The organism is Methylomonas sp. LL1 (assembly GCF_015711015.1).
GTDB lineage: Bacteria > Pseudomonadota > Gammaproteobacteria > Methylococcales > Methylomonadaceae > Methylomonas.
In genome coordinates, this window is the sequence record NZ_CP064653.1 from 632,054 (window position 1) to 689,724 (window position 57,671).

Genomic DNA, 57,671 nt, shown 5'->3' on the forward strand with positions numbered 1-57,671 from the left:
ACCAGGAACGCACAAACAGCGTACTTGCCGAAGAAATTTTGCAGCGACACAATCCGGAAGTCGCGGAAAAATTTACCGCCTGCACACACGACTCTAATGCCTATTGCATAGTGCTATTAACCGGTAGCCCCGAGTCATTGAGCAAGCGGTTCGTTCAAGCGCTATACCAAGCTGCGGTCGGCTATTTCGAAGAAATTGAACCAAAAGGCAGGTCTTCAATCGTCCACGACCTAGAGCAAGCAAGACACCAAACGCAAACAACCAGCGGAATTATCGAACTGTTAAAAAAACTGCGCGAGGCCGTGAGCCATGTTTCTGGCAAAGGCATTTTGATCGTCATCGATGAGCTGGGAAAATTTCTGGAATACGAGGCCCGCCATCAGGGTAGCAATGACATCTTTTTGCTGCAAGCACTAGGCGAATTATGTGTTGAAGGCGGGGATGCCAACATCCTGCTCGTGGTATTGATGCATCAAGCCTTCGAACAATACTCAAGAGGTCTTGCCGAAGCACAAAAACAGGAATGGTTAAAAGTACAGGGGCGGTTCGAAAATGTGCCGTTTCTGGAGTCAACGGAACAAACATTAAGAGTCATATCGGCGGCCTTTCACAGCCAATTAACACCGGCAGCCCGGCAAGACATTCAGGAACAGGTCACCGAAATCGTAGGCGTATTAGCCGAACAAAACGCCCTCCTGTCAGGATTGTCGGCAGATGCGGCCATAGACGTTCTGACAAAATGTTATCCCCTACATCCGATTGCGACACTGTTATTACCGACGCTGTGTCAAAAACTCGCTCAAAACGAAAGAACCCTGTTCAGCTATCTCGGCAGTCAGGAATACTTTGGTTTTAAAGACAGCTTAAGTCGAATACAACATGTGGGTGACTGGGTATTGCCCTGGGAAATCTTTGAATATTTCATAGAAAATCAACCTTCGGCTACCACGGATCATGCAACCCACAGACGCTGGGCAGAAGTCATCACTGCTACGGAACGGTTGGGCGATGCCGAAGCTCGGGAAATTCAATTATTAAAAACCATCGGCCTATTTAATATCATTGGCCGTCAAACAGGATTTAAAGCCAGTCAGGAAATATTAACCCTGTGTTTCCCAAAATCGGTCGATGTGGAGCAACTGCTTAGGAATCTGCAGGCTAAATCCATTATCAACTATCGCAAATACAGCTCGGAATATCGGGTATGGGAAGGTAGTGATTTTGACCTTGATGCCGCCATTATCGAAACGACACAAAAGCTTGGTCGCGTCAATTTGGCTGAGGCACTGACACATCGAAACCAGCTGATGCCGGTCGTCGCCCGCAGGTACTCCATAACCAGCAGCGTATTGCGCTATTTTCAGCCCTTTTATGCAGACGTTACAACGCGGAATGATTTTTTCGAAAGTGTCGACCAACCCAGGATCGTTTTCTTTTTGGCGGAAGGGCAAGACGAACGCGAGATGTTCGGTGAAAAAGTCAGGACTTACCCTGACCCACTCACGATCTACGTCTTATGCGATAACGCCGCGCAAATCAAACAAGTGGTTTCCGAAGCGATTGCGTTGGAAAAAATTCAAAGCGAACGGGCGGAATTAAAGTCAGACCCCGTTTCGCAACGAGAACTGAAAGATCGACTCCAAACGGTGAACCGCTTAGAACTCGATCTACTCAATGCCTATTTGGAACAGCCTGAGTCTTTTGACTGGTATTGGAAAGGCGCTCAAACGCTCCTGAACAGCAAAAAGAACCTGCAAACCTTACTCTCAAGGGTTTTGGAGACGGTTTTTAATAAAGCACCGTTGATTAAAAACGAACTGATCAACCGCGACAAAACCTCGGGACAAGCCAATGCCGCAAAAAATAAACTGGTAGCGGCTTTATTGTCTAACCCCCATTTGGAAGACTTGGGATTCGATCCTAAAAAATACCCCCCTGAAAAAACCATTTATCGTGCGGTATTCAAAGAACCGGGTATTCATGAACTACACAATGGTGTGTGGCAATTCATTAATCCAAGTCCGACTAACAAATATCGATTTTATGACGTATGGCAAGCGATCGATGAACAATTAAAAAGCAGTCAGCGTCCGCAGCCGCTTGTCGACATCTATAAGCTGATAGAACAACCGCCTTATGGTGTGCAAAAAGGCGTGTCATCGCTGATTTTTGTCGGGTATTTTCTCGCTAACCAGCGTTCATTGGCACTCTACGAAAGTGGCGTTTTTTGCCCGCATGTAACGCAAGAGCATTTCGAAATCTTATTAAAGCGTCCCGAGTTATTTGCTGTTGAAGCGTTTGACTTTAGTGGAATTCGTGCCGATTTGTTTAATCAATATCTAGAAAGATTGGTGGGTAAGTCGCCGGAAAATAGCACCCTACTCGACATCGTTAAACCATTGGCAAAATTCATCCATCAATTGCCGGCTTACACCTTAGCCACGCGGGAATTGGACCCAAAAGCGTTGGCGGTGCGCGACGCGTTCCAAAGCACGCAAAGTCCGATGCAATTATTGTTTAAGGAATTACCGGAAGCTTGTGGTTTCCCCCCCTATACCGACGAGCAACACTTTAACGGCAGTAACCCGAACGATTTTCTGAATGTGCTGGTCGAGTGCCTAAATATCCTGAATAAAGCTTATCAGAAGTTATTGTCCCAGTTTAAACGCCAGCTCTGCCAAGCCTTTGAACTGAGCGAACAGGAAGAGATCAGCACACTAAGACATGCGCTTAACCAACGTTATGCGGGTCTGGAAAAATACACCGTTGATGGGCAAGGGCTCAAAGCCTTCATCATAAGGCTGCAAAACGAAAAGGATACCGACCAAGGCTGGTTGGAATCGGTTGCAGCATTTTTGGGCAGTGCTCCCCCAGATAAATGGAAGCCAAACAATATTACTCAAGCCGATTATCGCCTGCGTGAATTGAGTGAACGTTTAAAAGAATTAGCAGTAGTACACGCCGAACAACAAAAAGCCGATGTTGGCAGCCAAGCGACATTAATCCGTATCGTGAGCGAACAGGGAGAATATAGTGAAATTGCCTATATGACCGAAAAACTCAAGCAACAAGCCGATGCAAAAATCGCGGAACTAAAACTAGCAAAAGCGGACAAGGCATTAAAACAAGCCATTCTGGCTAGATTGATACGCGAACTAACCGAATACAATTAATTTAAGAGTAATTACTATGAGTGACGATAAACCTGTTAGACATTTATTAGGGTTATCAGGCGGCAAGGATAGTGCGGCTTTAGCGATTTATATGCGAGATAAAGTGCCGGAGATGGAATATTTCTTTGCCGATACTGGTGCTGAATTGCCTGAGACATTGGAGTTTGTAGATTTAATGGAAGATTATTTGGGAAAAAAGATTACTCGATTAAACGCTGGACGTGGCTTTGATTATTATCTGAAATTAAATGGAAATTTCTTGCCAACCGCTCGTTCCAGATGGTGCACTATTAACTTAAAACTTAAGCCTTTCGAAGAGTTTGTAGGAAACGATCCAGTTATTAGTTATGTTGCAATCAGAGCAGATGAACCTTATAGAACAGGGTATATCTCTACAAAGCCTAATATTAAGGCCATTTATCCTTTCAAAGAAGATGGAAAAGTAAAAGACGATATAATTAAAATTTTAGAAGAGTCTGGTATAGGAATTCCAAAATATTATGACTGGCGTAGTCGTTCTGGATGCTATTTTTGCTTTTATCAAAGAAAGATTGAGTGGATTGGTCTTTATGAGAACCACCCTGACTTGTTTGAAAAAGCCAAGGAGTTTGAAGACTATCATAGGAATTTGGGTAGGAATCACTCTTGGTCTCAAGATGAATATTTAGAAGAAATGCTAGCCAGGAAGGATGAGATAAAGGAAAAATTTCAATTGATTAATCAAAATAAAAAACCAAAGAACCTCGTCGATGTTGTTTTAGACGAAGATGGTGATGATGATGGCTGCTTGGTTTGTTTTAAATGAATTCAGGTGAAATTTTTGATCTTTTCCGTTCGATTAGTGTAAGGCAAGTTGGAGAAAGATATTCCCCCTATAAACCACTTTTACTATTATATGCATTATCTCAATGCTACTTAGGAAAAGATAGATTATATAGCTACTCAGAAATTGATCACGCATTAAATAAAGTTGTAGATAGATTGTTTGTCAATTTTGACTATCGGAATTTCCATTATGCTTTTGGGAGATTAAAGAATGACAATATTTGGGAGATTAGTAGTAATGATTCGTTGAAATTGTCAGGCTCAGGGGATTTACTAAAGTCTGAATTACTTGATAAAAATATCAGCGGTGGGTTTACAGAAGAAATATATCAAGTTCTGAAGGAGGACAAAGATTTAATTTTGTTTATCGTTAATTATATTATGACTAAATATTTTTCTGATCAAATACACTCCCAGTTGTTATCAGATTTTTCATTTTCTATGAAGGATGCCGAGATTCATCCTAATAATATCTCCGAAATAAAGCCAACGTATAAGAATAAAAAAATCATGGATGCAATAAATAGTGGAGAAAATCACATGGCTGAACGGCAGAATGGTTATATTGCCTATTTAAACTCTTTACATAATGTTTCGGCTAACGGAGCAAATGCGTTAGCCGAGTCCCAAGCGTTAAATATTTACTTTACGGAGATTTACCAACCTTTTCCTTTGGTTGAGGACCTTTATAAATCCTTAACCGAAAGAAAAGAGCGAGTTGTTATTTTGACTGGTCACGCAGGCGATGGTAAGTCGACTGTGGCCTTGGATGTGCTCAAACGTTTAAGACAACTACCAGCTGATAAACCGCTAGATTACGCTTTAAATGAACGCGAAGAGACGATTCATGCTAATGGCAGGGTAACTATTGTCAAGGATATGAGTGAGTTGACTGAACAACAGCGCTTAGACTGGCTAGAGCAAGGATTCGCCGAGTCTGGCAGTTGGTTGATCGTAAGCAATACGGGGCCATTAATTCATAGTTTGGCTGACTATGTAAAAAAAATCGGCGGCAGAGTTGATATAGAGAGCGATATTCTAGAGTGTTTGGATCGGCCTTATGAAAATGGCAACTTAGCGCAACATATAGTGTCCGGATTTAGTAAGGAACTGGTCGTTCTTAATATGACTAGATTAGATAACGTATCCCTAGGGTCGAGGGTGCTGTCAAAAATGGTCAATCACTCTGCTTGGGATCAGTGCCTTGGTTGTGAAGCGGAAGTTAGCTGTCCACTACGTCTCAATCGAAATGCATTACTCGCAATATGCGAAACAGTTGAAGAACGAGTCCGCTGGGTATATCGACGTCTCACTTCCTATGAACAACGCTTAACTTTGCGTCAAATGGTCGCCCACCTTGCTTTAAGTCTTACCGGCGGTCTGAGCTGTAACGAGGCGCATAATCTTGTCAAGAACGCAAACGAAACACATAAAGGCGAGAATGAGAGCTTAGACCTTATTTTATTCAGTGAGGCTTTCTTTGGTTATCGTTGCGGTCAGCCATGGGGAGTTGCCGAGAGTTTGCGGGCAGTTTCTTTGATAAAACGTTCTGTTTATGGAGGACCTATTGCAGTAGATTTCGAACGACAGTTATTAGCTACTGGCAGTATTGAGGGGATGCATTTGCCAGATTCATTGACTGGTACTAAACAACGCTGGCGGAAGCGCGCAGTTGATGCGGCTGGAGTGCGTTGGAGATTCGCTCTGCGTCGTATGTTGTATTTTTTTGGCCAACAGTCCTTGCCAACAACACTGCTCAGCGATGAGTTTCTTTCTTCCTTCTTACAGTCGCCCAAGTTGAGAGACTTTAATCGCTGGCAGAATGAGGGTGGATTGACGCTAGGAAGCAGTGAAAAACGTGCATTACTGAAAAGATGTCTTCAAGTCCTACTTGAAATTTATTCCGGTTTTAGCGCAGGTCAATTTGAAAGCGATGACTCTCTCTATCTGACGCTACGACGTCCTGACCATCTTGTTATCCAGCCTACCCAATTAATTGTCGCAAAGTTAAATAATCAGGAATTTTCATTAGGTTACGACACTACGCGGCTTGTCCCTAAGTTAGTTTATAGAAATGGTTTAGCCGAACTTCCCTTAACTTTGCCGTTAATCGATTATATTCATTGCCGCTCTATCGGACAGTTAGGAAATGAGCTGGCCCCTATACATTTAGCGCAACTTGAATGGTTTAGAGCCGAGCTATTAAATAATTCGAATACTTTTCCCGCCGGCGAAGTTGGGCTATTGCGATCAGGTATTGATGGCAAAGTGATAATGCATAGATTTGTGATAGATGAACAGAAACAGGAATTGGAGAAATACTAATGACAACAGAAAAATATGGAAATGATGATTTGGCTGTTGTGCTCCAACGGTTTCCATCGGGAAGAGAGAATGATAATGTTGGAACCGATAATCCAGCTATTCATATTTATGGAAGACGGTTTTATAAAGATCAGACACCCATTGAGTATTTGGCGGAGTTTTTATTGGTATTTGCATCGCCAAAGCAAGAAAATGGTGAAGGATGTTATCAGTTTGCCAATGTTCCATGTTATTGGCCGGAAGATAGACTTGCACTAAAACTATTTTCTTTTTTCCCATCTTCTAAATTAGAAACTAGACACCCTGTGCATCGTCAATCTTATCTTGATGCTATCGATGCGGTTAAAGAAAGAGTTAATGGCAACAAAGAAGATAAGGAAGAGGCTGTTCGTTTAATTCAAAGTTTGTTTAATGGTTTCGTTGGTGTAGCTAAAAATCGAACTTGGGTTACCTATAGTTTTCTGCCTGCTTCAACAGCGTTTCTATCGCGCGAAGTTAATTGGGAGCATGTCAAAGCCCTGAGGGGCGCCCAAGGTCAAGTAACTGATTGGGAGTCATCAAAAGTTTACTTTGCTGATAATTTAAGAAATTTTATGGGAAGAGGTGGTGAGTTACTATATTTGCAAATAGTAAATTTTTTAGCACAAACAAACTCTCCTGATATTAATAGAATGTTGGAGGTCGAAGAATATCAGCATTTGAGACATAAACTGAATAATATTGACTCAAATTTATCTAGTGGTTTGCGAGGGTTGTTAGAAGAATTTGGAGGGCAATTAGGGGGCTTAGTTAATTTAATAGAGAACACATTAGAGAGCTATAAAATAAATTCTGAGCTAAAGTCATCAAGTCTCGGTTGGGTTCCGGCAATTAGTAAGACGGAAGGTGCATTATTCGCATTGGAAATGGATAATATTTGTTCGTCAAGACTTGGTTTGCTAGATAAGCTCGAGCTATTGAAAACGCTATGCTGTATGCAGGTTTTAAGGAGTCTTTGTTTTCAGGCGCGTAGACTCGATAACTCAGAGAAAACTACAGCGGGATTTATTGGGAATTATGTGTGGATAGTAACAGATTCAGAATCTAAGCCTGGGACGCCAATTCGTCAAATGGCACAAGACTCATTTAATCGCATAGATGCCATGTTATATAGAGTATTGAGAATCCCTAATTTATTTAAAGGTAACTTTCAGCCAACGGAAAAAGATTTAAAAAATGGAGATGATAATGTTTTTAGACATTTTAGAAAGTTTACCAAAGAAATTGGGTTAGTCATTCCACAAAAAGGCAGCGGACAGCGTTTTACTCTTCATCAGGGGTTATTAAGATTTTTAGTTGCGACTCTTATTTGTCCAGGAGAAAGAATACGGCTGAATCATTTTTATCAAAGGGTGTTTGCTCATTATGGTATCGCATTAGGGCGAGAACAACTTGCCGTCGCTCTTAACTGGTGTGGTAACGAAGTGGATGCGGAAAGCTATTCAATCACTGCAAATACCACTTGGATAGAGGAAGCTCTTCAACAAGGCGGTTTTCTTGTTGAATTATCAGATGCCGTGTCAATGGTTAAAAATCCTGGATAAACCTAAAAGGAAGTCTTTATGAATCTTTTTACCCAAACTCTGAAAGCCCATTTAATCGAGGAATGGGAGCGGGCAATGAGCTCGCCAGATAGCGAGAAGAAAGCAATATTTATTGTTGAGAGTCTTGACCCCGATAACACAATTGAACTTTTTTCTGCTCTCGAGGATTTTCGTTTAAAAAGTCAGCTGAATAAACAACTAGAGTGCCATTTTAAGGTGGCAAAAAATCTCTGGCTTGAATGGTGTAAACGTCAAGGTGAAGATAGTTTGCGTAAGAAAATGGCAGCGAAAGGCTCCATTGATGCAAACGGTAATTTGAAATGGGTGGACCAAGATGATCGATTGACTAAATGGCGGAACGAACCCATTTCAGCGGATGTCGACGGTTTGGTAGTTGTATTGCTAGGCTTCAACCATGCTTCGGATCAAGGTGGTTTAGCCGATTTCCATATGGTTGACGAGAATCGTGTTTGGAATCAATTAGGGCAAAGTTTTATTCCGTGGATTCGGCAAGTCAATGAAGAGCTAGCCTTAGATGGGGCCGAGCCAGAAATAGAAAATTTCGACAGCATATTACATCAACTATTTAAAGTCCGTCCTCGCTTATTAGTTAAATTAGCAGAATTTTTTGAACAAAAGATTTATAGACGGCGGCAGGATTTTGGTTCTATTAAAGATGTTATTGAGCAATTTTATAAATCCTTAGCATTTTGGGATATCCCGCCTTTATTAAATGTAGGTAATTCTAAAAAGTCTGCCAATTTGATTAAGGAAGCCGATGCCTTTATTTCACACCAAAAGTTTAAGAGTGCGTCAGATCAAAAGAAAGCTTGGAGCAAACTAGAAAACGCTTTTGCTGATGAACATGAACCATTGGAAGTTCCAGAAGTTTTGTCTGTGAATCCGCTATATGAAAATGTAGATGATTTCAAAAGAACTTTGCATGACTTTATTTTCAAAGCACATGCCGAAGCTAAATCAAAGTTGTTGCAAACCGATTTACTTCCGGTATTAAAAGCATTGAAGCTACGTGTAACGGAAAAAAAAGAACGAGAAAAAGTTCAACGTTTGAATGGCTTCAGTACAGAGATCATGTTAGATGCCGTATGGCAAACCTTGCTTGAATTTGAATCACAATGTAGTGGCCGCCCTTTAGCTGATGTCATAAAAGAAATTCAAATCATAATAGATCGATTCAATCACGATTTAGATGCGGATGGCTTAGCTGAAGAACTTTTGTATGGTTGCTTAGGCGGTTTATCGGAATGGTTCGATGGCATCGATCTGCGTTTCCCTATCGATGAAGATCAGGCACTTCAATTGCGCGATCAATGGAAATGTCTTGTGCCAATCAGCTTAGACATGGGAAATGTGACCTATGGGACTGGCAGATCACGTCCTCATATTTCTTTCAAAATCATGTTTATTACGACTGAAGATTTTGAAAATTTTAAACCTCGCGTTTTCCAATGGGCGTTTGGGCCTACGCATCCAGAGCGGGTTCAATACGATTGCGCTAAATCAGCTTTAGAGCGATGGGAGTCGGTCGCTACAACAACTGACGTTATGTTGCCAGCGTTTAGTATGCCAGAAGTCATCATGACGGCACTTTATTTTGCTGCGGATGCGGAAGAAGCTAATCGTTTGGTGAGTCAAGCTTTGTCTGAAATTAAGATGACAAATCTGATCGATAAAATCGATATGTCAATAGTTGATAAATCGCTGTTGGATGGATTGAGGGAGTTAAGTTCGGCTTATTTTAACTGGTTACAGTATTTTGCTCAGAACGGCTATTTCTCAGCGATGCGAGGGCACTTTATCGCCGTACAAAGAGCTTATGAGGGTTTTGCCAAGCAAGTTTTGGACAAAAGCATTGCTGGCAGCGAAGAACTATTGCGTTGTTTTTACAAGGCATTTTTGCTCATTGACGAAGGCGTCAATCCTAATGATGGATTTTTGAGATCGGCTATTGTTTGGGGAATTAGTCCACCTGTTTTGGAGCTTACTCAGGCTAGGTTTCGTTTTTTATGTGATAGTTTTCCAGAAGTTATCGGGCAACATTTGATCAACCGAAATGGGAAAAGCGCCTTTGATCGCTTGCTCAACTTGATTGAAATTCATCGCCCATTAGCCGGTTTAGTTATTGATGAGCAGAGAACTCTATCTGCGAAAATAAAATCATTTGGCTTGTTGCATTATTTGGGAACGCCTCCTTCAACGGAAAAGAGCTTAGCCGTACAAACATTATTGCGCGATGAAGAAAACGATGATGATGAGAACATCGCTGATGTAGTAAAGCCCACGGAAGAGAGTTCGGTCGTTGTTCGGGTTTTGTCCGATTACCAGTCGCTTTATCCTTTTGCCGAGGATGGTTTGCGTGTTCTGGCTGTTCATGTCGAAGAGCTTGCAACGATTTTGTCCGGGGTAGACCGGTTCTTACGCACTTATCTGAAGCGTAGCTCTGAAGAGTGGCCGCCGTTTCATTGTGAAGTGATGGTGTATTCCACTTCGTCGTCACCTCTATCCATAGAAAGTCGATTGGCATCTTGGCGACATCAATTAATGGAGGATTATCGCGAACAAGGGCGTTTTGTCATCATTTCGGTTGCTCATCATTTTGCACCAACCCCCGAAAAAATGGTGAAACTACTCAAGGATGAAATCCGGCAATACGATATTGCTTTTCTGTTTCGGTTTTTATCTAGCAAACTGACAGGAGATGCGGAAACCGCACCACCGTTTGAATTTGATTTCAATGCCAATAATTTGGGCCAATTTCCAATCTGTGAGTACCCAAGACCCATTCAACAGGGAGAGCAGTTTAAGCGTAAAAGCCTTTTGAGTAATCGCCGGCTTCGCATTCAGACTCATCACGCGGACTTGTCTGCTCGCTTGCGTCATCCACAAAACCCGGAAGGTGAACATTTGATCTTTGGTCAAATTGATTATCAGCCTTGGTTGGAAGTCGTGGAAGCTATGCACCAAAAAGCACAATGGGTGGCTTGTATCGATCCCTTTGTAGATAAACATTTACTCGCGAATAGCGATAGAAACGGCGAACGGAAAATTGTCGGATTTACCTCTGGTTTGGGCGCCTATGGCGAATTGAATTTGTCGATTTCAACCGAGCAGGACACACTTAGGCAATTGACTGCTATGGTCGAAAATCATTTGATTGGCCTATTGCCGTTTCAGTCAGGTGGAAATTTTGAAGGAGTGGCAGCTCGCATCGTAAATAAGGCAGAAGAGGTCATCGGCTTGTCTTCTTTGCGAGCAGTAGTAGGGCAAGGAGAGAAAATAAGAGAAGTTATAGGCTTCGCCGCTATTCGCAGTGTATTGTCGGAACCGGCGAATGCTGTCATGACACAGTTATTACCCGTCGATTCATTGCAACACTGGTTTTCGGGTAGTGAAGTGACTCATCGTCCTGATCTTCTGCAATTGTCGTTGATATTGCGTGAAAACGACATCCCTTTGATTCAAGCAGTATTAATTGAGTGTAAGTTTGCTCAACAAAATGAAAGCCACCTGCTAAAGGCCTGTGATCAAGTCCAAGATGGCCTCAGTCATTTAACGCAGTTGTTAACGCCTAATCGTTGCGATATTCGGAGAGTGACATTCGACCGTCGTTATTGGTGGGCTCAACTCCAAAGATCCATTACTTCGCGGTCAATTGTTTCGATGCCGAAACAACAGCAAGAAAAGTTGGATCAGGCATTAGAGCAATTAGCGGAAGGATATTATGAAATTCGTTGGCAGGGCGCAATCTTTACCTTTTGGACGGATGATCCGAGGAAGAATGCATCAATAGAAAATATAACCTTGTCTCCAGGAGTTGTTTCAGCGCCTTATCAAGTTCCCGTCAGCGCAATGATTCGCCATGTTTCTTTTGGTCATCAGGGATTGATGGATATTTTCGATGCTAATGGGGAAATCAAAGAGAAACTTGAATTAGTGAATTATCCTATCTCTGTTAGGCCTGCAGTGAAGCAATCTAGTGGATTTGCTTATTTAACTGCCGATATTTCAGGAACAGAAGAAAAAACATCCGAAACGATACAGTTGCCTTTTGATGAAATTGCTGTGCAGCAAGAAATAGTTGAAGAAAGTATAAAAATTGATGTTGAGAAAGAAGTTTCTACTAATGAAAACGATTTGAAAGATGTCGAATCAGTAAGAGTTACTAAACCAGACGAAAAAACATTGTCAGTGGAGTTTTCATATAGTCAGCCACCAGAAAAACTCTTAATTGGTAATAAGAGCAATGGTGAACCAGTCTATTGGCATTATGGACATCCTCAGTTGGCTAATAGACACATGCTGTTATTTGGAACATCTGGTTCGGGCAAAACCTATGGTATCCAATGTTTGCTGGCTGAAATGGCAAAAGAACGCATGCGTTCATTAATTATTGACTACACGGATGGCTTTTTACCAAATCAAGTTGAGTCTCGTTTTCGTGAAGTAACCAATCCCCAAAATCATTTTGTAATAACTGACAAACTACCATTAAATCCCTTTAGAAGGCAGCAACAATTAATTGATCCTTCCATACCAGCGATAGAAGAAAATTCTTATCAAGTCGCCGCAAGGGTAACAAGTATTTTTACTTCTGTTTATGGCTCGATGGGTGATCAACAAACTTCAGCTTTAGTTCGGGTGTTAGAGCAAGGAATAGAAGAGAATCCGCAATTCAGTTTAAATGAAGTAATCGATAGACTAAGGCAAGATGGTCAACATGGTGAGTCTTTGGCAAACAAATTAGAACCGTTTATAAAATCAAGCCCCTTCCGTGAACAAAGTAATTCAGCGTGGAGCGAGATGCTAGTTTCAAAAGATAATTGGGTTCACGTGCTTCAGCTTAAAGGGTTATCACGAGAGATTCAAAAATTAGTTACTGAGTTTGCCCTATGGGATCTTTGGGATTATGTGTGTAATACAGGCAATAAGAATAGACCGATTCCTGTTGTCCTAGACGAAATACAAAACTTGGATCATCGAAGTGATTCGCCAATCGATAAAATGCTAAGAGAGGGACGTAAATTCGGTTTATCGTTAATGTTAGCGACACAAACAACCAGCCAGTTTGATCAAGAGCAACGTGATCGATTATTTCAGGCTGGCCATAAACTTTTCTTCAAGCCAGCAAATACGGAAATTCACCGGTTCGCTGACTTACTCAGTGTGGCGACCGGAATTTCTAAGTCTGAGTGGGGAGAAAGATTAGCGAAGTTGCAAAAAGGACAGTGTTGGTCGCTTGGTCCTGTGTTGAGTTCAAGCGGCGTATTAAGAGAAAAGCCTGAATTGGTTTCGGTAACATCATTGGAAAACAGAGATTTCGGAGTTTAATGAATGGAGCTCAATAAAACAGATGTCTTTGGTTTACCGCTTAATTTTCCGCAAACTTTTTTGCCAGAGCGACGCTTGTTAGCACAATTATTAACTTTTGCGCAAAAAGGAGGCTCTGGGGACAAGGTTTCCATTGGGGCTGAGACAGGCATTCCAACAGGGAAAAGCACAGGAAAGGTTGAACCGATGATTTACTACGCACGTGGCATGGGATTGATCACGGTCAACAAGACATCAAGCCATTGGCAGCTTGGCTTGACGTCGCTAGGGAGCATCGTATTGCAGGAAGACCCTTTCCTTAGCGAACCCCAGACTCTATGGTTGCTGCATTTAATGCTATCTCGCAGATTTACTTTGTCTTCTCCCGCATCGGGTGTTGCGGATGCTTGGTTTGCTTTATTTGCGGAAGGTGGGTTTCGGCTTGGCTCCCGTTTTACTCAGGCCAGTTTTCTCAATTTTTTAATTGATCGGCATGGCGAAAAAAGTTATTTGAAGTCTCTTGCCGGAGTCGTCATTCGAAGCTATCTTGAAGACAGTTGTTTGGGGCATATTGATGTTTTGCAGTCAACCGAGGATGAATTTTTTATCAGGCAATCTGCGCCGTTAGAAACGTCTTTTTTCCCTTTCTATGCGACTTTTCTTTATTTGGTTTGGGATGAATTGTTTATTTCTGAAAACCAAATCTCCTTAGATCATTTTTCTCAGGAAACTCGTTGTTTTTCAGTGATGGCCTGGGATGATGCAATGGTTGCGCGTTGGTTAGATTGGATGGCCGACAAAGGTATTATCCAAGTAGATCGATATACCGGCACGCCTATGTTACTCCGCTTACAAGAAACGAATCAGGTGGTTAGTAATAGTTATAGCGAACTGATTTGAACAAGGATAAGGAATAATGGTTAAGAAAATTGGAGAAGTGATTAGTTTTCATAAGGAAAACTTTTTTGAAGGTGCTGTTCAATTACGTTGGATTGAAGACCGTCCTTCGCAAGCGCAAAGTGCTGCTGAAGCCTTTGTTTTTCATGGACCGAGATACCACGGTGCTGGTGACGCGGAAAGTGAAGGTATTGTAGGTGGTTATCCTCTTACGGACAGCGCTAGTTTTGTTAGTGACCTACTTGAATCATTACATGTCGGTTTACGTGGAGAAGACGTTAATCCATATTGGTTGGTAGTTGCAGGATATGGTTCTGGTAAATCGCATTTAGCATTAACCTGTGCAACGCTTTTAGCCAACCCGCAAAGTAGTTTATCTAATAAAATTGTTGAGCATATTTCGCAAGCTGATGAAAGTATAGGCCAGATTGTACAGAATGATTTAGCTCAGTTAGAGAAGCCTGTATTAGTTTTAACACTCGATGGCATGGCAGGGTTTCACCTTGGGAATGCGCTAAGCCAAGCCGTATTGACTCAACTTAGTCGCTACGGTGTCGATTCTGGTGCTATTCGAGCTTTATCACCAAGATTCCAATCTGCAGAACAATTTGTCGAGCGAAATTTTGCTTTTCGAAGTGAAAGTTTCGCAAAACTCTTACCTGGTAAAAGCCAGGAAGAGATATGTGCCCGTTTACGCGAGAATGATGAGGCTGTTTATAGCGAAGTCGATGCGATCTATACAGAAGCAAATGGGGCTCCTATACCGGTAGTTGGACAAGAGTCAGCTCAAGAATTAATTAACACGCTGAGTGAAATCTATTGTGGTCCTGATGGCGCTTTCTCAGGCGTAGTTATTCTATTTGATGAATTCGGCCGTTATTTGGAATATGTAGCCGAGAAACCTTTGTTGGCGGGTGATGCGGCCTTGCAGCAAATTTTCCAAGGTGTTCAGGATAACAGCAGCAAAATTCGTTTTATCGGATTTATACAATACGAATTAAAAGCCTATTTAAAGCGATTCGGTAGTGCCGATCTAAGGCAATTGCAGCGTTATATCACTCGTTTCGACTCAGCACAGAAATGGTATTTATCTACAAATCTGGAAACGATTTTTGCTCATATGATTGGCAAAGATCAAACCGCATTATCTCAGGTTTGGATGGATACAGGAGCTGATCGCTTATGTCATGAGACATGGCAAAAAATGAGTAATGCTTTGCCGGAATATAGCCAATTTCCAGTTTGGAGTGATTCAGAGCGTTTTAATCAAGTCATCGCTCAAGGCTGTTGGCCATTGCATCCGTTAGCGACGTGGTTTTTGACTAGACAACGGGATGTAGTGCAATCTCGTTCGGCTATGACGTTTATTAACGAGATGATCGAACGTGTTGCATCGGAGGATGCGTCAAGTGAGGGACGATTACGACAGATCAGTGCTGCAGAATTGATTTTGAGTAGCGTGCTACCTGAAATGATCGCGGCAGAGCATCAAACGGGTAGTACTGTCGCAGAAACTTTACAGTTGCTGTTAGAAAAATTCTCTTCGCACCTAAGTGTTCATCAGCGCCAAGTGTTAGCAGGCGTAGCTGTGCTCGAAAAGATGCGTATTGGTAAACAAAGCCAAGAGAATATGGATCTTTTGTTGTGTGAAGCGACTGCTCTTACGTTAGGGAGAGTGTCGGAGGCTTTAAAAACTTTAAGTCAAGATCTAGGTGCTATCGAATGGAATCGTGATCTAGGGCAATATGAGTTGATCGCTGACGCCTCTACTCGTGGTCAGTTTCAACAATGGTTACGAAAACAACAAGGCTACCTTTCAGCTGATGCCATTCGCGATTTGTTTGTAAGACGTGGGGCCGCCGACGCTGAATTAGGCGATATAGCCACTGATTTCGCATTACAGCATGATATTTCAACGCAAGATTGGCATTTTGAGGCTCAATTTGCTCATAGCCATATTCTAGAAAAAGTTCTTTCTCGCGTATTTCAAGAATGGGAGCAAGCGATTTTACCTTCCGATGCAAAAGGTAAGGTCGTATATGTTTACATCCATGTCAATGAAGATATTTCTGAGATCGAAAGTCAAATTGAAAGCATTTTTTCTGCGGAGCTTAAACGGATCGACTATCAAGTTGCTCCAATCTGGGTAATAGGTTTGTCAGATAATGATGGAAGTTTGGGGGAGCATATTGGACGTCTTCATCTCTTTGATGAACGGATGACAGCTGAAGAACGCGAGCGTTTTCGACGTTTCGTGCCAGAAGAAACTGGGCGCAGTCGTCTAGCTCTTAAAGATTGTGCTCAAGAAGCCATAAAAAAACGTTTATTCTGGATTGCAGGTTTTCAAGATATTCCTGCTGGGCGCTTGAAGCAGATCGGAAACGAGATTTTTAGCACAGTTTATCCTCAGGTACCGCCTTTCCCATTTGACGGATTTGCAACTTCAGCTGGTGGAGGGGCTGCTGACTGCGCACAATTGATTCGGAATCTGGTTGCGCATCAAGTAGACGGAATTTGGTTACAGGCTCAGCCAAAGCGCTTGCAAAATCGTGTGAGTTCTCTGTTGGTTCACAGTTGGAAAGCATTTCATACAAATGGCAAATTGACATCTCCTATTGAACCGGGACTTAAAGCGATTTTTGCATTATTGGAGAAAAACCACCAAGAATATCCAAAACGTACACTTTGGGACTCGTTTAAACAGCTTATAGCTCCGCCGTATGGTATGAATGCGGCCTCGGCTGGTTTGCTTCTAGGATTGGTAATAGGAGGAATCACTCCGCCACGCCGAATAGAACGTAACGGGGAAATGATTGCTTCAAGTGATTGGATTAATGAGGCGTTCCCGGCTCAAAAGGGTAAGCATTTTCTCGAGAAAACGTTGCTTGAAAAAAGTACTTTGAGATTTTTGTCTGAGGATTCCGAAAGTAGATGGCGTAGTTTACTGAATCGTTGGGAATTAGCTCAAAGTTACCAGGATATTGTCGATATAGCGCAAGAAGCAGCTCAAACCAAGAAAATAGACCCTTTACCCGAGTCTTTAGAGGGAACTTATTTATATCTGAATGACCGTGCTCTTGAAATACGCCTGTTGCTTAATGAGACAAAAGATAAACTCGAAAAGTGGGAGTTGCGGGTAGAAAAAGCAGAAAAAAATGATTCTGTTGGAGAGCTGTTAAATATTGGCTCAAGGGTATTTAAAGAGCGCAAAGTCATGGTAGATCAAGGATGTTGGCCAGAAGGACTAATACGCAGTTGTGATGTATTGTTGGCTCAGATCCAACCAATGTTATCCGGTCTGCTGAATGACTGGATTCCAAGGCAAAGCTGCCATTCGACAATGCAAGTTAGTGATTTCAGACATCAGATGGAAAGAGCTGTTGAGAGCCTTGATCTACTTGGTTTTAAACAGCCGGCGAAAATTCTTCTACAGCAGGTTCAGCATAGTATCGCTCAGGTCGAAGCTAGACAAAGATTTGCTTTGACCCTTGATGAAAGTGGGGATTATCCCCGTCAACCAGAGCCCACGGAATCGGCCACTGTACGTGATTTAAGGGATGCCATTAGCAAAGGTGATGAGCTTGTTAAAGGGTTACAAATCACCCATTCGGTTCTGAGTAACGATGAAATAAAGGCTCGCGTCAAAGCAATCGAAAATCGTCAAAATCGCCTACGCAAAATGCTGAAGCAGCAGACAAACGCTCTGGGAGATTTATTTTCATCACCGCTTGAAAGTGAAGAGGATTTACGCAGAACTTTAGTTAAAGCAAATCGGTTGAGAGATATTTTTGTCGGCACTTCAGATGAAAATGAAATCTCCGATATGGTTACAGTGTTAGAACGGATTCTGAACAACCTGGCTGCGTGGGGAGAGAGTAACGCTCTAAACCCGGAAAGATTAGGAGAACTGTTAAATCAACAGGGACAACGGCAGCTCGAAGAGTTAAGTAGTTTGTTAGATGACAATGAAATCGAACCAGCATGGGATTTACAGGCAGTATATAACTCTTTAGTAACTGAACGAATTAATAGGGCTAGAAAACGCTCGTCAGACTGGTTGTCGTCAAGAATGCAGTTGGTAGAGGAACTAAATTTGTTAGATCTTGTTCAATGTGCCAATTTAGAAAAAGAACTTATAGAGGCTCCCGGATATTTATCTAATGAAGACCAAAGTAAAGTTGATAATTATTTGGTAGCAGTGAGGAAACGTTGCGCTGATCTAGCAGAAACACTTAGATTGTCAAAGTTTGAGGCTTGGCGAAAACAATTTCAATCATTGGAAAAAATCGATAATCTTACGAAGTACGACACAGAGCAGCTACTAAAGGCTTTAAATAATCCCCCTGTTGAATTAACTAAAGAAGAAAAGGAGTCGCTTCAATCAATTGAAGCACAATTAACTACTCATATAGATCAAATTAGTATGGATGAAATACTAGGCAGAATCGAAAAGTGGCCTTTGACAATGCAAAGACAATTGATTCAAATACTTTCTGATCGACTGACTTAGTAAGTGTCCATTATTTACTTGCCGAAATTTTGCCTAGATTACCCAGTGAAATCGGGAAATAGTTTCTGGATACTCACTTAGCATTTTTCAACTTGCTGTATTGCTTTTTTTTTCGACTTAACGAAGGATGAAGATGCTTAGTCATGAACAAAAAACTTGATTTAAACAGATCGCATCTGCTCAAAGCATTAAAGTCAATTAGACCTGTTGTGATTGATCTGACAGGGACATTAGACATGGGAATGGAATGTACAATCGCTACAAAAGATGGAGTCGTTTATCCCGTTCCAGGAATGTTTTTGTTTTGTGGCGGAGATTGGCCTATAAAGAAGCTATCACCACCTGATGCAGGTTACGTGAAGGCAAGGAGTATCTTTTCTCTTGGTACAAGTGAAAACGAAGAAGATATGTTGCTTTTCACGGACGTAGAAGAAATGGAAGAGGCCTTCATTAATATGTTTGCGTTAGATGTTCGTTGGGAAGAAATGAGTGATAGTGATTTAATGGACTGGCAAGAGGCAATCTCTGCAAAAGGTATGGATCTAGTATCAATGTCTGCCGAAGATGAATAAATCGACTGAAAACAGAGAGGCTACACATTTTTTGCAACCTGCCGTTTTCGCGGAACCTGCCGTTTTCGCGGAACCTGCCGCCCTGAGTCAGTTATGACTAAATCCACATATTCTCTTTTTTGTTCGGGGCCGAAGCTGACATGGATGGGGCGATTGTCGCCATAAAAGTACAGCCGGTCATAAGGCGTATTTTCGCTAATCCAATCGGCGACTTCTCGCATGTTTTCATCGTCGACAATGAAATCAACCGCAGCGCCAAGCCTCGGGCAAATGTGATTTTTTTGGGTGTTCACTTCATGCGCGGCATGTTGATCGAGTTTAGGCGCCACGCGTTTTTTAATGTGCTTACTCAATTCATGCGAACAAAAACCGTAAGTTAGTCTGATCATGCCAAAATAATCGATCACGGGGTCGATTATATTGACCGCCAGATCGTATAGCGCATTATAGCTATGGGCTTGTTTGGGGAGATTGGATATACCCGTTGCTTGTTGAGTTTCTCCGCATTCGATCAGTTGCCGATAAGTCAGATTGCTTCCACACTGCTCATCGAGTTCTGGTATTGAACGACTACGAATCAGGTCAAAACCATCAATTTCCCAGCGAGCGCGGGCTAAAGTTTGCCGAAACTCTTCTGGTTTTGGTCCATAACCGCTCAAGTCAAATAGGTTTAATGCTTGTAATTGCTCATCAAAATTGAGCTGCTCGGCGAAGTGCGGAAATTCCTCGTTGATATAGCGGGATTTTAAATACAGATTAGTGGGTTCAAAAGCGTCGCCGTACTCGTATAGATCGAACGTTTGCTCTCGCAGATTGATTTTGACCCGCTCCAGCAAGCGCGGGATGGCTTGATTCTCAAAGTCGTCATAGCGCATCAGGCTTAATTTGCCGGATTGGATATGAATTTTGATTAAATCCGTTTGTTCGATATCGCCATACAAAAGCGTGGCGCAGCCAATGTATATCCGCAGCAAAGCCGGCAATTCCTGAACCATGCGGGTGTGCAGATGGAGAGCCTCGCCTTCATCCAGAAATCCTAGACCTTGTTCTGTCGCGTGTTGGCAGGCTTCGGCAATGAGCTCGGCATGGCTGATTTTGAATAAAATCGATCTGGCTGTCTCGATGGCATTTTGATAATCGCCAAAAAAGGCCTTGATGTCTTTTTGCAGCCCTGCTTCCAACTGTTTGTACGGCTTGCGCTTGGAAAAGGCCTGTAGTGCGAAATAGGTGATTAAGTCTTCGATTTTGCTTTGTCGGGCTTGTTCGAATACCGCTGCTTCGTTGTTGTCCAGCGTAAAGCGTATGGCTTTGCTGATGCTGCCAAAGGCTTCGGTGAGTTCGATCAGCGAATCGATTTCCGATTTGTCGGGTAACCGCCCTAGTTCCAGAATTTTCTGCCAAAGTGGATCGATAAGGTGTTTGTAAGCCAGATATTTCTTCTCGTTTCGAGACAGTTTTGGCTCAGCGGGTGAAATGGGCCGATGCGATAAGCGTAAAACGTTGCGTTGGCTGCGTTGCCTGCCGAGCAGAAAGCGTTGTTCGGCATCTGGATTTTTAAACACAAAAAAGATGCCGGGAGCGACAGGAATCGCGTCCGTCTCTAATGTCTCGGTTAAAAATTCCTTGAGCTCGCTTTGGGTATAGTATTTTTGGAAGGTATTGCGTTGAGTCACGACGCCATCGTTAAACGCTTGGCCTTTTAGTGCGTTTTGATTGAATAACATGGCGGAAACCACTAGCACTTGGTTAGCCAGGTTATAAGCGCCAAGCAATGCTTCCAGTCTCTCATGATAGTTTTCGATGACATTGATCACAAAGCCCAAATTAACAATGTCGGCGGCTTGCTTTGGTTGATCCGGCGCGTAATGCGGGTCCCAGCCGGACACGGTAAGATCGTTTGCCGAAAGATTGCGAATGTCGTCGCCTTTGCCGCAACCGTAATCGAATACAGTTAACGAGCCATCTAAAAAACCGTGACGCGCCAGGCATTGCATCGGCGCGGATAAATTGCTGCGGGAAAGCGCCGTGAGATGCCGGGAAATGCTTGTGCTTTCTAGAAATTCAAAGGTTAGGCTATCGCTGGATTCATCGTTGCCAATCGGCACAAATTGGTAATCGATGATTTGAAAGCCCTTGTCGCGGATTAACGCGTTCCAGGCTTGTTTGAAGCCAATCCTGATGGTATCGTCGAATAAACCCAGTTGTTCGGCAGTCTCGGTTAATTGAGTAAATTGCTGATAGTTCGGCGCATCGCCGCTGAGTAATAACTCCTTGCGATGCAAGATAGGCGGATTTAACGAGGTTTGATAACTGCGTTTTTCGACTCTTTGCGTTGTCAGATCAATCCGAAAACTCGTCTCTAGGGCAGGGAATGGCTCTTCGAAGAAATTCGGATACCATAGCAACGACAGCATTTCGGATTTGCCGTCATACTTGATGACGTTGTAATCAAGGCTTGGTTTTAAATGGGCTAAAACCTCGGCGGCTTTGACAGTCTGTTGTACTTCGGAATCTTGACAGACCGTCAGGCTGTAATGCCAATAAACATTATTGAGAACTTTTTTGCCGAGCATGAGGTTAAGCCATAGTGCCATTTATTCTAATGCCAATTCCCTTAAACGCGTGACTTCCTCACCAATGCGTTGTCCGGCCCAGGTAATTTCATCGACGGTGGTGTAGCGACCAAAACTGATGCGCACCGCTCCATAAAGTCTATCCCCTTCAATGCCCATGGATCGTAAAACGTGCGATGCTTCGACGGCGCCGCTGTTGCAAGCCGACCCGGACGCGATAGCCACTTCGTCTCTCAGTGCAATAATTAAAGATTCAGAGCTGACCTGTTCAAAACTGACATTGATGATATTAGGCAACTTTTGTTCTTGGTCACCGTTGAAATAGACATCGCCTAGCTTGCTTAGTTGTTCGGTCAATGCCCGTGCTAAGGCAGTTGCGTGCTTATCATCCGCATCCCGAGTGTTGTTGATCAGTTCAAATGCTGTTGCCATGCCGGCAATTTGGTGGGTCGGCAAGGTACCTGGCCTTAAGCCGTGTTCTTGGCCACCGCCATGGAACAAGGGGATGAGATTAAGCTTTTTTCGATTTCGGACATACAGGCCGCCAATACCTTTAGGGCCGTAAAATTTATGCCCAGAAAGCGAAAGTAAATCGATCGGCGATTCGGATAAATCGATGGACAGTTTGCCGGCGCTTTGAGCCGCGTCGACATGAAAAAAAACATCTTTTTGTTCAAGGGCTTTTGCAAGCTGATGAATGTCGTTAATGACTCCTGTTTCATTATTGACATGCATGAGCGAAACCAGAATGGTCTTGCTGGTGATGGCTGACAAAACTTGGTCAACGCTGATTTTGCCTTTCATATCGGGTCGCAGATAAGTGACACCAAAACCTATCGATTCAAGATACTTGCAGGTATCTAATACGGCCTTGTGTTCGCTTGCCGAAGTAATGATATGTTGACCTTTATTTCGATAACCGAGCGCGATACCTTTGATGGCTAGGTTGTTGGATTCTGTTGCACCGGATGTGAATATCAAATCGCTGGGCTTACCCTTTAGACAAGTCGCTATTTTTGTTCTGGCGTTTTCTACCCGCTCATGGGCGCGTTCACCAAAATTATGTTGCAAAGATGCGGGATTTGCGAAGTTGTCGCCTAAGGTAAGGCTGCCGCAGAGCGCTTTAACCGCCTCTGGCGCCATTGGGGTGGTCGCTGCGTAGTCTAGATAAATTCGGTTCGCCAAAATGATTGATGGGTTGTTGTTAGGAATAAGCCAATCATATATCCCTTCGCTTGGAATATGAAGTGATGCATACTTCATATTGGTAGCTTGCTTCTTAAAGAGCATGTACTCAGTTGTTACAAAAATGAACTAACCTTACACGAGTTTTTTTCTAGCTTAAATCAACACTAATATGAACAAATCCGAACTCATCGACGCCATCGCCAACCACGCTAACCTGACCAAAGCCGACGCCGGCCGGGCCTTGGAAGGGATTACCCAATCTATCCAAGCCGCATTAAAAGCAGGCGATTCCGTGGCGTTAGTTGGCTTCGGTACGTTTGAAGTGAAAGAGCGTGCAGAGCGCACTGGTCGGAATCCGCAAACCGGCCAAGCGATTACGATTGCCGCTGCCAAATTGCCATCCTTCAAAGCCGGAAAAGGCTTGAAAGAAGCGGTTCAGTAAGGTTTAGGCCGCTCATTGCGGCCCCATGCCCCAGCCTTCCAGTTCCGACTGCCGTTTGACCGTAGGGACGTCCAGGTCGGTCATCCGGCCTTGGGTGCGGCTCAAGGTGTCTTGTCGGCCGCTGGAGGCTGCGCCGTATTTCTGCGGATTGAGTCGGCTACCGGTACCGGTGAGTTGATCCAGATTCAACATGGACGCTGCATTGGCGGCGGTTGGCAAATGCCCGGTCTTTGCCAGAATCGCCAACCACTCGTCGAGATTGACTTGGGTCCAGTCCACGCGATCCAGGTCCGCGACTTTGATGCCGGTACAACTCGGAGTTTCCGGTGTCCCAAAATCCATGCCCAGTTGCGGTTTGATTTGTTCGTTGAGGATGCGCGCTAGCGGCGAGTTGTAGCAGCAGTAACTCTCCTTGCGCACCCAACACACGCCAGCTACCTTGCTTTCGCAATAGGTGCCGAGGTCCGTGCAGACTTTCAACTGTTTCTTGGCGGCGAGTTCATACTCCGGTTCCTCGCAGGAGTAGACGATCTGGATGATCATGATGATGATCATGACCACGGTATAAGCCGTCATCAAGGTACTGAGCAGTTCGCCGGCGACCGCGGCACCACCACCCAACTCAACGCCGCCCGATTGTGCAGCCGGGGTCAAGTTGCCCGCCGAGTCGAAGGCCGCCTGGCCACCGGCGCTGAACAAGGCATTGCCGGCGGCTTCGCCAAAGGTCTGGCCGATCCATTCCGCCACGGACTTCATCAATTCGCCTTTCAGCGAGTCCAGTAAACCCTGCGAGGCAATATCGTTGGTACTGAGCATGTCGGTGCCGACCAAGTCATTCACCGTCGAGGCAAAATCCGCCTGAAAACTGTTCCAGGCATCGCCGGCCAGCGTGAACGGGGTACGCATGGTTTCCCAGGCGCCACGCACGATGGACGTACTATCCATGGCCATGACGGCGCTATCCATCTGACTGGTCGCCAACAGTAAATCGATATAGCGTCCCAATCCCATGGCGCCCTCGGGTGTTTCGCAGCAATCGACCAGACTCAACGCGCCGCCGACCATCTTGCAACTGGCCGGCTTGCCTTGGAATACCTCACAGGTGGTCGGATCCTTTTGCTGCAGATCGGCATTAGCGTAATCGCAATGTAAATCCATCGCCATTTGCTGAGCGCTGTTGAGTAACGCAACCGCCTTACTGAAATCCTGGCTCTGGGTGCGATTCACTGTAATGCAATCTTCGCCCATGCAGCGAATCGGCCCGGCACATTGCTGTTGGGTATGGCTTTGGATCGCGGGAACGCCCACCGTTTGCCCGCAGTCGTAGGTATCGACGCTGTCCCAGCAAGTGCCGGAGGCCAATACACTGGTACATTGGCTTTTGATGAACGAGCAGCCTTGGCTTTCCAACGACGCGCAGGTTTTGTTGGGTATCCCGTTCGCCGGCGGCTCCAAACAGTGGGTGCCGGCGGTATCGGTCCAGCATTGGCCGTACTGATTCAGATCGCAGTTCCCAGCAGCCTGGATACTCATACAGGTATTGCGAATCCCTGACGAACTGGCCACCGGGGCTTGGGCCAAATCTGAGCCGCAGACCATGACTTGCGAGGTGGGATCGACGTAACAGCCCGAGGCATTGGTGGGATCGTTCGAGCAACTCAATTGGCTGCCAGCCTGGCAAATGCCATCGGTAATTGCGTTGGCCAAGTTTTGGCAATTCGGCCCGCTCCAGCTCCATTCGTCCTGGGTGATCAGTTTCGACAGGTCATAACGCAAGCGAATCCGCGAATAACCTTCGCCGCGTCCGGAAACGCGAGTTTCTTCTTTGAACACCTTGATGCCGCTACTGTTGAAGGCATACAACACATCCGTGTTGGGGTATTCGTTCCAACTGGTGTAAAGCTCACAATCCCCGTACCAGCCACTCGACCCGGTATAGATCAGCTGGTTATCGTAATAGACCCGAGTGTGGTCATCATATTTGACGTACTCCAGGGTGGCGCTGGTGATGGCTTCCGGATGCAAGACCTCGTATTTGACCTGCCAGGTAAACAAGCCACAATCCGATTCCCAATAATCATCACCGACCCGGCCGACATACAAATCCATGCAGCCTGGTCCGCAACTGGAAAAACCGCCGTCGCCACTGACGAAGCGGATCAAGGGCTCGACATTGACTTGGCGAGTTGCAGTGCAGCTTTGCGGTACCGTCGGTTGCCTGAGACAGAGCTGATAATCCGGCACCCGAACCGATTGCTGGGTTTCGGTTTGGGTCGTGGTGGTCGTGCAGTCGGAGAACGATTGTGCCCAAGGCGTGAAGTCGCTGAACACCTGATCGCCGTTTTGCCAGAGTGGGTCAGCCTGTAAGTCCGGGTGCGACTGGTGGGCATTGTCGATCAGGGTGCGGTAGGCTTCGCCGGTAAAGCTGGTTTCGCCGTTCAAGGCGGTCTGTGCGTCCAACCCGGCTGCGATCGTTCCAGGGTTGTTACCATAAAGATCGGCAAAGTCTTGGGTCGTAGTCGTGGCGCTATGGGTATCCGGAAACAGCGTGCCGATCGAAATGGTACTTTCCTGAGCCGTTCCCGGATTCAAGGTCAGCGTGCCGGTGCCGGTATCGAGCGGAAACGCAAAACCGTCGATGACTTGTTTGCCCAGTTGTTGGCCATCACGCCCGGTAGCCTGAATGGCATCGGCCCAGGACACACCAAACGGCGTCCAGGCCAGCGTAACGCATAGTATTGCAGTCAGGCTTTGTGTGGCGAATGCTTGGGGATTAAAGAATTGTTTCATCGCCTCATAAACCCACGCAGCAGTCTTGAAAACGCCATAAGATGTATAGATGATCTTCACCTGGCCCTGGATAAGTGCGACCCGCACCCCACTTGAAGGTGGTCTCACCAATGGCGTGATTGGACTCGGTTTCGGCGACCGGATAAAACATCGACAGTCGGTATTGCGACTTGGGGATAAACGGATAGATATAGCCGCCGCATAAAGCATCGTTGCCCGAGGTTTTCCAGGCCAGCCCCCGGCGATGCAACGAGGCCGTGGCACGTGTGGCCAATAAACTGGTAATTCGCGGATCGGTGCCGTAACTGGTCGGCGAAATGCCGGACAAGGGATACATGTGCCCCCAGGCGCCGGCACACCAGAACAAGGTATCCAAGGGATTACCGGTCGCCGCCGCTGCGGCATCGGCAACACAGGCGGAAATGGCCACCGGATTGGCAAACAACGCCGTTTCCGGACTGGTGAAGAATGCCAGCAAGTCACTGTTCCAGGTCGGATCGAGTTCTGAGACATACAACAGATCGAAATCCCGGTAGCCGTCGCTGTTGCAACGGCCATCCCAGAACAAATCCAGCAGAATGGTCAACGGAAACGCGAAATAGTGGTAATTGAAAAATGACATCTCGCTGGCGTCAAAGTCGGCCTTGCCGGTGGTGGCGATCAGACGTACATTCGAAGCACTGAATTTATGGCCGCCTAAAGCCGGCGAGCACCAGGGATTGCGGACGATCTCGATCAGCCGGGCCGGATTCCATAGGCCCATGGTCATGCCCAGTTCCGGAATACCCATCGGATCGGTACAGAAGCAAAACTTTTCATCGGTGGCGATACTGGGTACGTTGCCACCGCCCAGGGATGCTCCAGCCGCCCGAATCGGAAACAGACAGCTCCAGCAAATATCAGTGATCAGTTTGCCGGACCACAATTCGGCGTCCGAGCACAACGGATCGACGCTATTCGTGGTGGTTGCGGCATAAAGCGGGTTTGCCAGCGTTATCAAACCGCCCAAGACACAATGGAAAACGTATCGCTTCATGACCGATCTCCTGTTGAGACCGGCAGTTTTCGTTCATGAACGACTAACTGGTTGCCGGATTGTTCGACGACTGCAGGCACATGCTGTAATTGAAAGCGGCTGCGCACATCTGGCGTCAGTAAATACACCGGTGCCTGTAACGCGGTTTCCAACCGCTGCAAGCTGTCCCACCCGGACTGGCGCGGCAGCGACGTGGCCAAATACATCACGCGAGCCTTTTTGTCCTGGCAGGACTGATGCTGAATCAGCTCGACTTGTGCTGGCACCGTGGCATCGAACACCATCAGGCATAAGCCAAACGGCATCTTGTCCAACGGATTGACGGTTTGTCCGGCTCGGATGATCAGCTGTCCATTGGGGGCCGTCAGATCGCGCGGGGCGGTGATAGTCAGGTCTACGCTCCTGTCTCGATCGGCCTGGGTCGTGGGTAAGTTTTCAAATTTTTGTTGTTCCCAGAATCGAGCGATGGCCTGTTGCTGCTTTTGTTTCCAGTCGATGGCGGCCATCCGGCGTTTGATCTCTTCGAGAAAGTCGATTTCGGCAATCTCGGCAACATCGCCCATAGTTCCCAAATCACCCTGTTTGCCAACCTTAATTTGCTCGTTCAGCCAGGACAAACTGCTCACACCTCGAACGTGTAACCGGGATTTGCCTTCCTGTTCGACGACGATGTCCGGTACTGACGTTACCGACCAGCGTTGAAAACGGGTGGGATCAATGACGATGTTGGGCAATGGCTCGATACCTTTCAGCAAGCGTTTGAGGTCGGCCATCAATGCCGGTAGCTTTTGGCCGGGTTTGGGGCCGCGGAACACCAGCAACACATCATCCCTGCCTGACGCTTCTTCGAAGATGCCTTTCAGCGCCGTATCGCCGAGTGAAAATGAGACGAACAGCAATGTGAGTGGTTTGTTCGAAGAGGTTGTCGGTAGGCCGCTTGCCAATTTTGTGGATCTTGTCGATAGCGCATCTGCGCGAATCGCTTGCGAGGCTTCCAATATTTGTTGCGCCTGATGTTTCATGTCCAGCTGTTCTGCCTGACCGTTCAACCAGTCAGGGCGAGGTTGGCCTTCCAAGGCCTGCAAAATAGCCTGAGAGCGTTCAAGCCAGACGTCTTCTGCCTGAACCGTAACAACACCGAGCCAACAGAACAAACAGACCGCCGATTGACGCCAAGGGTTAAAACAACGCATAGGCCCGTCCAATCACTTGATGATCGTAGACATAGCCCCAGTAACGCGAATCGAAGCTTTTGTCGGTTTGCCCTGTCACCCAATAGGCGGCAGGTGGAATGGTTTCATGGCGTTTGAAAGAGGAGGGGGCTTTGTTCAGTTTTTCCGTGAGTGGCAATCCATCGATAACCCGTTCGCCGTTAATCGCGGTATGCTGCGGATCGACATGAACGGTATCTCCGGTCACGCCGGCGGCGATTTTGACGATAATCTGGCCATCCTTAAAAAAGGGTGCCATGCGCTCGGCGCGGAACGCGATCAAATCGCCGCGCCAGATGTCTTTGTTGTGAGTGTCGATCAGGTACACCCATTTATCCGGCAGGCAGCGATCGACCTGATCGTCGCCGCCAATTAAAAATCGTTGACCGATATAGCGTTCTACGGCTAATACCAGCAATAAAATTGGTATCGCCTTGAGTAAGAAGAGACCTAAGCGCGGACGAGAGGTGGTCGATGATGGCGAATGGGGCCGAGGATTCTTCATAGGCTTAGTGTGCGTCTTGTCGAACATAGACATCCTCCGGGGCAGCCACCACCGCCGTTGAATCGATCACAAGATAGCCCGCATCACTGAGTTTCTTGGCCTGACCCTGCCAGTCATCGACGATCTTGGCCATTTGATCCTGGTTTGCATTGGGTGGAATGCTTTGAATCAATTTGGCGCGATCGAGCACGAACACCGGCGTGACCAGATTCAGGCGCGCCAAGGGCTGTTGTAATTGTTGTTGCGCAGCCAGCCAGCCGCCGATGCCGCCCAGACAGACTGCGATGAAAACGGTGCTGAGCCATTGCGATTTAGGATCCATAGGTAGTCTCCCTGGTTTTGCTGCTGCGGTTGTCGATGAGTTGTTGAATGGCATCACCCAAACTCAAGCCTTGCCGGCGTAACTGCTTCAAGGCGTTGACGTCTTCGGGTTTGGTGGAAAACAGAATGCGTTTGTAAGGATCGACGATCAGTCGGCCGATGCCGGAACCCATCTCGGTGATGAAGAAAATCTCTGAATAGGCGCCAGGTAAGGTATGCACGGTTTTCAGCAGTTCATAGCCACCGTCGGACAACGGCAAGCGACGATCCTGCTTCATGCCTTCGATGACTTCGGCCTTCTGGCCGAGCAAATACATATTGGCCGAATTCTCGACGATGGCCCGGCCCGCAGCATTGCGGTATAAATCGTTCACCGACTGGGTAATCGTCACTGCGGCACCGCCGTATTTCCGAAACCGCCGGTAGCCATGTTCCATAAACTTGGCGACATCGCCTTCGGTGAGCAAATCCCAGGCTTCGTCGATGATCACGATCTTGGGCCGGTTGCGTTCGCCCAGATACATTTCCTGCTGGATTTGATAGATCAGCTGCAGCAACACCACCTGTTGCAGATGTTTGCGACCTTTGAGTTCTTCCAGTTCCAGGACGGTAAAGTCATTGGTGAATTTGGCGTTGTTGCGACCATTGAAGTAGCGACCGTATTCGCCACGGGTAGTAAAGGGAAATAACTGTTCGCCGACATCCTTCAAGCGTTGATCGGTTTCAGCACACAGACATTTTGCAATGTCGTCCACGGACATCGCCTGAGCTTTATCCGTCCAGAGTTGTTTTAAGATCCGCTTGAGACCGGCGGTTTGAAAATCGGTGAGTTTCTCGGTTGGCGCGGCCATCTGGCTGACCAAGCCTGCCAGCATGTCGGCTTCCTCCTCGAAGATCTGTACGATCTCGAACGGGTTCATGCAAATCCCCGAACCGTGGGTGAATTTCACGAAGTCGCCTTCCAGCACTTCACAGAGGTTTTCGTAAGAGCGACCGACATCAATCGCCCAGATTTGTGCGCCTTCGGTCAGATAGCTGACGATGATTTCGTTGGTCAGAAAGGATTTGCCCTTACCGGATTCGGCGGCGATACACAGATTGTAGTTGCCGGTGGTATCGAACAACGACACCGCCATGTGCTCGCCGTTGCGCGAGACGAAATTCAAGGTTGGCGTCCCGGTGCCAGCCCAATCTCCGAACAGCGGTAACAACGGAATCGCATGCCGTGTGGCCAGGGTGCGGTAGCGTTTCAAGTCGGCAATCGCCGAGCGCTCCGGACCGAACGGTAAACAGTTCAGGAAAAACGGCAAGCAGAAATACTTGTCTTCCAAAAGCTGAAAACCCAGCTCCCGGAAATAGACGCGGGCATTGGAGACCGCTGCGGCTTCTTCGGCTTCGTCGCAAAACAGCAGCACGCCGAAATAGGCCCGAATCGGCCGGTCGCCGTCGCGGTAGGCATCGAACAACACGTCGAAATGGTGTTTACGCTGCACCAACACCGGCAAAAACCGGGCGATTGGCGTATTGACCTGGTTGGTGATGAATTGCCGCACGCCTTCCTGACGGGTACGGGTGGATTCGGCATCAGGATAATGCAGGGTCAGACTGAGCAAAGCATTCTGGCGAATCCCGCGGGTACCGGACAAAATGTCGCCCAAGTAACTTTTGGCGCTGCCAAAGTAAAAATGATCGGGTGTGCGTTTGGCGGATAAGGTCTTAACGCGCTTTTGTCCTAGCCAAATGCCTTTTTCGTCGGTCCGAATCGCATTGTCGAAATCCAGCAACTGATCCCGTATCAATTGGGTAGGATCGCACTCAGGTACCACACGGTCTTTCCAGCCGGCATTGGGCTGCCAGTTGAGAATCGTGTTCAGAATACGGACATACTGATCGGCACCCAATAGTTCCGGATACATGCCGATGGTCGACAGCGACTGCTGGGTGGCCATTTGCAATTCGCTGGCTCGACGGATGTCTTGTTCACTGGGTCTGGGATAGGCCATCGGCAGTTTGACCGTGACTAGAATGTGACTGCGCCGCAAGCGTGCTCCCGAAATCGCTTCAGGCGGTTTGGTGGTGCCTTGCCGCAAGAACTCGATACTAGCCTGGGTCATGGTTTTATAGGTCGGTTTTTGCTGTTTCAATCGCCGGGTTTGCATGATGGCTAGCGACTCTTCGATGTCCGGCGAGGTCCACAGTGATACTTGTAATAGCGTGTCGGTCGGCCAGTCCTGGTTCAGCAACACGTTGACCCGCGCGGAGACGCTGGCATCGGCGCCGGTCATCGGCCGGCACAGAAAGCCGAAGCCAATACTGCTATCGGCCATCAGAAACAGATGATGGTCGTATTCGTAGGCCAGTACCGTAAACAACTGGTCAGCCCGTGGGCGTTGCGCTGAGGTCATAGTGCTTTATCCTCTTCATAAAGTTGCTGCAAGGCTTCGGCTGGACATTCAGGATGTAAGCGAATCGTGAAGGGATGCCGGCATACACGAACCGCACGTTTTTTGCGTGATAACTGCCGGGCTCTGGCCGGATGGCAGGGGTTGATTGGCTTGCCATTGGCGGCTTGGACCTTGACGCTGCGCGTGGCCTTCGTCGGTTGGCAAGGGCGGCGGTTGCCCGCCGCAGTCTCGGTATCAATACTTGAACCGGTCATAATGGTCGTAGCCTAAATCGTGGCGGTGACGATGTTGGTGATGATGGTTGGTGCCGCAAACAAACCGACACCACTGGCAATCCCCAGCACAAAGCCCATGATGCTGCCGCGCACGACACCGGCGACCAGGCCGACGATGACGAACACGATGGCGATGATGCGGCCGAGTAAGCCTTCCACCCAGCCGGTCAGCAAGGTCCAGACGGTGTTGAACTCAGTACCGCCGGTACCGGCCATGGCGTCATTGGCCATCAACATAAAAAATAACGATGCCAGAGTGACCAAGACCCCGGTTCGATAGGATGTTTTCATCAAAGATGTCCTCGTTATGGTTAAAAGACGGTTGCCCGTCGAATCTCGGACGGTTAGTCCGGCAGGGTTTAAGCGGTTGCCCGCTCAGTCTCGCAGGGGTGTGGGACCTGCGGTGAAAATGGTTACGGTTCAGGGCAATTGTTTGTCTAATCGATTGACTGGACTCTCGTCTTCAGGGGTATCGACACTGGATCGTTTCTCCGGTGGACGTTGCTCAACTTGCAAAGGAATCAACGACGAACTGGCTGTCGAAGCCGCCTTGCCGACCATCCAGCGCCGGGGTTCCAGTTCGGTGTAGACGTAGTTGGACACCATCAAATCGCCGTCGGCATCTTCCCAAGGGGCGATCCAGATGCGCATGACCTGGGAAGGCGTACGAATCGGCGTGGGATCTTCGATCTTGGGCACGGGTTGTTGTAACGGCGGTGCGATTGCCGGTGATGAGGTTGACTCCGTACTCTGGTTGTTTTCCGGAGGCCCTTCCGTTATTGCCGTATTGGTGACCTGGTAAGCCTGCGTGGTCGACAAGCAACTGGGTTCGTCCGGCATGCCTTGACAGCCGTACTGGGTTGCGCAGCCGGTGACAAACATCCACGTCAAGCTAGAAAGGACTAATGGGAACGGGCAATAACGGTTCATGGCTTTTTCTCCACTTTCGTTGGTTCAGGTGTGGTGGTGCTGGATACGGCCTTTGTTTTGTCGGCCAACCAATCCGCTAACACCTCGGGTGCGCCACTGTGGGTACGGCCGTCCGGGGCGATCAGAAACGGCACACCTTTCAAATCGAACAACTTGGCGGTGACCACGGCTTTTTGCAGCGGCTCTTTGTTGCATTGAGCGGGTGGTTCGGTCGGTAGGCCGGCGTAATCCTGTTTCAACAAGCGGTCGCGCACCGCGTCTTTGGCTTTGGTATCGCTTGTGCCCAACTGACACGCCAGTTGCACGACGAGGTTTTGCGATTCGGGGCCGAGGATGGGGACCATCACCAGTTTGAAGGTGTACTGGTCCTGCAAGGCTTGCAGGTCTTTCATGACCTTGCCGCAGTACGGGCAGCGCGGATCGATGAACACCAGCACTTGGCCTTTGCCGTGGCCGACGGTCACGGCGCCCAGGTCGTCAGCCTTGAGTTTCATCCGCGACAGATCGATACGGTTGGCGATACGATCGATATCCGCCAGTTCCTTGATCGCCTGTTGGGTCCAGATATCCATTAATTGGCCGCCGTAAAAGGCAAAGCGGCCGTTACTGGAAATAAACACGGTTTGCTCGCCGGACTTGACCATCTTCAGGCCCGAGATCGGCAAGTCCTGCATGCCGTCGATCTTGATCGACAACAGGCCGGCGGCAATGTCCGACACCGGCGGTTTGAGTGGGTTGGCGGCGAAGGCCGTTGAAGTGACTAACAGTGATGCCAGCAGTAAACGGGTTTGGCGTAGAGACATAAATCGTTTCCGTGTTTTAGTGAAAATCAGCTTGGGGTTTTCAGCTTCAACGACGTGCCTTTTTGCACGATGAAGTTGACCTGGCGGGTGGCATCGACTTCGATGACTGGGTAAATCTCCTCGGCCATGTCCATGTAAAAGTGCGACAGGCGTTCCATCGCGTAGCCTGCGCCTTTCAAGGCACCGCCTTCCATCGACTGCGAGGAAAAGGCACTTTGGAACGGTGTGGTTCCCGATAGCGCCCCCAGACCGCCAGTCATCAGCACCGGGATCTGGTTGCGGCCGAAGGCGTCGGAAAAGCCGCGCAGGAAACCGGCCATCATGGATTGGGCGAGTAGGGCGCCTTGTTTGGAAACGACGCGACCGCGCACCCCGTTTTTGCCGTCTTCGCCGGTGGCATAGGCATTCATCGGCACTTCGATTACGCCACCGTCCTGGCGTACACAGGAAAAGGTCTCGCCGCGAAAGTAGGCGCGCTCGGCACTCAAGTCACCGAAGCCTGCGGCCAGCAGGAAGCACTCACGCACATCGGCGTGGAAACGGTTGGGCAGAATGGCTTCCTTCTTGATCCGGAACAGTACCGGCATGGGTTCTTTTTTGGCTTTGCGGCCGGTCGGGGCATCGAGACCATTCAGCAATACGCCGGTCAAAATGCTGCCGGCCGGGATGAAGACGTCGCTGTTGGTGTGATCGCGGTTCGAGAGGCTCCGGTCAGAGCTTGGAGCTGCGTCTTTGTCTTTACCGTTGGACTGCTCCGCGCCTTCCCGGATGACACGAATCTGCATCGCCGCCGGCGCTTGGCTATTGGCTCGTCCGCCCGAGACGCCGGAATTGCCTAGTGTCGGTCCGGGAACAGCCGCTTGCTCGAAGACGCGGTTGAGATCGTCCTGGCCGTTGTCGAATGGCGGATTGCTTTGGCGGCGGTTGTAAGGTCTTACCGGCATCATTGGCTCCATGGAAGGTTGACTGGCATCACCAATGTTGCCAGCCACTGTCGGTGTGGAGGCTTTGTTCTTCAGCGACTCGACTTCACCGGTGACGGCTTGCAGTTTGGCTTCATAGGCCTCGCGTTCCGCGCTGGTCCATTGTTTGAAACGGATTTCGTCGGATTGCTGCTCGCGCCTTTGTTGTTCTTCGATGGCAGCCAATCGGCGGGCTTGTTCGTCGTTCTTCTGCAACAGATCGCGCAACTGCGCGGAAATGCCGTCGATGCCCAACGAGCGTGGATCGCTATCGGTCAAGATGTGTTGGATGGTGGCCTGTTTGCTCAGCGGTTTGCTGACTTCCGGGGTTACGGTGGCCAGCGCGATGATAACGGCTAACACCACGGTACCGATGCTGCCGACGGCCAGATTGCGTTTGGCTGCCGGACTCAAGCGTGTCCACCAGGTATCGACGCTGGCCATCAGGGTTGGCCTCCGCCCAGTAATGAAGGACGCAAACTGTTTGACGCTTCAGGCGCTTGTCGGACCACGACATACAACTCGGTGGCTTCCTGGGGTTTCAACACCACGTTGGGCCAGACCGACACAGCGAGCACGTCCTGTTGGGTGGTCGCGCAACTGCGTTCGTCGAACTCGAGCATGTCGCTGCCGGTATTTTTGGCAAGCCCCACCAAAATCAATCGATCCTGGCCTTCCAGAACTTGACCGGTTTTAATCTGCACGCGGTTTTGCAGGCAGCGAATTTGTTCTTGGGGCTTGGGTTCGCGTAGCGAATAACCGGCTGGGGTCTTTTGCAAACCCAAATCCCGAAACAGCGCTTTCAGTTGGATGATGTAGACTTGTTCCTGTTGCCTCGAGGTTCGACTCGTGGCATCGGCGCGTTGCCATTGATTCAGCAGTTGGTAGCTGTCCTTATCCAGATCGAGATGGATTTCCCGGGCCGGAATCCGTTTGGGGATCAGGGTCAGCGACAAGGCGATGTCCTGGTTGTCGCCTGGCGTGATGTATAAGGTCACCGGCGTTTCGTCCGCCGTGGCGACATAAACGATTTTGCCTTTGGTACTGGTAGTCGCTTGACTGGTGGTCGTGACTACCGGATGTTCGAACGGTGTCACCAGACGATTCAAGTGGCCGACGGCAATCGGCATCAGTTCGTTGATGCCGGGTTTGACGGCAATGTGCTGCGGTCCGATGGACGTGACTGACGCTGAGTTTGAGGCTGTCGCTTGCTGTTTGGCCGCTTTCAAGATGCTGGCATCGACCGGCGGTAACTCAATACCAAAATCGGGCTGCGATGGGAAAACCGGCTGTGATGGCGATGCGGGTGACTCTTCGGCCACGGTGGTGACCGGTGGTAACACCGTCACCGGTAAATCATCGCCGGCCCAACTGCCCTGGGTAAAGGTCGCAAGTAGCCAAGGAAAAAAGAGTCGTTTCATGGTTGAGCCTCATGCGGTTGGCCTTGAGTGGCTTTCAATCGTGCCAGGGTTCTGGGGGAATCGGGATAAACGTCGATGTATTCCAGTCGGGGCCGATAGTTTTTGATGGCGATGATGAATTCGTAGGTACGCGGCTTCACGTCCGGTTTGGAACTGGGACCTTGGCTTTTGAGTTCACCGCTGACAAAAACCTTATTGGTCTCTGCTTCGTAATCGACATGACGCGGGGTAAAACTGATCGCGACCCGGTCCATTTTGATGGCCTTGATTTGATCGCTCATGGCATCCAGGACACTGCGATAAATATCCGGCGCCAATAACGGCTCGACGGCGGTTTTAAGAAAGTCGGCATTGGCCGGGGTGGTGTTGCCGAGGAGCTCGGCCAGGAATAAGCCCCAGGACTCTTTGAACTCGCTGGATGCCTGGCTGCGGGTGACTTCGACTTCCTGGGTGAGGGTAGGGGGCACCAGGATGATGCTGCGCTCGGTGCGCCAAGCGGCCAGCGAAGTAATCACGCACACGACGAGTAAGCCAATGATGATGACGCGACTAAACCGATTCTCGGCCTCGTGCCCGTCCCAGGTCTGCAGAAACTCCGACCATCTCATGGCAGGAACCGACGGATGTAGGGATTGGGGATGGTCTGCGCGCGACTGGGCAAAAGACCCAGCCAATACAACGCATGCAAGGTGTAGCCGTCAGGCCGGTTATCGCGGAAACGCCGGTAGAACTTGACCGCGATTAAACCAAGCGCCAAACCGGGAATGAACTGATCGATCAACATGCCGGTTAGCATGCTGACCATGAAGGGCACGATCTCGTCGGCACTCCACAACAGAATGTGGATCGGATCGTCGATCGATTGGGGGATGGCAACGGGTTCCATAATGACCTCCGGTTGGGATGGTCATTATTGTGAAGAGGATTTTCGGCAGGTCGTTTGCGAAAACTCGCTATTTATCGCGCTTTCGCGAGTTGGGCTGTAAAAGATTGAAATTAATCTTCGCTTTGAGCTATCCGCAGCGACCCTAAGATAGTTCCTGCCAATGCGATGCTGAAATCATTGGATAGCTGGAGGCTAGTCCTTAATCAAGGGGAATCGGTCTCTGGAAAGGGACACGCGTTCACGTAAATCCAGTCCTGGTTTGAAGTGAGTGGCGTGCCGTATGGGCAAACTCACTTGTTCGCCTGTCTTGGGGTTGCGTCCCATCCGGGCGGCTCGTTGAATCACCGAGAACCTACCGAAACCACGAATTTCAATACGCTGGCCATGTGCCAAATGATGGGTCATCACATCGATGGTGATGTTGATCGCCATTTCGACGTCGCGTTGCTGTAAATGGGGCAATTTAAGGCTGATGCGTTCGATGAGCTGGGATTTAGTCATTATCGGGTATGCATGAAAGGAATCATTTGTGGCAGTGGGGCGGGTAGGCGCTAGCCATCACAGCGTCGGTAGTGTCTTTCCGCCTTGTTCGATGATCATGGCTTGTTTGAGTAAGTCGCTTGCGGTGGGATATTTATCATAAAGGCTGCCAATGCCACGATAGTAAGCCATCGTATCAAACGGCTCTGAGGCTTGTTTGCGGATCAACTCAGCCAATCTTGACCTGAAATCCGGTGAGACGGTCACCATGCGCAAACCTTTGACAATTTTGGTATTCGGATCCACCAAGACCAGATTAAAGAGCAAGTAAGCATCACCCTCATCGATGGTCTCATCGCCGGCAAGATGAATGGTAAACGCCAAGTCCGACCAATCCAGAAAGCCCTCGATTTTAAACAAAAAGAACAGATGGTTTTGTTCGGCAAATAACGCGAACGAGGCGGCGCCATTGAGAAAGGCTTGGATTTCGCCCGGCGAAACTGAAAAATTAAAAGTCAATAATGGCGCGCCATTAGCCAGAATGATGCTCATGCCTTCTTCCGGCATGTCATGATCGAAGCGCTCGCCCACGCATAATTTTATAAAGTCCATAGATGCTGTTTGGATTAATCGTCCTGGTAGATGTTCTGTCCGCCAACCCAGTATAACGGACTGGATACCGTTCGAACTCGTCTTCTATCCTGGGTGACACCGTGAAGCGAAAAAACGAGGCGGCTTTGTATGTTACCCGATGCATGGCACTATTTTGGCGACATAAAAGCCGGTAATATCGCGGTAAAACCGTTAACGGGGACGTCGGCAATGGACTACACAGCAATTCTTGAAGCGCTCAATAAAGCATCACTGTTTGATTTACATCGATTACAGTCTGCCATTTATCAGGAACTCATCAATCCGGTTCGGGTAGAGCAGATAAAAGCCCAATTGAAAGTCGGCCAATCGATTAGCTATTTCGACCCGCAAGCCAACGGCTTGATCGATGCGGTGATCTTGAAGATTCAAAAGACCCGTTGCTTGGTGAGAAACGTCAAAGACCAGAAAAACTGGAATATCCCATTTTATTACCTCAATCTGGATGACGTTGATACGGCGATTCAACCCAAACCGCATACCACCGGGATTCCCAAAAGTGCATTGCAAGTCGGTACGCAGGTGGGATTCAAGGGCCGGGACAACCATGAATTGTTCGGCGAAGTCATTAGGCTGAACCCCAAAACGGCCACTGTCAAGATCAGTGAGCAGCATACTTGGCTGGTGCCTTATTCACGTTTGTTTCCTGTCATCGATGGCACGTCCTATGACGCGAACCCCACGCAAGCGTCGCTGTTTATCGAACATGACAAGAGTTAGTAACCCATGATGTCACAGGCTGCGCCAGCGCATGCGGACAATCCCGTCGAAAAACTGCACGGTTCCATCGAACGCGTGACGTTTCATAGCGAGGCCTCGGGATTTTGCGTGTTGCGGGTCAAAGTCAAAGGCTATCGGGAACTGATTACCGTGATCGGTTCGGCTGCTAGTGTCACAGCGGGTGAATACATCGAATGCCTGGGTTGTTGGGTGAACGATCGCCAACATGGCCAGCAATTCAAGACCATTTCCTTGAAAATCGTGCCGCCGACCACGTTGGACGGTATCGAAAAATACCTGGGTTCCGGCATGGTCAAAGGTATCGGTCCCCATTTCGCCAAAAAACTGGTCAAAGCCTTCGGTGAGCAGGTGTTCGATGTGATCGAGCAGACACCAGAACGCCTGCTGGAATTGCCGGGTATCGGTAAGAAACGCCAGGAGCGGGTGACCAGCGCCTGGGCGGAACAGAAAGTGATTCGGGAAATCATGGTCTTTCTGCAATCGCATGGTGTCGGCACCTCGCGTTCGATGCGCATTTACAAAACCTACGGCGACCAATCCATCGAGAAAGTGCGCGAAAATCCCTATCGTCTGGCACTGGATATCCACGGTGTCGGTTTTAAAACCGCCGATACTTTGGCACAGAAGCTGGGTATCGGCCCGCAATCTCTATTGCGTGCCCAAGCGGGTGTCCGACATGTATTGCAAGAATGGTCCGGCGAAGGCCACTGTGCCGCGATTCGCAGCAAGCTGTGCGAAATGGCGGCGAAATTATTGGAAATTCCATTATCGATTATCGACCAAGCCATCGCCGCTGAATTGACCGAAGGCAATTTGATTCCCGAAATCGACGGTAGTGACGAATTCATTTTTCTGACGCCCTTGCACCGTGCTGAAATCGGTTGTGCCGCCCACCTGAATCGATTGAATCAAGGCGATGCACCGTGGGGTGTGATTGATGCGGATAAAGCCATACCCTGGGTGGAAGAGCAAACCGGCATGACCTTATCGCAGTCGCAAGCGGCTGCCGTACGATTGGTACTCCAGCATAAAGTCTCGGTGATCACTGGCGGCCCCGGTGTCGGTAAAACCACCCTGGTCAACAGTCTGCTCAAGATTCTCAAAGCCAAACGAGTTCGAATCGGTTTGTGCGCGCCGACGGGGCGAGCGGCAAAACGCTTAGCGGAATCGACCGGCATGGAAGCGAAAACGGTGCATCGCTTACTGGAGTTCGATCCAACGCAGTTCGCGTTCAAGCATAACGACGAAAACCCGCTAGACCTCGATTGCCTGGTGATCGATGAGTCGTCGATGATGGACGTGGTGTTGATGAATCAGCTGTTAAAAGCCATACCGACGGAAGCTGCGGTCTTGATCGTCGGAGATGTCGATCAATTACCCTCGGTCGGTCCAGGATCGGTGTTGGCCGACATTATCGATTCCGGTCAAATTGCCACCGTGCGTCTGACCGAGATCTTCCGTCAGGCCAGTACCTCCAAAATCATTACCAATGCGCACCGGATTAACCAAGGGCAAATGCCTTTGGTGGATAAGACTGAAGGCATCAGCGATTTTTATTGCCTCTACGCCGAAACACCTGAGGAGATTTTCGCTAAATTGATGCAGGTCGTGCTTGAGCGGATTCCGCAGCGATTCCACTTTCATCCGGTCAATGACGTGCAAATTTTGACGCCCATGAATCGGGGTGGCCTGGGCGCACGGTCGTTGAACATCGAATTGCAAGCACGGCTCAATGGGCACAGCGAACCGAAGATTACCCGTTTTGGTAATACCTATGCGCCTGGCGACAAGGTCATTCAGCGGATCAACAACTACGACAAGGAAGTCTTCAACGGCGACATTGGCGTCATCAAATCCATTGATCTTGAGGAAAGCCAGGTCAAGATCTTGTTCGACGATCGTGAAATCGACTACGAATTCAGCGATCTGGACGAAATTACGCTGGCTTATGCCACCAGCGTGCACAAATCGCAAGGCTCGGAATATCCGGTGGTGGTGATTCCGATGGCCATGCAGCACTTTATGCTGCTGGAACGCAATCTGCTATATACCGGCGTCACGCGTGGCAAAAAACTGGTCATCGTGATTGCTCAGCCCAAAGCGTTGGCAATGGCTGTGAAAAATCAGCAATCGCAGCGAAGGATCACTCACTTAGCGGCTAGGCTTAACGAAAATACGTGACTATTGTTGCTCTGCACTCGTTGAGATCGGGTCGGGCTGCATTCAGTGACGACTGGCCTCTTTCAGGAGTCGGATTTCAACGACAGCTTGCGGGCGATGAATTCGAAGATATGACGGTCGCGTCACGACCCAAAACGGCCTGTCGCGCTTCTCCAAACCGGCCAGTCAGTCAAACCCAGATTCTGCAAACTGGAGGGCTACAAAGCAGCCGTTGGTGACCTCACACAATCGGCCACTTTCCTGCCACTGAATACCCCAAAAATTATGGAAATTGAATGCCTGTTATCTGCACAAAACCTGACACCGACTTTGTACCCTTAATAAAGAATTGTGTTTTATGCAATACACAAATTAATTCAATAAATTATAAGTTTTTAAGCTGGGGATGATTTTGGTAAGGAACGAGAAGTTTGAGAATAGTTATCCTAATTAAGGTTGTAAGCCCTAACCCCTTTAAACGCCATAATCGGACTTTCGATTTAGTTTTGTCTAACTTGTCATTTTTTAAAAACCTATCCGCAGACTTTTCAATACTTCTGCCACTTCGGGTTTTGCGGCCGATGTGGGTGGGAATATAGCGCAGATTGTGCGACGAATTTCCGGATCTGACAGATAACGAACTCGAATCTTATCTGCATTTTTGGTGATGGTGAATTCCGGCATTAGCGCAACACCGATTCCGGCGCGTACCATACTCAGTATCCACTCTTCGCTATTACTTCTATAGGCAGCATATAGATCGACCTGTTGACCCTGACAAATACTCCTAAGTGTTTCCCGTAACTCACAGTTCAGGCGATCCAGGTAAGGCTCGGTTTGTATGGTCGCTAAATCAATTTGTTGCAGTTGATTGAAACGGTGTTTGTCGTTGAAGACGACGACATAGCGTTCTTCGTACAGCTTTAAAGACTGGTAATGCCCTGCCGGTAAGGATGTTGGTGCGCTGATAACTAAATCCAGGCCATCTTCATCAAGTTGATTCAATAGATTGCATTCACTGTCGACGACTAATTCCAGTTCTACATGTGGTCGTTCTTGCTGAAAGTCAGCGAAGAATGGACTTAAATGGTGTGCGGCAATTGTCGTCATCACTCCGATGCGAAGTGGCACAGTATTTAAGCGGCTGAAACGCACAGCCTCAGCTTTGACAGCTTGCGTCTTGCGCACTATGTCGCGAATAGAAGGTTCGATCAAACGTCCTAAAGCCGTCAATCGACATCCGCCGCGGTCTCGGCTAAATAGCTCACCGCCAAGTTCATCTTCCAATTTCTTAATTGCTTGCGTCAGGGAGGGTTGGGCCACATAGGTTGCTTGTGCAGCGCGAGTAAACGAACCTTTATCGCAGACGGCCAGAAAATAGCGTATTTGTTGCATTTCCACTGCTTGCCTCCTTTTTGAATAGGTAAAACCTATTATTCCATAGAAAAATGGTATTTTACAATTAACCTAACTCATTATTTAATATAAACACCCAATCACATAAATATTCAATATTCCTATGAAAACTGCAAAATTAATCGTAATGTACCCTACGCCAACAGATTTAAAAACTTTTGAACGCCGTTATGCTGATGAGCATGTGCCGATGGCTGTCGAAAAGCTGGTCGGCAAAACACGATTGGTCGCCTCATTGATTCTTTCCAATGCAGACAAATCTGCAGCGCAGTTTCATCGGATTGCCGAGGTTTATTTTCCATCACTCGCTGAATTAAAGGCTTGTCTGAATTCACCAGGCGGTCAAGAAACAGCTCAGCATGCCGTTGAGATTTCTAGCGGTGGTGAGCCGTTGTTTCTGATCTCCGAGGTGGAAACCTTTGATTTCTAAACCGACCATCGGATTTAACATAATCACAGAGGGAGCAAATCAATGTCTAACTCTATCAACAAACTAAAAAAGGTGGCTTATAAAAGCATTAGGTGGCTGAGTCTGCTGCCTGTTGTCTTTTTGGTCGGATTAATGCCGACTATTGTCCAAGCGCATCGCGGTGCGCCTGACGAGGCCGATGCTTGCGTTACGAGGGTTGGTTTTGAACGAGTCCATTTCACGGCCTATACCCCGACTCTGTCAGGGGATCGGGAATATTGCAGCATCATTCCCGAAATCGGCCCAACTAATTTGGTGTTCGACTACGAAGGTAAAAGTCTGCGCAATGTCAGCGTGGAATTCGAAATCACCAAAGAACCTGAAGGGCAAAGGGTTTTTTATCAGCAGCCGAAAAAAGTTAAAAACGGCACTTTCGATAGTTTGGTCGATTTTAGTCAGTATGGTGCTGGTAATTATTTGGCTCACATCGCTATTGTCGACAAGGATAAGCGTCTTGATACTCATATTCCGTTCTCTGTTGGCCTGGAATCGGTTCCGGGAAAAAGCTATATGCTGCAGATTGTGATGATCGGAAGCTTGTTGTTGCTGGCTTATATATTACTGAAGTTAGCGAATAAGGAAGCGATCAATCACTCACCTGAGACATGATCGAATGGTACAGGCGAGTCAAACGAACTTAGGGGAATATAACTATGAATATGACTCAATTAAAGGTTTATTTTTTAAGAATTAATTCTTGGCAGAAAGTGCTATTCGGGTTACCGATATTAGTAATGGTTGTCATGCTTTTGATGGATCATAGTGGCGACTCGGTACAATTGGGGCAAGCCGTGTATCGGCCTGAGATGCTGCAACGTCTTTGCAAAGCTGATCAACTCAGTGGAGACGCTGGAGAGACTTATGGCGAAGAAACCGAAAACGGCATCAAATACAATGTCCGCACACCAGCCAATTATGATGCATCCGTTGCCCACCCACTATTACTGGTATTTTCTCCGGCAGGATCGAATCGGGCTAAAACCGAAAAAACAACTGGATTCACTTTTCCTGCTACCCAAGCCGGTTTCATCGTGGCCTATGCGGATCATCCGGAATTGTCGCCCAGCACTACCGTAGAATTAGGCACCATTCCCAGCTTAATGGCTAAAAAGTGGTGTATTGATGAAAAACAAGTCTATGTTACCGGACATTCCGATGGAGGGACTTCGGCGATGGCATTAGCATTTATGACTGGCACACGACACATCCCACGTGCCATTGCGCCGAGCGCAGCAGGGGTTGCGTATGATGATTTACGCGACCGAAGATGCCCTGAACCCTTGCCGGTTATGGTTATGCACAGCAGCAAGGATCGCCTGTTTCCTGGTTATGGTCAGCAAGCGGTGGGTTGGTGGGCGGCTTGTAATAAATGTGATCCTATTCCGGATAAAATCGCAAATGGTTGCTTCTCTTATTCAGGGTGTGCCGGGGGCGTAAAAACGTTGTACTGTGAAGGTGATCAAATCCATTCACATTGGCCCGAGCGAAGTCAGGATATCATCGAGTTTTTTGTGTCAGCGACTCAAGTTAGCCCACGGGGGGCAAAGTGAAATTTGCTCTATATGAATCGCAGTGGGTGCAAAGGTATCCATTCAATTTTAAAGGTATTAGTTTATGGAAAAATATGAAGGAAGTTGCGCGTGTGGCACTATTAGATATTTTTTTGAAGGCGAACCTATTAATTCGGCATTCTGCTACTGCAAGGAATGTCAAGTGCATACTGGTTCGGATAAATGGTTCGTGTTATGGGTGCCAAAAGATAAATTCTCTTTCACAAAAGGTTCTCCTTCGTCGTTTACGCGGAAAGGTGATTCCGGGGAAAACGTCAATTATCAGTTTTGTGGGGCTTGCGGCACAACCTTGTGTGCTGAAATAACTGCAGGAGATTTTTATTCAGTCGCAGCCTCAACATTAGCTGGCAACAAAAACTTATCTCCCAAAATGGCAATTTATACTGCTTCAGCTCCAAACTGGGCAGTGTTTCCAGAAGGCGTACCCAAATTTGCTGCCTTGCCTCCTGATTTTAGTGCTTAAATGCCTAACAAGTCAGTCAAAAGGACGCGCCGCCCGTTGGCGGTTTTGGAGTTTCAGTTTGTGAATGGTGCAACGCGGTGATTCAACTAAAACCGTATACACAAACCTGTATTGAACAATGAGAGACCAAATGAGAATTTTTTTGGCAGCCGTAATTATTATTTCTTTCGCAGGTTCTGCATTAGCTCAGGAAAAAATCGATCGCATGCGCGCTGTTACCATGGAATCGTTTACGCCGGATACTGTGAAGTGGAATGACGAACGGCTACTCCCTAAAGGCGCCAAAAGTGTAGTTCTAGTTGGTGACCCAAACAAAGCAGGAGTTTTTATCGTTTGGCTGAAATTTCCGTCCAATTATCCGATTCCACCGCATATACACCCATTTACAGAAGTAATTACAGTCCTGCGCGGCAAATTAGGAAATGGTATAGGTGAAACATTCGACACAAATAAGGGCGAGATGCTTAAAGCAGGTTCCAGTTTTGTGCTACCCGCAGGTCACACCCATTATGTCTGGACAACTGATGAGGAAACAGTCATCGAGCTAATCGCCACTGGGCCATGGGGTATTACTTATACCAATCCTGCCGATGATCCACGCAAGAAGAAATAGCGCGTAGGTAGAGTGAACTTGCGAACCACAACAAAATTTAAATCAAGCGTAACCCGATGCTCCATAACGTTTCACCACTGAGCTTTGCGTTGAGCGGCATGATTAACCAATGCTTTAAAAGGGGGGCATTTATATGGGAGACTCAGTGAGCTCAAATCATAAAATCTGGGGTACGACCACTTCGAGGGATTATAAGCAAACTAGGATCGCAGGATGGATTGGTACTGGATTATTCGGCTCTCACAGATTTCCCGTGGTTAACCACAACCGATAGCGCGCATAAACAGCCTAAGATCACTACATATAGTGTCTACCACGGCAATTCTTGGAGAGCCGATTATTCATGGCGCTCAAGCGGGACGGTCGCTATCGCGCCCGCCCCTTAGCTTTACGTTGAGCGCTCAAATGACGACCAATGGGCATCCCAGCACCGAGCGATTGCAGCAACTCAATCGCATGTATCGCACGATAAGCCGTTGTAACCGCTACATGATCCGAGCTGAGGACGAGAAAACTCTCGCACAGGATTTCTGCTCGGTGATGGTGGAAGAAGGCGGCTATCGCATGGCCTGGGTGGGGTAAGCAGAAAGCGACGAGGCTCGAAGCATTCGCCCTATCGCTTACGCTGGACTCGAAAGTGGCTATCTCGAGAATCTGAATCTCACTTGGGCCGACACGGATCGCGGGAGCTGACCAGCCGCCCGCTGCATTCGCGAGCAGACCATTCAGGTGACGCGGGATATCGCCAATGATCCGCAGTTCGTGTTCTGGCGCGAAGAGGCCGCTAAGCGCGGCTACGCCTCGTCAATCGCATTGCCGCTAACGATCGGGGCGGGAACAATTGGCTTCCTCGGCATGTATTCGGAGCGCGGCGACGCGTTCGACGAGGAGGAAATCGGGCTACTCACGGAGGCCGCGGACGATCTGGCGTATGGCATTACCGCGCTACGCAAGCATCGCGAACACGATGCTCTGCAAGAGAGGCATCTCACCCAGATCGAGGCGCTGAATCGCCTTATGGACGCGACTGTGCAGGCCCTTGCAACTACGGTGGAAGTGCGGGACCCCTACACTGCCGGCCATCAGCGTCGTGTAGCGAAGCTGGCGGTGGCCATCGCCACGGAGATGAGGTTGCCGCCCGAGCGGATTGAAGGCTTGCAATTGGCGGCAGTGCTTCATGATATAGGCAAGATCCATGTGCCCGCGGAAATTCTCGCCAGCCCCCGCAAGCTCACCGCAGCCGAGTTCGAAATCATCAAGACGCACCCCACAGTCGGTTACGACATTCTCAAAGACATCGACTTTACGAACCCGGTGGCCCGGATCGTATTGCAGCACCACGAGAGGCTGGACGGTTCAGGGTACCCGGCCGGCTTGAAGCAGGAGCAGATCCTGCTCGAGGCGCGTATTCTTTGCGTGGCCGACGTGGTGGAGGCTATGGCGTCGCATCGCCCCTATCGGCCGGGCCTTGGTGTCCCCACAGCCTTACATGAGATCTCGGAGCACAAAGGGCAGATGTACGATTCCGACGTCGTAAGCGCTTGCGTAGGCCTATTCCAGAGCAAGCAGTTCGAACTGTAGGCTGCGACGACAGTCGAGACTCGCCGACGGCGCCCAAGCATCCGTTCAACCACGACGGGCCGAAAGTGGCCCGCGGCTTAACGGTACGTTGGTAGGTAAGAAGAAGGCGATGATCCAGCTCATCCACGTCGAAATTGCCGGCTTCATCTGTGCCACAGTTTTTGGAGTAATTTGGGCTCTTGACCCGACCGGGAATTGGGAGCCTTTGACTGCACTTTGCGGGCTCATTGAGGTCGGTACAGAATTTGCGAGCTTCGCCTAGTCTGCGCTACAAGTGATAAGGGCGGGCGGCCTAAAACGGCTGAACAACGGATTGTCCAGGCGATGGCGAACCTCTGCCAACCGATGAACCGTGAGTTGAGCGGCTCCTTTTCCGTTAGGTGCTTACCAGCTATTAACGGAACGATATCGCTGACTGTCTTTGGCCGGTGATGAGGCAGTGATAATGTCAATTTGCTAGCCGAATATCGGACAGCCGATTGGGTTACATGATGCCTTAATTATTAAAATGGGATAGCTACTCCGAGCGGCGGCTTTTGGCCGTTCGGTTGAGGTCGCCAACGTCGGTTTTGTAGTCCTCTCCAGTCCCAAAATCTGGTTTCGGCCGACTGGCAGCTTTGGAGAAACGTGACAGGCTAGTTTGGGTCGATTGCGACAGTTCACAGCTCCTAAAAAACTCATTCTGTACTGGCGCAATCATATCGGAATGGGTGGTGGTTTTGAGATTGGAATCAGTGGCGGGTTTGATCGGAATACGCACGCTAGTCCATCCTGCAACGATTTCCGTTTGCTCGGGCGTAGCAAGTAGTTTTTTATTGGTCTGGGCCCAATTAGCTCCTAATATGTCGTCATATTGTAGCTTCCTGCTTTGCAAGGCCAACCGGCTTTTGGTTTCTGTTTGTCGCGGGAAGGCCGCTCGCTTTATGATGTAGACTTAAGACGCTAAACCGGTCAGGGTTCTTATGCAAGGATTTGGCTCGTCCGGTTCTGGGTGCGCGTCCGCTATTTCGTTTTTTATTACCAGGGGGCTTTATGACAATCACGTTTAAAGGCGGCTGCCTTTGCGGCGCCGTGAAATACCAAGTCAGTGGAAATCCAGAACGTTTTTATCACTGCCATTGTTCCCGTTGCCGCAAGTCTTCCGGCACTGGGCACGCTACCAATCTGTTCTTGGCAAACGCGGATTTGGCGTTTACCGCCGGAGAATCTTTGGTGAAGCAATTCAAAGTGCCGGACGCCAAGCGCTTCACCCGCCAGTTTTGCAGCGAATGCGGCAGCCAAGTTGCTCGATTTGTTCCAGAACTAAACGGAGTCGTGGTTCCTGCCGGATCGCTGGACGATGAAATTCCAATCAAACCTCAAGCACGAATTTTCTGGCATTCAAGAACTGATTGGTCATGCGATGGAGATACCTTGCCGCGCTATGCTGAATATCCGGAGAGTTAAACGGCGTCTAATGTTTTACGACGGAGCGCCAGGAAACACTTAGGACACCATAACCAACGCAAACGACGCCGCGTGTTTGCTGTTGGTTCTGAGCCAATCGCTAAACCTAATCGGAATTTTCCAACGCATTCATTGCCCGTTGCGCGATGAAGCCATGCACTGTTTCGGTAGGATGTATGCCGTCCCAGAATAGGTAAGTTCCGGGTTTTTTACAGGTAAATGGCGGATTGTTTGGCTTGATGCAAGCGTCGGTGACATTGATTATGCCAAACAGATTCGAATCATTGCTTTCTTGATCATAAATGATCTCTTCAAGTAAGCCATACAAATCTAGCGTGCGGATTTTAATGTCGTACATGGCATTCAATTGCGCTTGGAGCACTGACAGTGCTTCATTGAAGCCCACAGACAAAAAGTTGGCATTGTAGGCAATTGTTAGTTCTTCTGGTGTTGATGGAGGCGTATATAACCCGTTCAACAGTCTGACCGTAGGTGTCCGCGCAATATTTGGGACATTTACCAACAGAAAGTTTTCAGCCCCTAGACTGTGTAAGCTTTGAATCGTTAGCGCGATTTGAGTTATCGCTTGCCCGATCAAAGCTTTTGCGGCTGGCTCATCTTGGGTGTTCAATAACACATCCAGCGCATCCCTCACGTCATTACCGCCTATTTCTATGGCAAATAATGTTTTTTCTGAAATCGGATGTGACGCATCGATTTGGTGATCGGCCAAGTATGCATTGACCTGGTCGGAAAGATTGAAACGACACCGGATAACATCGTCAGCCGGCGTTTCATCCGTCACTGGCCGCGCCCGTGCACCGCCCACCGCGTAATTATTAGCCTGAAGGCTGTAACTCAGTAGCGCCGGTCGCACAGTTCCAGATAAACCTTGCCCGCGCGCAAATTGTTCTATCCAGGTTGCGCCATTGGTAACGTGATGACCACCGCGGGCGTAAACCCCGTCTGGGACCAACAGCTCATAAAAATCATCCATTATTTGCAGCTTATCCATTTGGTCGTAAGGTGGTACATTCAGCGGCTCTCCAAGGTTGCATTGGCCATAACCCAAGTCGGCCGCGTTTTTGATCAAAGTAAACGCATTCCCGGAATCGCTTAGACTGCTGCCGAATACCACGATGTTGTCAAAGTTTGATTTCTTCGCCAAAACCGCTGGCGAGCAGGCAAGGCCTGCCGCCAGCAAACCAATTTGTATAATTTTCAAACTGTCTAAAACTTGCATAGCGGCCTCCTGTAACGGATGTTTTATTGATGGATCCAACCTTCTAACCGAAAGGCATGGCTTTATCAACAATCTGTTTTACAACTTAGCGTACTTTTCGTTCATTGGACTTCTACCACTTCCACTATTAACCCTTGTCGCATCCTCTCGGGATCATCCAAGAATGCCTTGGTTTATCATGCTTGGCATAATCGGAGACCGGTATTTTTTCGCCGGTCACACGCTCGATGTCATCGACCGTCACCAGGTAACGGTCCAGGTTTTTCTTGGTGGCCTCCACCGAATTCGACACGATCCAGGCGATTGCCCGCTCGTCTTGGCCACGCCCGCGAACGATTACCTTCCAGAAGGAGTCTGGCGTTGCTACGCCATGTGACTTCACGAAGTAATCATCCGTCGGATTGTTGCCCCATATCACGCCGCCAATCACCAGCAACTCATCGATGTCGCGGTAGCATTCGATAATTTCCTCGGTCAGAAGCCAAGCCCCTCGGTTCATGTTGGCCGCCTGTGGCAGGATATTGGTCATGTAGTTGCTCTGCTTGATGCCCAATTCCGAATGATCAAGATGATTGGCCGGTACAAGGTGGCCGCGGTCGTAATTTTGGCCATAGCCCTTGGCGCTGGTCTGCTGGCATTCGCTGGGTACTTGGCGATCGAGGTAAAAACTACTATCGCGCTGGCCGGCGCCGGTGTCGTGTTGAGCGTTGTATCTGAATTTCACCGCACCGCGTTTCTCGCAATCGAGCCAGACCGTAAAACCTTCGTAATCTAGTTGGAGTAAGCTGCCGGTTGGCTTTGGCTCCCGTAAGTCGCTTATCGGCTTGACGTATTCAGATGGTGAGCATGATGACAATGCAATGAATACGAGCGTGAAAATGGCATATCGCATGGTTGGCGGCTGATCCTGAAACAAAAAGGCCGCAAATCTACCATGCTACTCCGCATACTAAAAAACCGATTAGCCTAGCGGCGATTGAGGGGGATAACTCTGGTGACTTATGAGGTACTTGCAAAATTATGAGATTTTACGCAAAAACCACTAGATATAGTGGTTTTTAAAATTAATTGGCCACTAATAGTGGTATTTTGCAAGTTCCTCTTATGTTTATTGGTTTTGCTGATGTGAATGAGAAAAACTTCATCGTAATATCCCAGTTAATCGCTTCACCAGCGATAGGGTCAATACTGGTTTGCACGTTAAATAGGGCGTGCCACATGTTGCAAGTCAACAAACTCGCAGACAAAATTATTGTGGGGCTAGCGCGGCCATAGCTGTAACAGCCAGTTTCTCAATCGCGCTCCAGGGAATGCCCGATATACATCTTTAGCGACCATATCCCATGCGTGTTGCTCTAAGTGGTTTAGTTGGTGATAGAAGCCTCGCCGTTTTTGTAGAAAATCGCCGACAGCCGTCAGAACTTCAGATGAACAAGTGCAGGCGCCAATATTTGCGAGTAAACCATCGACTTCGGCGCGATAATCCAATCTTCTTAGGCCAATAACCACGACCGCCAAATCGGGCCACCATTCATGAAGTTGTTCATCCGTCATTGTTTGAGGAGAATTAACTGAATTCAGGAAAATCCTGCGCTAAGCTTTTTCTAACCTATTTTCGCGAAAACCAACGCGCTTAATAACGCCGTCGTTCTAGGATAAATTCGATCAACCTAAAAAGAGCAGTTGAATTTTACCTATGTCGGCGCCGGCAGCCAGTTGGGTGGTCGTAATTGTCGACCGCGAAGATACTTGACTAGCGCTAAACTGAGGATGCGGCACCAACGCTCGATAGACGTCAACTGCTCCGCAGTTGAACGGAGTTCTTTGAAGAAGGCGGCCATCCAGCGATAGCGTTGTTCTACTTTTTCAGCTTGGGCATGCGGGCTGCTGATTGTCAGGCGAGTTTGGCCGGCATGGCGAGTCTGCTTGGCAATGGCATAGAGCATCAGTGGTCGACTGGTGATGGCCTCAGTATGCTGTTCAGGATGGGCCAGGCGCACAAACAGGCTCCACCAGTTGTAAATCAACGCCGTGATTTTGGCCATGAAACGGCAGCGTTTGATATCTTGGGTAGTAAAGCCACCCCAAGCCCAGTGGTTCTTGAGTTCGTCGAAGTTGTTTTCGGCATCGGCACGATCCCGATATAGTTGGGCGACACTCAGCGCTTCCTGTTCTAGGCTGGTGACCAGCACGCTGTATTCGTAGACCGTGATATCGTCGCTCAATTCGGCAAAACTGAGTTGTTTGGGGCCTTGTGGATTTTCGCTGACCACGGCCAGATTTTTCTTGACCTGGCGCCTTAATACGACGATGCGGCGAGCACGACTCCAGCCGGTGAGACGGAGTTTGGATTCCGCGGCTTGCCAGCCCTGGCCGGCATTAGTCCATTGGTTTCCTAACATCAAGCGCTCGATGAGTCGGCGCGTGTTTTGGGTGAGGCGCAGTTTGAACAAATACGGCAACTCCGCTTGTTCGGCGGCTTGCATATTCGCTTCGGTTCCCCAATCCCGATCGCCTCGAATCAGGGTCGGCCAATGCGCGCGTGGAATACGATTCAACAGCGCCCAGAGTCCAGGTGAACTGTGTTTGGAGGCAACCTTCTTGCCCGTTTGTACCTCGACATCCAGAATCAAACGCAGATTGGCAATCATATAACTGTGGTAAGTGTGTGAAGGCCGACCCGGCTTATGCGGGTTATAGCCGACTTCGGCACCTTCCTGCTGACCATACAGGGTTTTGATCGTCGCATCCGCATCCAGTATCCAAGGCTCGCCCAGCACAGGTGCATAGACCTGCTGTAATTGCGTTTGTAGCCAGGAACTCCCCGTTTCCTCATCTAAGCGAGCAAAGCTGCGTCGGACCGAGTCCTCACTGACAACCTTACTCATACCCAATAAATCTGGGTTGACTCCATCACCACGCAACGCATTGATATGCGCATAGCGCTGATGACCGGAAAGCACGGATAGCAATACTGTGCCCAGCACATCGCGCTTCAACGGCGCATTGGGACTGCTCCAGGTCAGTGGGCACTGCGCCACCCAATCTTCAAACAAACCGCTGACATGCAGGAATTCGATAAAAAAAGGCAGTTGCCCCAATGGCGTCACCGCCGCGTCCGGATTCCAGTCAACATGGATTCGACCGCCAAAGGTATCCACTGCTACAGGGCCTGAAGTGGGTACTAGCCCGCCCGTATGGGCTTCACCATTTGGGTGATTGATCATTTCTTGCATTGGCACCTCCTTGCCGATTAATTTCAACCCTTTCCGTGAATTTTGCAATTATTAACTGCTCTTTTTAGGATCAATGATTTGAAAATCGGAATGTCAAATAATGTGCCGGCAATGAAAATCAGGCCCAGTACCAGCCAGAAAAGACCCACGTTGATGGCGCCCTGTCCTTCAAATCGGCCGTACTGGGTGTGCGAAGAACGTTTTATTTTGATGGAAAAATACCCGCTGCCGACCAAAAGCACGCCAAACAACAACCCAAACCAATCGCTCGCTTGCATCTGCTTACATTCCCCCGCGCGGACAAAACCGCTCTAACCGATACCCAGTTTTTGGGACAGGTCTGCCTTTTGTTTTTCGAGCTTTGAAAGCTTCCTTTTCAGGCTATTGATTTCTTTGTTTACTGTCAGCAGGTCATGTTCAAGCGCCTGCCTTTTCAAGTAATCATCGCCATATAATGCCTGGGCCAATGCCTGAACCTCGGTTCTGAGTAATTTGTAATAGGGGTTGCCATGCGCGTAATTGAGCCGATATTGCAATTTGCCTTGTTTGATGGAATGAATGATTTCTTGTTCGGAAAGGCCAAACTCCTTGCACGCGTTATTGAGGCTTAGAGTTGATCCTTGTTTAGTCCAGGCGGAGTCTGTCATCGGTTTGGTTTAGGATGGTCACAGAATTCGGAAAAAATAGTACGTTAAGCCTTTAGGGCAGGAATGCAATAGCTCGAATGGCGTAACCGTTTTTCTTTCGCGGCCTTATCCATTGACAGCGTCCTTCAAGGCCTTGCCCGGTTTAAAGCTCGGCACGGTCGCCGCCGCTATGGTTATTTCGGCGCCGGTTTGCGGATTACGGCCTTTTCTTTCGCCACGGTGTTTAATCTCAAACGTGCCAAAACCCACCAGGGCTACGCTATTGCCCAGTTTCAGGGTGTTTTCGATGCTATCGATCAATCCGTCCAAGGCTTTGCCGGCATCGGCCTTGGTCAGATTGGCGTGTTGGGCGATGCTATCGATCAATTCGGATTTGTTCATGAGGACTCCTTTGGGTTAAAAACAGGGGATTATGACACTGACTCCAGCCGACATTGATCGCCAGTCCAGGCCCGGTTTGCCATTATGCCGCCAACGGGCCTGGGATTCGTGGCCCAGCGCATCGTTTTCATTCTGTTCGGCGAAAAAAATCCGGCACGCGGCCGGATATGAGAAGGATACTACGCGCATACCAAGCTAAACCTGCCATCGGGTAGGTTGGGTACTATCGAGAAACGGGCTGAAAGGATTAGTTGCCGCCTTTGAAGCTGATTTCCAAGGCGTGTAAAGCGTTGACGCAGTTGGGCGTGGATTGCAGGTCGGGCGTGTTGTAGCACACTCTATTTTGTTGACGGGCCTCTTGAATATTGGCAACGAACCAGGCGACCGATTTGGCGTCTTCGTTGGTTTCGCCGGCAATGCTGCTGTTGAACATCGCCAAGCCGGCCAAGGCCAGCGCAAGGATGGACATTGAGGTAACCACGGATTTTTTCATGCTTTCATTCCTTAAAAAATGGATTTGAACTTACCCTGTTACGTTCCCCCCAACGAACGAGCGTGTTTAATTTATCAGAACGGTTTTGGCGCCAAAATGCGGTGCATTGCCGCGCGGCGGGTTGTCGCAGCGCTGAATGCGGAAAAAATGTATGACGTTTCCGGCGTGACGCGGGGCAAGCAATGGGTGGTGCTGATCTGCGAACCGAAGGCCTTGGCATGGCGGTGAGGACGCAAAAATCGGGGCGGCGGGTGACGAATTTGGTAAATCGATTAAATTCGATACGCTGACCTTGAGCAAAAGTCTAAACTTTGCAATTTTGTGAAGGTCATTGCGTTCAAAGTGGCATAACCGATTCAGTTCTTCTTACTTCACTAAACCTGGAGAGGCCACCGTGAACACTTTGACCAAATTGGCATTGGGAATAATGGGGCAACTGCGTCCCGGACCCGTTCGGGGGAAATCGAAGGAATCGATCGCGCTGCCTCCACTAGAGAAAGCGGGTGGGCTCCCGCTGATGGAGGCGTTGCTAAAACGCCGTTCAGCGCGTGGGTTTGCTCCTGATGCTTTGCCGTTGCAGCTACTTTCCGACTTGTTGTGGGCGGCTTATGGCGTTAATAGGCCAGATGGAGGGCGTACCGCGCCTTCGGCTTTAAACGCGCAGGAGATCGATGTTTATGTCGCATTGCCTGAGGGCGCCTATCTGTACGATGCTCACGGACATGCTCTCGACCTGATGGTGAAACAAGACCTGAGACGCATCACGGGTTATCAAGACTTTGTCGATGAAGCCCCGCTAGATTTGGTTTATATTGCGGATTATCGGCGCCTGGCGATGGTGCCGGTCACTCAGCGGGAATCATATGCTTCTGCAGCGGCAGGTGCCATTGCGCAAAATGTCTATTTATTTTCCGCGAGCGCCGGGTTGTCTACGGTCATCCGGGCATGGATAGACCGTGCCGCCATCGCGGAGGCATTGGAATTGTCCCATGATCAACAAGTATTGTTGGCGCAGACGGTGGGTTTCCCTAAAAGATAGTTGGATGTTAGTTTGAGGACGGCATCTATACCGAAAAATGATTCGAGGTATTCGTATGAGCGATGTGCTTCCTATTGATCAGCTACGCGCGGAAAGCGCGCGGTTCGGCACCCAACCTTATCTGTTGACCCAGGGCGGCGACGGCCGACCCCATGCGGTAGCCGTGTCGATCGAATGGCAGGGAGACCGCATTCTGACGAGCGCCGGCACGCGCAGCACTGCCAATGTCGCGGCTCGCCCATTGGTCAGCTTGCTGTGGCCGTCGATCGAGGCCGTGGGTTACAGTCTCATTGTCGACGGTGAAGGATGCGTGATCGGCAGCGGTTCCGAAGTGATCGTCAGCGTCACGCCGACGCGCGGTGTGCTTCATCGCCCTGGCATATCGGCTGACTCCGCAGCGCGAGGATGCGGTTCGGACTGCATCCCTTTGCTCGGCTGAAATAAGAAATTATACGGGGTCGGAATCGTGGTGTGGTTCTGGTAAAAGTTTGAACTCAGAGAGCACCTCATCAAGCTTGTCATGCCTGTAGCAAATTGTTGGGCGCTGCCGCCGCATAGGACCAACAGCCTAGGCATGAAGACTATCGGTTTTTATATCTTCGGAAGTTGCCACAGCTTTGGAATCGTAATCGACAGTCGCTTCTTGTATGTCGCATGGCTTTTGTGATGGTGACTATGCAAATATGGAAGGACATGTTTTCTATATTCAGCGGCGCCGTTTGCTGTTGGCAAAATACCAAAAATCGCGCAAGAGAATTGAATCCTTCCTGGCCTGCCTGACCCAGCGTGGCAGTCAATAAACTCGGATTTGTCCTCGCTTACCTTTAGGTACGACTACAATCCCGGATGGGCTAATAGGGTAGCGTTGCCGATCAATCGTGGGGTCATAGCCGATCACAGTGCCCGGTTCGATGAGATTATATCGGCCAATGATGGCACGACGAAGACGGGAGCCACTGCCTATGAAGTTGTAGTCCATGATGATGCAATCTTCAATATCGACGTCGCGCTCGATCATTACCTCATGCCGGATCACCGAATTACGAATATTGCCCCCATTGATAATGGTCCCTCCGCCAATAATGCTGTTTCGAATTTCACCGCTAATGATCCTGGCTTCCGGCCCGAAATAGTGATCAGAATAAATGGGCCAATCGGGATTGAAGGTATCGAACCGAGGCTCCAGTCCAAGCAGGTCCATATGGGCTGTATGATAGGCATCAAGGTTGCCAACATCGCGCCAATAAGAGGGTTCTTCATAAGTTTTTACGCCTGGGATCCGGTTGGAGGTGAAATCATAAGTGCAGACCTTGTGCGTGCGAATCAGTCTGGGTAGTACATCATGGCCGAAATCTTTTTCTCCTCGAGCATGAGCTTCTTCCAAAGCATCAATGAGCACATGGGTCTTAAACAGGTAATTACCCATTGAGGAAAAACAGTGTTGCGGATCGCCAGGAATAGGCTTGGGTTGCGCTGGTTTTTCCTGAAAATCAATGATTCGGAACGAACTATCATGAGTGATGATGCCAAAGTTGTGACCCTGATCCAATGGCACAGGCAAGGCTGCCACCGTCATATCGGCCTCATGGTCCAAATGAAACTGAACCATTTGGTTAATATCCATGCGATAGATGTGATCGGCTCCAAAGACTGCCACTATGTCGGGGCGGTGATGTTCTATCAACCCCAGGTTCTGATAGACGGCGTCAGCAGTGCCCTGGAACCATTCCGGGCCACCGCGCATCTGGGCAGGCACGACAGTAACGAAGTGATCCGCAATGATATTCGTAACCGACCATGCCCGTCGTATGTGCTCGATCAGTGATTGGGATTTGTACTGAACCAGTAAATAGATCGAGTGGATTTCGGAATTAACTAGATTGCTGAGCACAAAATCGACGATGCGGTACCGTCCGCCGAAAGGAACTGCTGGCTTGGAACGCTCTGCCGTAAGCGGGTTCAGACGAGTGCCTTCGCCACCGGCCAATACTACTGCAAGTACTCTCGGGTTTGCCATCTTGCTCTCCGATTCTAAAGCCAAATACTCTCAATGAGAAAACACCTTTGGATCGCCTTTTAA

Annotated in this window: 49 protein-coding genes (1 of these 49 cut by a window edge); 22 read left to right on the forward strand and 27 right to left on the reverse strand. The window is 48.4% G+C overall.

The window, feature by feature from the left end; all coding sequences use genetic code 11:
• The 8 genes from IVG45_RS03470 to IVG45_RS03505 form a co-directional block, all read left to right on the forward strand.
• Positions 1–3,173: the 3' portion of a DUF6079 family protein gene (locus IVG45_RS03470; protein ID WP_196436505.1), read on the forward strand. It extends 235 nt beyond the left edge of the window; 3,173 of the gene's 3,408 nt are visible here — the last part of the coding sequence; its start codon lies beyond the left edge, outside the window; its stop codon occupies positions 3,171–3,173.
• 16 nt (positions 3,174–3,189) lie between these two features.
• The gene (locus tag IVG45_RS03475; protein ID WP_196436506.1) at positions 3,190–3,978 is read left to right on the forward strand and encodes a phosphoadenosine phosphosulfate reductase family protein; all 789 of its coding nucleotides are present in this window, start codon (positions 3,190–3,192) and stop codon (positions 3,976–3,978) included.
• Positions 3,975–6,323, forward strand: coding sequence for a hypothetical protein (locus IVG45_RS03480; protein ID WP_196436507.1), 2,349 nt, complete (start codon positions 3,975–3,977; stop codon positions 6,321–6,323). The genes IVG45_RS03475 and IVG45_RS03480 overlap by 4 nt, the downstream gene beginning before the upstream one ends.
• The gene (locus IVG45_RS03485; protein WP_196436508.1) at positions 6,323–7,906 is read left to right on the forward strand and encodes a hypothetical protein; all 1,584 of its coding nucleotides are present in this window, start codon (positions 6,323–6,325) and stop codon (positions 7,904–7,906) included. Before IVG45_RS03480 ends, IVG45_RS03485 begins: the two co-directional genes overlap by 1 nt.
• Positions 7,907–7,924: 18 nt before the next feature.
• Positions 7,925–13,255, forward strand: coding sequence for an ATP-binding protein (locus IVG45_RS03490; RefSeq protein WP_196436509.1), 5,331 nt, complete (start codon positions 7,925–7,927; stop codon positions 13,253–13,255).
• 3 nt (positions 13,256–13,258) lie between these two features.
• A complete protein-coding gene (locus tag IVG45_RS03495; protein ID WP_230874737.1) occupies positions 13,259–14,134 on the forward strand; it encodes a DUF4007 family protein in 876 nt (291 codons plus the stop codon).
• Positions 14,135–14,150: 16 nt separating this feature from the next.
• Positions 14,151–18,641 carry a hypothetical protein gene (locus IVG45_RS03500; RefSeq protein ID WP_196436510.1) on the forward strand — a complete coding sequence of 1,497 codons (4,491 nt, stop codon included), beginning with the start codon at positions 14,151–14,153 and terminating at the stop codon, positions 18,639–18,641.
• A 143-nt stretch (positions 18,642–18,784) separates the two neighbouring features.
• A complete protein-coding gene (locus tag IVG45_RS03505) occupies positions 18,785–19,213 on the forward strand; it encodes a hypothetical protein (protein WP_196436511.1) in 429 nt (142 codons plus the stop codon).
• A 20-nt stretch (positions 19,214–19,233) separates the two neighbouring features.
• Here the strand turns inward: IVG45_RS03505 and IVG45_RS03510 are convergent, their stop codons facing one another.
• Together IVG45_RS03510 and IVG45_RS03515 are read right to left on the reverse strand one after the other, a co-directional pair.
• Positions 19,234–21,786 carry a DNA phosphorothioation-associated putative methyltransferase gene (locus IVG45_RS03510; RefSeq protein WP_196436512.1) on the reverse strand — a complete coding sequence of 851 codons (2,553 nt, stop codon included), beginning with the start codon at positions 21,784–21,786 and terminating at the stop codon, positions 19,234–19,236.
• A 21-nt stretch (positions 21,787–21,807) separates the two neighbouring features.
• Entirely contained in the window at positions 21,808–23,049 is a 1,242-nt protein-coding gene (locus tag IVG45_RS03515; protein ID WP_196436513.1) for a cysteine desulfurase family protein, read from the reverse strand.
• A 94-nt stretch (positions 23,050–23,143) separates the two neighbouring features.
• Here IVG45_RS03515 and IVG45_RS03520 point away from each other — a divergent pair, with 94 nt between their 5' ends.
• Entirely contained in the window at positions 23,144–23,416 is a 273-nt protein-coding gene (locus tag IVG45_RS03520) for an HU family DNA-binding protein (RefSeq protein WP_196436514.1), read from the forward strand.
• A gap of 12 nt (positions 23,417–23,428) precedes the next feature.
• Here IVG45_RS03520 and traN read toward each other — a convergent pair whose 3' ends face one another.
• The 16 genes from traN to IVG45_RS03600 all read right to left on the reverse strand — a co-directional run bounded on the left by traN (position 23,429) and on the right by IVG45_RS03600 (position 38,053).
• A complete protein-coding gene (gene traN / locus IVG45_RS03525; protein ID WP_196436515.1) occupies positions 23,429–26,206 on the reverse strand; it encodes a conjugal transfer mating pair stabilization protein TraN in 2,778 nt (925 codons plus the stop codon).
• Between the two features lie 4 nt (positions 26,207–26,210).
• On the reverse strand, positions 26,211–27,242 hold the full coding sequence (locus IVG45_RS03530; RefSeq protein WP_196436516.1) for a TraU family protein: 1,032 nt from the start codon (positions 27,240–27,242) through the stop codon (positions 26,211–26,213).
• Positions 27,239–28,435, reverse strand: coding sequence for a TrbC family F-type conjugative pilus assembly protein (locus IVG45_RS03535; RefSeq protein ID WP_196436517.1), 1,197 nt, complete (start codon positions 28,433–28,435; stop codon positions 27,239–27,241). Before IVG45_RS03535 ends, IVG45_RS03530 begins: the two co-directional genes overlap by 4 nt.
• Positions 28,422–28,991, reverse strand: coding sequence for a signal peptidase I (lepB, locus tag IVG45_RS03540; RefSeq protein ID WP_230874738.1), 570 nt, complete (start codon positions 28,989–28,991; stop codon positions 28,422–28,424). The genes IVG45_RS03535 and lepB overlap by 14 nt, the downstream gene beginning before the upstream one ends.
• Entirely contained in the window at positions 28,963–29,280 is a 318-nt protein-coding gene (locus IVG45_RS03545; protein ID WP_196436518.1) for a hypothetical protein, read from the reverse strand. The genes lepB and IVG45_RS03545 overlap by 29 nt, the downstream gene beginning before the upstream one ends.
• Positions 29,270–31,684 (reverse strand): type IV secretion system protein TraC, encoded by a 2,415-nt coding sequence (traC, locus tag IVG45_RS03550; RefSeq protein ID WP_196436519.1) that lies wholly within the window; start codon positions 31,682–31,684, stop codon positions 29,270–29,272. Before traC ends, IVG45_RS03545 begins: the two co-directional genes overlap by 11 nt.
• Positions 31,681–31,938, reverse strand: coding sequence for an RRXRR domain-containing protein (locus IVG45_RS03555; protein WP_196436520.1), 258 nt, complete (start codon positions 31,936–31,938; stop codon positions 31,681–31,683). The genes traC and IVG45_RS03555 overlap by 4 nt, the downstream gene beginning before the upstream one ends.
• Positions 31,939–31,950: 12 nt before the next feature.
• Positions 31,951–32,250, reverse strand: a complete 300-nt coding sequence (gene traA / locus IVG45_RS03560) for a TraA family conjugative transfer protein (protein WP_196436521.1) — start codon at positions 32,248–32,250, stop codon at positions 31,951–31,953.
• Between the two features lie 129 nt (positions 32,251–32,379).
• Positions 32,380–32,889, reverse strand: a complete 510-nt coding sequence (locus tag IVG45_RS03565) for a TraV family lipoprotein (protein WP_196436522.1) — start codon at positions 32,887–32,889, stop codon at positions 32,380–32,382.
• Positions 32,886–33,692 carry a DsbC family protein gene (locus tag IVG45_RS03570; RefSeq protein WP_196436523.1) on the reverse strand — a complete coding sequence of 269 codons (807 nt, stop codon included), beginning with the start codon at positions 33,690–33,692 and terminating at the stop codon, positions 32,886–32,888. The genes IVG45_RS03565 and IVG45_RS03570 overlap by 4 nt, the downstream gene beginning before the upstream one ends.
• 26 nt (positions 33,693–33,718) lie before the next feature.
• Positions 33,719–35,098 carry a TraB/VirB10 family protein gene (locus tag IVG45_RS03575; RefSeq protein WP_196436524.1) on the reverse strand — a complete coding sequence of 460 codons (1,380 nt, stop codon included), beginning with the start codon at positions 35,096–35,098 and terminating at the stop codon, positions 33,719–33,721.
• Positions 35,098–36,075 (reverse strand): TraK domain-containing protein, encoded by a 978-nt coding sequence (locus tag IVG45_RS03580; RefSeq protein ID WP_196436525.1) that lies wholly within the window; start codon positions 36,073–36,075, stop codon positions 35,098–35,100. The genes IVG45_RS03575 and IVG45_RS03580 overlap by 1 nt, the downstream gene beginning before the upstream one ends.
• Positions 36,072–36,683, reverse strand: coding sequence for a TraE/TraK family type IV conjugative transfer system protein (locus IVG45_RS03585; protein ID WP_196436526.1), 612 nt, complete (start codon positions 36,681–36,683; stop codon positions 36,072–36,074). The genes IVG45_RS03580 and IVG45_RS03585 overlap by 4 nt, the downstream gene beginning before the upstream one ends.
• Positions 36,680–36,961, reverse strand: a complete 282-nt coding sequence (traL, locus tag IVG45_RS03590; RefSeq protein ID WP_033155943.1) for a type IV conjugative transfer system protein TraL — start codon at positions 36,959–36,961, stop codon at positions 36,680–36,682. Before traL ends, IVG45_RS03585 begins: the two co-directional genes overlap by 4 nt.
• Before the next feature lie 192 nt (positions 36,962–37,153).
• Positions 37,154–37,462: an integration host factor subunit beta gene (locus IVG45_RS03595; RefSeq protein ID WP_196436527.1), complete on the reverse strand. Its 309-nt coding sequence runs from the start codon at positions 37,460–37,462 to the stop codon at positions 37,154–37,156.
• A gap of 57 nt (positions 37,463–37,519) precedes the next feature.
• Entirely contained in the window at positions 37,520–38,053 is a 534-nt protein-coding gene (locus IVG45_RS03600) for a hypothetical protein (protein WP_196436528.1), read from the reverse strand.
• 129 nt (positions 38,054–38,182) lie between these two features.
• Here IVG45_RS03600 and IVG45_RS03605 point away from each other — a divergent pair, with 129 nt between their 5' ends.
• Together IVG45_RS03605 and recD2 are read left to right on the forward strand one after the other, a co-directional pair.
• A complete protein-coding gene (locus tag IVG45_RS03605) occupies positions 38,183–38,812 on the forward strand; it encodes a hypothetical protein (RefSeq protein WP_196436529.1) in 630 nt (209 codons plus the stop codon).
• Positions 38,813–38,818: 6 nt separating this feature from the next.
• Complete coding sequence (recD2, locus tag IVG45_RS03610; RefSeq protein WP_196436530.1) at positions 38,819–41,014, forward strand: SF1B family DNA helicase RecD2; 2,196 nt, start codon at positions 38,819–38,821, stop codon at positions 41,012–41,014.
• A 504-nt stretch (positions 41,015–41,518) separates the two neighbouring features.
• Here the strand turns inward: recD2 and IVG45_RS03615 are convergent.
• The gene (locus IVG45_RS03615; protein ID WP_196436531.1) at positions 41,519–42,394 is read right to left on the reverse strand and encodes a LysR family transcriptional regulator; all 876 of its coding nucleotides are present in this window, start codon (positions 42,392–42,394) and stop codon (positions 41,519–41,521) included.
• A 118-nt stretch (positions 42,395–42,512) separates the two neighbouring features.
• On the opposite strand from IVG45_RS03615, the gene IVG45_RS03620 reads away from it, so the two are divergent.
• From IVG45_RS03620 to IVG45_RS03655, 8 genes are all read left to right on the forward strand, one after another.
• Entirely contained in the window at positions 42,513–42,839 is a 327-nt protein-coding gene (locus IVG45_RS03620; RefSeq protein ID WP_196436532.1) for an EthD family reductase, read from the forward strand.
• 42 nt (positions 42,840–42,881) lie between these two features.
• Positions 42,882–43,487: a hypothetical protein gene (locus tag IVG45_RS03625; RefSeq protein WP_230874739.1), complete on the forward strand. Its 606-nt coding sequence runs from the start codon at positions 42,882–42,884 to the stop codon at positions 43,485–43,487.
• 44 nt (positions 43,488–43,531) lie between these two features.
• Positions 43,532–44,428 (forward strand): alpha/beta hydrolase family esterase, encoded by an 897-nt coding sequence (locus IVG45_RS03630; RefSeq protein WP_196436533.1) that lies wholly within the window; start codon positions 43,532–43,534, stop codon positions 44,426–44,428.
• A gap of 64 nt (positions 44,429–44,492) precedes the next feature.
• Entirely contained in the window at positions 44,493–44,912 is a 420-nt protein-coding gene (locus tag IVG45_RS03635; protein WP_196436534.1) for a GFA family protein, read from the forward strand.
• A gap of 130 nt (positions 44,913–45,042) precedes the next feature.
• Positions 45,043–45,525 carry a cupin domain-containing protein gene (locus IVG45_RS03640; RefSeq protein ID WP_196436535.1) on the forward strand — a complete coding sequence of 161 codons (483 nt, stop codon included), beginning with the start codon at positions 45,043–45,045 and terminating at the stop codon, positions 45,523–45,525.
• Between the two features lie 405 nt (positions 45,526–45,930).
• Positions 45,931–46,107 (forward strand): hypothetical protein, encoded by a 177-nt coding sequence (locus IVG45_RS03645; protein ID WP_196436536.1) that lies wholly within the window; start codon positions 45,931–45,933, stop codon positions 46,105–46,107.
• A 147-nt stretch (positions 46,108–46,254) separates the two neighbouring features.
• Positions 46,255–47,106, forward strand: a complete 852-nt coding sequence (locus tag IVG45_RS03650; RefSeq protein ID WP_230874740.1) for an HD domain-containing phosphohydrolase — start codon at positions 46,255–46,257, stop codon at positions 47,104–47,106.
• A gap of 972 nt (positions 47,107–48,078) precedes the next feature.
• The gene (locus IVG45_RS03655; RefSeq protein ID WP_230874741.1) at positions 48,079–48,552 is read left to right on the forward strand and encodes a GFA family protein; all 474 of its coding nucleotides are present in this window, start codon (positions 48,079–48,081) and stop codon (positions 48,550–48,552) included.
• Between the two features lie 106 nt (positions 48,553–48,658).
• On the opposite strand, the gene IVG45_RS03660 is transcribed toward IVG45_RS03655, so the two are convergent.
• The 7 genes from IVG45_RS03660 to IVG45_RS03690 form a co-directional block, all read right to left on the reverse strand.
• Positions 48,659–49,795, reverse strand: a complete 1,137-nt coding sequence (locus IVG45_RS03660) for an SGNH/GDSL hydrolase family protein (protein ID WP_196436537.1) — start codon at positions 49,793–49,795, stop codon at positions 48,659–48,661.
• A 127-nt stretch (positions 49,796–49,922) separates the two neighbouring features.
• A complete protein-coding gene (locus tag IVG45_RS03665) occupies positions 49,923–50,687 on the reverse strand; it encodes a DNA/RNA non-specific endonuclease (protein ID WP_196436538.1) in 765 nt (254 codons plus the stop codon).
• Positions 50,688–51,489: 802 nt separating this feature from the next.
• Entirely contained in the window at positions 51,490–53,031 is a 1,542-nt protein-coding gene (locus IVG45_RS03670) for a transposase (protein WP_196436539.1), read from the reverse strand.
• 23 nt (positions 53,032–53,054) lie between these two features.
• Positions 53,055–53,309 carry a hypothetical protein gene (locus IVG45_RS03675; RefSeq protein ID WP_196436540.1) on the reverse strand — a complete coding sequence of 85 codons (255 nt, stop codon included), beginning with the start codon at positions 53,307–53,309 and terminating at the stop codon, positions 53,055–53,057.
• Between the two features lie 33 nt (positions 53,310–53,342).
• Complete coding sequence (locus IVG45_RS03680; RefSeq protein ID WP_196436541.1) at positions 53,343–53,678, reverse strand: hypothetical protein; 336 nt, start codon at positions 53,676–53,678, stop codon at positions 53,343–53,345.
• A gap of 105 nt (positions 53,679–53,783) precedes the next feature.
• On the reverse strand, positions 53,784–54,059 hold the full coding sequence (locus IVG45_RS03685) for an HU family DNA-binding protein (protein ID WP_196436542.1): 276 nt from the start codon (positions 54,057–54,059) through the stop codon (positions 53,784–53,786).
• A 247-nt stretch (positions 54,060–54,306) separates the two neighbouring features.
• Positions 54,307–54,552, reverse strand: a complete 246-nt coding sequence (locus tag IVG45_RS03690; RefSeq protein ID WP_196436543.1) for an EexN family lipoprotein — start codon at positions 54,550–54,552, stop codon at positions 54,307–54,309.
• 96 nt (positions 54,553–54,648) lie between these two features.
• Here IVG45_RS03690 and IVG45_RS22790 point away from each other — a divergent pair, with 96 nt between their 5' ends.
• The 3 genes from IVG45_RS22790 to IVG45_RS03700 all read left to right on the forward strand — a co-directional run bounded on the left by IVG45_RS22790 (position 54,649) and on the right by IVG45_RS03700 (position 56,030).
• Entirely contained in the window at positions 54,649–54,780 is a 132-nt protein-coding gene (locus IVG45_RS22790; RefSeq protein ID WP_269059624.1) for a hypothetical protein, read from the forward strand.
• A gap of 166 nt (positions 54,781–54,946) precedes the next feature.
• Positions 54,947–55,591, forward strand: coding sequence for a nitroreductase family protein (locus IVG45_RS03695; RefSeq protein WP_230874742.1), 645 nt, complete (start codon positions 54,947–54,949; stop codon positions 55,589–55,591).
• Between the two features lie 55 nt (positions 55,592–55,646).
• Positions 55,647–56,030: a pyridoxamine 5'-phosphate oxidase family protein gene (locus tag IVG45_RS03700; RefSeq protein WP_196436545.1), complete on the forward strand. Its 384-nt coding sequence runs from the start codon at positions 55,647–55,649 to the stop codon at positions 56,028–56,030.
• Between the two features lie 354 nt (positions 56,031–56,384).
• Here IVG45_RS03700 and glgC read toward each other — a convergent pair whose 3' ends face one another.
• On the reverse strand, positions 56,385–57,608 hold the full coding sequence (gene glgC, locus IVG45_RS03705; protein WP_196436546.1) for a glucose-1-phosphate adenylyltransferase: 1,224 nt from the start codon (positions 57,606–57,608) through the stop codon (positions 56,385–56,387).
• Positions 57,609–57,671: the final 63 nt, after the last annotated feature.

What these genes read in the sequence shown, in the direction of transcription:
- IVG45_RS03570 (WP_196436523.1), bottom strand. Translation starts at nt 33,692, where the DNA reads ATGTCTCTACGCCAAACCCGTTTACTGCTGGCATCACTGTTAGTCACT.
- IVG45_RS22790 (WP_269059624.1), top strand. Translation starts at nt 54,649, where the DNA reads ATGCGGTGCATTGCCGCGCGGCGGGTTGTCGCAGCGCTGAATGCGGAA.
- IVG45_RS03670 (WP_196436539.1), bottom strand. Translation starts at nt 53,031, where the DNA reads ATGCAAGAAATGATCAATCACCCAAATGGTGAAGCCCATACGGGCGGG.
- IVG45_RS03645 (WP_196436536.1), top strand. Translation starts at nt 45,931, where the DNA reads ATGACGACCAATGGGCATCCCAGCACCGAGCGATTGCAGCAACTCAAT.
- IVG45_RS03685 (WP_196436542.1), bottom strand. Translation starts at nt 54,059, where the DNA reads ATGAACAAATCCGAATTGATCGATAGCATCGCCCAACACGCCAATCTG.
- IVG45_RS03640 (WP_196436535.1), top strand. Translation starts at nt 45,043, where the DNA reads ATGAGAATTTTTTTGGCAGCCGTAATTATTATTTCTTTCGCAGGTTCT.
- IVG45_RS03500 (WP_196436510.1), top strand. Translation starts at nt 14,151, where the DNA reads ATGGTTAAGAAAATTGGAGAAGTGATTAGTTTTCATAAGGAAAACTTT.
- lepB (WP_230874738.1), bottom strand. Translation starts at nt 28,991, where the DNA reads ATGTCTATGTTCGACAAGACGCACACTAAGCCTATGAAGAATCCTCGG.
- IVG45_RS03510 (WP_196436512.1), bottom strand. Translation starts at nt 21,786, where the DNA reads ATGCTCGGCAAAAAAGTTCTCAATAATGTTTATTGGCATTACAGCCTG.
- recD2 (WP_196436530.1), top strand. Translation starts at nt 38,819, where the DNA reads ATGATGTCACAGGCTGCGCCAGCGCATGCGGACAATCCCGTCGAAAAA.
- glgC (WP_196436546.1), bottom strand. Translation starts at nt 57,608, where the DNA reads ATGGCAAACCCGAGAGTACTTGCAGTAGTATTGGCCGGTGGCGAAGGC.
- IVG45_RS03490 (WP_196436509.1), top strand. Translation starts at nt 7,925, where the DNA reads ATGAATCTTTTTACCCAAACTCTGAAAGCCCATTTAATCGAGGAATGG.
- IVG45_RS03575 (WP_196436524.1), bottom strand. Translation starts at nt 35,098, where the DNA reads ATGGCCAGCGTCGATACCTGGTGGACACGCTTGAGTCCGGCAGCCAAA.
- IVG45_RS03585 (WP_196436526.1), bottom strand. Translation starts at nt 36,683, where the DNA reads ATGAGATGGTCGGAGTTTCTGCAGACCTGGGACGGGCACGAGGCCGAG.
- IVG45_RS03660 (WP_196436537.1), bottom strand. Translation starts at nt 49,795, where the DNA reads ATGCAAGTTTTAGACAGTTTGAAAATTATACAAATTGGTTTGCTGGCG.
- IVG45_RS03545 (WP_196436518.1), bottom strand. Translation starts at nt 29,280, where the DNA reads ATGGATCCTAAATCGCAATGGCTCAGCACCGTTTTCATCGCAGTCTGT.
- IVG45_RS03595 (WP_196436527.1), bottom strand. Translation starts at nt 37,462, where the DNA reads ATGACTAAATCCCAGCTCATCGAACGCATCAGCCTTAAATTGCCCCAT.
- IVG45_RS03520 (WP_196436514.1), top strand. Translation starts at nt 23,144, where the DNA reads ATGAACAAATCCGAACTCATCGACGCCATCGCCAACCACGCTAACCTG.
- IVG45_RS03555 (WP_196436520.1), bottom strand. Translation starts at nt 31,938, where the DNA reads ATGACCGGTTCAAGTATTGATACCGAGACTGCGGCGGGCAACCGCCGC.
- IVG45_RS03515 (WP_196436513.1), bottom strand. Translation starts at nt 23,049, where the DNA reads ATGAAGTATGCATCACTTCATATTCCAAGCGAAGGGATATATGATTGG.
- IVG45_RS03530 (WP_196436516.1), bottom strand. Translation starts at nt 27,242, where the DNA reads ATGAAGCGATACGTTTTCCATTGTGTCTTGGGCGGTTTGATAACGCTG.
- IVG45_RS03505 (WP_196436511.1), top strand. Translation starts at nt 18,785, where the DNA reads ATGAACAAAAAACTTGATTTAAACAGATCGCATCTGCTCAAAGCATTA.
- IVG45_RS03600 (WP_196436528.1), bottom strand. Translation starts at nt 38,053, where the DNA reads ATGGACTTTATAAAATTATGCGTGGGCGAGCGCTTCGATCATGACATG.
- traL (WP_033155943.1), bottom strand. Translation starts at nt 36,961, where the DNA reads ATGGAACCCGTTGCCATCCCCCAATCGATCGACGATCCGATCCACATT.
- IVG45_RS03480 (WP_196436507.1), top strand. Translation starts at nt 3,975, where the DNA reads ATGAATTCAGGTGAAATTTTTGATCTTTTCCGTTCGATTAGTGTAAGG.
- IVG45_RS03495 (WP_230874737.1), top strand. Translation starts at nt 13,259, where the DNA reads ATGGAGCTCAATAAAACAGATGTCTTTGGTTTACCGCTTAATTTTCCG.
- IVG45_RS03700 (WP_196436545.1), top strand. Translation starts at nt 55,647, where the DNA reads ATGAGCGATGTGCTTCCTATTGATCAGCTACGCGCGGAAAGCGCGCGG.
- IVG45_RS03635 (WP_196436534.1), top strand. Translation starts at nt 44,493, where the DNA reads ATGGAAAAATATGAAGGAAGTTGCGCGTGTGGCACTATTAGATATTTT.
- IVG45_RS03690 (WP_196436543.1), bottom strand. Translation starts at nt 54,552, where the DNA reads ATGAAAAAATCCGTGGTTACCTCAATGTCCATCCTTGCGCTGGCCTTG.
- traA (WP_196436521.1), bottom strand. Translation starts at nt 32,250, where the DNA reads ATGAAAACATCCTATCGAACCGGGGTCTTGGTCACTCTGGCATCGTTA.
- IVG45_RS03580 (WP_196436525.1), bottom strand. Translation starts at nt 36,075, where the DNA reads ATGAAACGACTCTTTTTTCCTTGGCTACTTGCGACCTTTACCCAGGGC.
- IVG45_RS03625 (WP_230874739.1), top strand. Translation starts at nt 42,882, where the DNA reads ATGTCTAACTCTATCAACAAACTAAAAAAGGTGGCTTATAAAAGCATT.
- IVG45_RS03475 (WP_196436506.1), top strand. Translation starts at nt 3,190, where the DNA reads ATGAGTGACGATAAACCTGTTAGACATTTATTAGGGTTATCAGGCGGC.
- IVG45_RS03620 (WP_196436532.1), top strand. Translation starts at nt 42,513, where the DNA reads ATGAAAACTGCAAAATTAATCGTAATGTACCCTACGCCAACAGATTTA.
- IVG45_RS03675 (WP_196436540.1), bottom strand. Translation starts at nt 53,309, where the DNA reads ATGCAAGCGAGCGATTGGTTTGGGTTGTTGTTTGGCGTGCTTTTGGTC.
- IVG45_RS03605 (WP_196436529.1), top strand. Translation starts at nt 38,183, where the DNA reads ATGTTACCCGATGCATGGCACTATTTTGGCGACATAAAAGCCGGTAAT.
- IVG45_RS03680 (WP_196436541.1), bottom strand. Translation starts at nt 53,678, where the DNA reads ATGACAGACTCCGCCTGGACTAAACAAGGATCAACTCTAAGCCTCAAT.
- IVG45_RS03630 (WP_196436533.1), top strand. Translation starts at nt 43,532, where the DNA reads ATGAATATGACTCAATTAAAGGTTTATTTTTTAAGAATTAATTCTTGG.
- IVG45_RS03485 (WP_196436508.1), top strand. Translation starts at nt 6,323, where the DNA reads ATGACAACAGAAAAATATGGAAATGATGATTTGGCTGTTGTGCTCCAA.
- IVG45_RS03535 (WP_196436517.1), bottom strand. Translation starts at nt 28,435, where the DNA reads ATGCGTTGTTTTAACCCTTGGCGTCAATCGGCGGTCTGTTTGTTCTGT.
- traC (WP_196436519.1), bottom strand. Translation starts at nt 31,684, where the DNA reads ATGACCTCAGCGCAACGCCCACGGGCTGACCAGTTGTTTACGGTACTG.
- IVG45_RS03665 (WP_196436538.1), bottom strand. Translation starts at nt 50,687, where the DNA reads ATGCGATATGCCATTTTCACGCTCGTATTCATTGCATTGTCATCATGC.
- traN (WP_196436515.1), bottom strand. Translation starts at nt 26,206, where the DNA reads ATGAAACAATTCTTTAATCCCCAAGCATTCGCCACACAAAGCCTGACT.
- IVG45_RS03565 (WP_196436522.1), bottom strand. Translation starts at nt 32,889, where the DNA reads ATGAACCGTTATTGCCCGTTCCCATTAGTCCTTTCTAGCTTGACGTGG.